Origin of the sequence: Streptomyces sp. SudanB182_2057, from assembly GCF_964272715.1 — a bacterium.
Lineage (GTDB): Bacteria > Actinomycetota > Actinomycetes > Streptomycetales > Streptomycetaceae > Streptomyces > Streptomyces rubradiris.
Genome location: NZ_OZ186798.1, coordinates 230,212 through 287,882, shown reverse-complemented (window position 1 = coordinate 287,882; position 57,671 = coordinate 230,212). Strand labels below are relative to the sequence as shown.

Genomic DNA, 57,671 nt, shown 5'->3' with positions numbered 1-57,671 from the left:
CGTCCACGGTGCGGGGTCGGGGACGTGGGGCGCTCAGGACGGCCTCGACTGTCATGGGGCGGTACTCCTTCGCGTACGGACTCGGACGGCTGCGGGCGGACGGTGTGTCAGGCTGGCGATCACGCCGAGGCGTTGCGCATGCCGCGGATGCCCGCGATTACTCCCAGTACCGCGATGGTCGTCGCCGCGAAGGTCCCGTACAGCACACCCGTCTCGCCGAACTTGTTGGCGAACAGGGCGCGTTCGGCGTCGACCACGTAGGCGGCGGGGTTGATCCGGCTCAGCGCGTAGAGCCAGGTGGGGGCTGACGTCTCGGTGATGGGCAGCAGGACGCCGGAGAGCAGCAGCAGCGGAAAGAAGATCGCCTGCTGCACACCGTAGAACAAGGTCTGTTGCTTGCGGCAGTGGAGCGCGAGGGCGAAGGAGAGGGCGCCGGTCCCGATCCCGAAGATGGTCAGCAGTGCCAGGCCTGCCAAGGCGCCGAGGGGATGGATCGGGAAGTCGGTCGGCAGGAGCAGGGCGAGTACCAGCATGGCCTGGGTCAGCAGGATCACTACCTCCTTGAGTACCCGCCCGACGAGCATCGCGGCCCGGTTCAGCGGGGTCACGAGCATGTGCTCGAAGGAGCCCGAGGTCATTTCGTTGAGCAGGTAGGCCCCCGCCCCCGAGGTGGCGGACAGGGCCAGCAGGACGAGCACACCCGGCACGAACCACTGCCATGGGGTGCCTGTCTCCCCGCCCGGGGAACGCGTGTCTGGGAGCAGGGGCGCGAAGAGGGCGAGGAAGAGGAGGGGCAGCAGCATCGTGAACAGGAGGCCGACTGGCCGGCGCAGTTCGGGCCCCAGCTCGCGGGCGAAGGCGGTGCGGGTGTCGTTGAGCACCTTCATGGTCAAGCTCCGTCGTGCGTGATGGTCGGGGCGGTGGCGTCGGCGCTCTCCCGCAGGGTGCGGCCGGTCAGGCCGAGGAAGACGTCGTCGAGGGTGGGCCGGGTGAGCCGGGCGGTGAGCACCCGCACTCCGACGCTCTCCAGGTTCCGCAGCAGGACCGGGAGCCGGGCGTCTCCACGTGGGGTACGTACCCGCAGCTTCGAGCCGTCGACGGTGACCTCGTGGACGGCGGGTAAGGCGCGGGCGAGGCTGGCGGCCCGCTGCGCGTCGGCATGGTCGGAGACCCCCAGGGTGATGCGGTCGCCGGCCAGATCGGCCTTCAGTTTCTCGGGTGAGTCGTCGGCGATCACCCGGCCGTGGTCGATCACCATCACTCGCCGGGCCCAGAGGTCCGCCTCCTCCAGGTAGTGGGTGGTGAAGACGAGCGTGGTGTCGAACTCCTTGTTCAGCCGCAGCACGTGCTCCCAGATCCTGGCACGGCTGTGCGGGTCGAGCCCGGTGGTGGGCTCGTCGAGGAAGAGCAGTTCGGGCTCGTGGACCAGAGCCATGGCGATGTCCAGGCGGCGGCGTTGGCCACCGGAGAGGGTGCCCACCGACCGCTTGGCCAGGCCCTCCAATTCGAGCGCGGCCATCAGGCGCTCCGCCCGGGCTCGGGACTTCGTACGGGTGAGACCGTAAGCGCGGCCCTGGGTGGTCAGTTCGTCGACGACCCGGAAGTTGCTGCCGGCACTGTTGCCCTGGCCGAGGTAGCCGATGCGGTGGCGGACGCCGCAAGGGTCGGTCAGCACGTCGTGGCCGGCGACGACGGCGGTGCCCGAGGTCGGCGGCAGCAGAGTGGTCAGCATCCTCAGACTGGTGGTCTTCCCGGCGCCGTTGGGGCCGAGGAAGGCGACCACGGAACCGGCTTCGATATCGAGGTCGAGCCCGCGCACGGCTTCGACGGTCTCTCCTTTCACGCGAAAGCTGCGGGTGAGCTCACGGGTATGGATCATGGATTCTCCCGTACGGAGTTCATGGGGCGGCCGAGGAGGCCCGGCTCGTGCCGGACCGGCCGGCTCGGTTGCGGGGCAGGGGCAAAGGAAGCCGGCGGCTCTGAGCGCTTGACTTCTTCGAGCTTAGAAGCGTTAATGACGTCTTTGTCAGTTCGCCTGACCGTTGCGGTTCGCCGCGCGAACCGGTCCGCTCAAGCCCAGCTGAACCAGCGCGATTTCACTGTCCTGCCGGAGCACAGGCACAGGCTGGCGGTCGACGAGGTGACCGGCTACGGGCTACGGGCCACGGGCCGGATGGAAAGGGCGGCCCGAGCACGTCCGGGCCGTCGTCTTCCACCCTGAGTACGGACAACTGGGCCTGCGGAGTCGCTCCGTGAGGGCGAGGCCGACCTGATCGTGGCGTAACACCGCGACGGCCTCACCCACACCATCACCGTCGCCTTCCAGGGCACCAAGCCCGTTTCGTTGACCTGGCGCAGGGGTGACTGGCCTCGCGTGTTGGGTCTCACTGTCCCCCGCGCCCAGTGCTCTGACCGGGAAGGATCGTCAGGTTGGCGGTTGGAAACGGTTCGATGGGCGTGACGTCCGTTCCGATCGCTGGAGGCGTGGTGGCTGAGCCTGTGACGGTGCGCCGACTGACCGATCAGGAGGGGCAGAAGCTGCAGCAGATCGTGTGTCGGGATGTACTACCTTCGACGTGGGGCCGACCACAGGTTCCTGCCGAGCGAGGCAGGGCAAGCCCGACCGTCTGCCGGCGACCACCGCCGCACGCACGCCGTGACCTACTTCCACGGCTGCTACTCCGTCGGCAACGACCGGCTGCGGGGCGTCAACCATTGCCGCAAGGGCACCGCCAACACGCTGGCCGCGCTGAAGCCGATCCGAGCCGCTCGGCCCGACCTACGCTTCCTGGGTCAACCCGATCGAGGCCCACTTCGGCCCGCGGTGACAATTCACCCTGGCCAACTCCACCATCCGAATCACACGGTGCAGACCCGGGCGCTGTACGCCTACCCAATGCCCGCCACCCCGACATACTCGCCGCACAACGCCGGGAACGCGCTCGCGTCCGCAGCGAGAAGGGCATTCACTCGGGCGGACGCCCCTCGCCGCCGCAGCTTGAGCACGTGGGGGATTCCGCCGTGCCCGGAAGTGGAGATCAGACAGCGGCCAGGTTCTTGGCCATGACGCGTTCCCTGCCCACACCATCAGGCAGAAGATCGCCGGGCTCACCCGTGTCCGTGAAACCGTGCCGCTCATAGAGCGCGGTCGCCTTGCGGTTGTCCGGCATGACGGACAACCGCAGCGTCGTGGCGCCGCGCTCCGCCGCCCACCGCTCGACCGCCTGGATCAGGTAGTCACCCACGCCCTTGCCTCGAGCCGTGGGATTGACCCACATCGAGATCAACTCCACGTTCTCCGCTCCCTCGCCCGGCACTCCGCTGGCCATGCCCACTGGGAGGCCGTCGAGGAGCGCGATGAGATCGTGCGCGCCGGGAATCGACAGACGGGCACGCCAGCGCTCCTCTCGGTCGCCGGAGCCCTGCCACTGGGCCAGCGTCGATCCGAACGCGTAGGGCGCCTCAGCAAGCGCGGCCAGTCGCAACTCCCGCCAAAGGGGCCAGTCGTCTGCTTCCACAGTGCGTAGTTCAAGCATGATTCAGACCCTGCCCGCCCGACGGAGCGGGCAGCAAGTTTGAATACAACCACGCAAACGAGGTCGTTCGGCCCTGCGACCAGTCGGAGCCGGGGAGCAGTGGCTCCTCACACACCCGCAGATCAAGAGACCTCGGTGAACCTATCCGGTCACGGCATTAGGGGGTTCCGGAAGAGAGGCTGCGCGAGCACGCCGTCATCGAGGCGCAGAACTGCATCCGGTGGCGAGAGCAGGCGTGCGCGGGGCCGGCCCGCCGGGATGCCGCCCGTGCTGCTGCCCAGACACAGGCCGACGCGAGCGTGCCGCTGCGACCGCCACCGAGACGGTGCGCCAAGACCTGCCGTGTGAGAGGGCTGTGGGCTTCGGCGGTCGGCCGGGCTGATTGCGACCACCGGGTCGACCGACCTGACCGACCCGGAGGGCGTCGCCGCCGAGCCGAAGGCGGCCGACACGGCCGGGGAGGCATGGCCGAGTACCTGCTCGCGGCGCGGCCGGAGCAACTACGCGAGCGGATGTCGGCACGCGCCGAGACGGCCACGCCCCGCGTGGGGACGGACCGGTCGCCCGGGCTCGTGCGTGTTCGCTGGACGGCGACGCCAGCGGGGCAGTGTCGGTGTGAGTACCAAGCAGAACGGAGCGACCACGCACGCCAAGCCTTGGTCGCGGCCCGGAAGGTGGCAAGGTGCCTACAGGCATCGCAGAGTGGGGCGGCCCCCAGGAACGGTGCTGGACAACCCGTCGCCAACTCGTCAACTGGTATTGACGAGTTACCCCGGACACGGGGACGACGGTCGAGGAACCCCGGGTACTTGCTGCCTGTACGAGCAACTCTGGCGCCCGCATGGTTGTTCACGCCAGGGCGTCGGGGTTGCCGCCAGCAGGGACGACGAGCCGCGGAAGGAGATGCGGCGCGGAGCTCCATTCACCATGGCAACGGCCCGGTGTCTTCTGGGCATCTCGCCGACAACCACCGAACTGGCCGGTCGCTTCGCGCGCACATGCTGAACTGGTGTTGCTGGCGCCGCAGATGCCAAGTGTCGCACAGTGCTCCACGACCAGCGCCGTCACTGCCAGCGTGGCGGCGACCACTGCCCCGGAATCCGCGGTGGCGTGCTCCGGCAGAAGGTCACCGACGGCAACCGGATCTCGCGACGTTCCTGCACCGCCGTCGCGTCTGGGGCCTGAGTATCCTCGTTGACCTTCCGGCATCTGCCGCAGCACTCTGTGGAACCCGATCCGCGAGGTGACGGACCGGGTGACCGCCATGGTCTTTCTGGACGGCCGCCTACCTTCATACACGCCCGTGGGGGAGGCCCTGCCCCGGCCCACGCCTCCGTCACGTCCTGCCACCTCGACCCCGGTCCCGTCAGGGGCAGGACCGGTGGACGAGAGCGCGGCAGCCGTCCCGAGTGAGCGGTGGCAGCCGCGCGTTCCACTGGCTCGGCGTCGACACCGGTGTACTGCCGTCGACGCCGAGCCGAGGGTTTCGCGGGAGAGGGAGCCGATGGCCCTACCCGTTCGCGAAGCAGTGACCGTCGCAGGTGTAGTCCCACCAGGCTCCGCAGCCGCTCGGGATCCGTTCGCAGGAAACGCGGTACTGGCAGTGCGTTCCGACACGGCAGAAGTCCGATGCGTCGGCACAGCTGCAGTACTCGGCCCTCGCGGAGACCGGTTGGTCGGCCGGGCCGAGAGACGCCATGATGCGGTAGGCCTCGTCGGCGCCGAACGCCGCGATCATCTGCCGGCTCATCTCCTGGTCCGCCCGGATCCGTGCGTCCGACTTGTCGCTGCCGAACACCGCGTCATCGGAGATGTACCGCTCCAGGTCGGCAAGAGCCCGCTTCTGCTCCGGGGTGGTGGGCGGGTGGGCGGCCCGGTAGGTCGCGACGTGCTCGCGCCACAGGCGCGCGCGGGTGGAGGTCGGCAGCGCGGCGTGGATGGCCCTGCGGTAGTCGGGCGAGTAGGCGATGATTTCCTGGTACGTCTGCGGCAGCCGGTCCCGGTTGGCCGTCACCCACGCCGCGGCGGCGGAACGGCGTTCCTCGGCGAAGGCCGGCGCCGTTCCGGTGAACAGCAGACCCCCGGCGATGGTGGCTCCGGTGCCGAGGCGGAGGAACTGCTTACGGCTGAACCGCTTCGTGTCGTCGGCAGAGCTGACCAGCGGCTGATGGATCTGCTCGCGCAGCCGGCCGAGGGCGCTCAGGATCCGGAAGGTGGCGCGCACCCCGAGACGACGGGTGAGAGGAAGGGCCATGCGGTGCGACGTCCATGCGCGCACCCGCCCGTCCTCGTCGGCACGGATGAGGGTCGGTGCGAAAGGGACGTCGGAGCCGAAGGCCGCCGCCCGCCACTCCTTCATCCGCGGGTTCTCGAGCGGGAGCACCTCCAGCCTGCCGGCGCAGGCGGCGGCGACCGCCTGTGAAATCTCTCCACAGGTGCGGCACGATCCGTCGAATCCGAGTACCCAGTGCGTTTCACTTTCTGATCGTGCTGGACGTGCCTCTCTTTCCTTCATGTGTCTTGTTCCTCCTTTGATCGGGACACGCCGACATGCGCCCCTTCTCGGAGATGAGGCCCTGTCAGATTAGCGTCCCCTTTGGCGGAATACTCCAGAAGGCTTCAAAAAGAGGCACTTAGTACAGATAGTAATATTTATAGGTTATTCTTCCTCGATCTTCGTGCACCTTGTCCTCGCGGAGCTCTGCCGTGACAGGGCGTTGCGGGCGCTTCGGCGACGTGCCGCGCGCGACAGCCGCCGTGCGATGCCCACTTGATCTCCTTAGCGGCCTGACGCACCACGCCGTGAACCGGTCGGGCTTGATCGCCGGTCTCGGTCACCTGAAGGGGTGGTGACGGGCGTTTACGTGACCGCCTGGATGGCCTTCGTGGACTTCCTGTTCGAGTGCGGATGGTGCGGCGCGGAATGCGTCCTGTACGGCTGACCGGCCGCCTCCTGGTGGGCGGACAAGTAAGAGCTGCCGGACGAGTTCGAGTGCTGGGACTGCGGGTCAACGCGGCTCTCGAAGTCTTCTTTCTGTAGTTTCTCAGGCGCCCGGCTCCGGCGAATCCGTCTGAAGGCCGTTGAGCCATGAAGGCCCTTCAGCGTGTTGTCTCGGGAGCGTGCTCCTACTGTGCTGAGGGAACCTCTCGCTGTCGGGGTCGAGGATCCCGATCAGTCCGACCAGCGAGTGCTGAATGTTGATCAGCCGTGACTCCCTGTAATAGTTGTCGCCCAGCTGGCGAATGGATTCTTCCAGCGAGGTGAACCAATCGGCGAAATCACGGTCATTGTCGAGACGGCTGCAAAAATCGACATATCCGATACAGCTGGGCTCTTCTCCACCGGAGGAGATCATCAACTCGCCGAGCGCCCTTTGTTCGCCTCGAAAGAGGCGGAAACCGGTGCCGCGATTCGTGTCTGAGCTGAATTGTTCCGACACCTCGTGAAGAAGCGCCATGATCTTGCGGTTGTACTCTTGTTCACCCAGGTCCAAGAAGTGGATCTGCCGTCTGAGGATCTCCACCCATGCAAAATACTGCGCGAACACGTAAAGGGTATTGCGTACCGCGTACTCGCGCTCCCTCGGATTGCCCTCTTTGTAGTAGAGGGTAAGGAAACCGAACTGACTGCGGGCGATATTGTAGATTCTGGACTGGAGTTCGAAGGCGGCCCACAGTAGCGGGTCACGGACGCGGCTCATGACATCTTGACGATCTGCGGCCCTGGAAAGATTCGCGGTCTGGCGTTCTAGTTCTGCGGCTAAATGTGTCTGCTTCTGGCTCGCTCGCGCGCTCATGAAGACGCTCGCCAGGGCCACGGCGCCCGATATCGCGGCGACCAGGAACTCGATACTCATATTGAAGACAATACGCGGTAACCGGCGAGGACCCGGAGAAGACGGCATCGCTGAAGACGTGCACCAGGCGGGTTCCCCGTCGCGCCGTTATCTGGGCGAGGCGGGCGGGGCCGTGGGCGGTGCTGTCGGTGGGACTCCCCGGTTCCGCCGCCCCGCTGGCGCGTTGATCGCCGTATCGGGGGTCACCGTGTCGAGGACCTCGTCGAGACGATGGGGATGCCGTAGGTCCAGGCGGTGCCGCAAGGCGTCGGGGGCGTTGCCGGGGCGGGAGACGCAGGTCGCTGCGGTGACGCGGTCGGCGACGTCGCCGGCCGCACCAGCTCTGCCTGGGTCACGCGCACCGACCTTGTTGCAACTCCGCTGACACTCTCGCCTCACGCCCGTTATCCGGACACTCGGTGTGCCTCATGCTGTCGGGTGTGGAGGGGTTGGGTTTGTGCGTCGCCAGGGGAGGCGACGGAGGGCTGTCGCCGACGCGGGCCCGTTGGTCGGGGTGAAGGTCATGGTCACCGGTGCGATGACCGGTCCTGTCACGGACCTCTCCCGCTCTCGAAGAACACCAGCCTGTCTTCGTGGGCAAAGGAGCGGACTCCAAGCGTGCGAGGCCAAGTCCCTCGGTGTCCTTCTCGCCGCCCCCGACGAGTTCGCCGCATGGTCGCGGAATTGCTCGGCTGACGGCCCGTCAGGCTGCCGCCACCTCGTCGGCGATCGTGCGTTCCTCGCCCGCCGGGTGCGTCACGTGATGGACGAGTGCGGCGAGCAGACCGCCGACCAGCGGAGCGACGATGAACAACCACAGCTGCGACAGCGCGGAACCGCCGGCGAACAGGGCCGGGCCGAGGCTGCGCGCCGGGTTGACCGACGTACCGGTCAGCGGGATGCCGATGAGGTGGATGACAGCGAGGGCGATGCCGATCGGCAGGCCGTCGAAGCCGACGACCGCGACCCGGTGCGTCACCCCGAGCACCACGAACACGAGGAGGAAGGTGAGCACGACCTCGGCGAGGAACGCGCCGCCGGTGTTGATGTGCACCGCGGACCGGTCCCCGTAGCCGTTGCTGCCGAAGGCGCCTTCGGCCTGGAAGCCGGGCACCTGCTTGGCGAGCAGGAAGAGCAGGGCCGCCCCGGCGATGCCGCCGACGAACTGCGCGATCCAGTAGCCGATCGCGGTGGCCACGTCGATGCGGCGGGCGCACAGCATGCCCAGGGTCACCGCCGGATTGACATGGCACCCGGAGATCGGTCCGAGCGCGTAGGCGAGGGCGAGCAGCACGAAGCCGAAGGCCAGCGCGACCCCCAGGGTGCCGATGAACTTGACCCCCAGAGCCGCGCAGCCCACGGCGAAGAAGACCAGAAGCAGAGTCCCGAGGAACTCCGACGCCAACGCCCGCGTGCGCATCGCCATCGCCACCACCCTCACCTACGTCGATTTCAGTCGTGTCGTAAGGAAGCCTCGGCCGGATGGGGTACGCGCGCCCGTCGGAGGGCCGCGATACGGGGCCGAAGGAGTGACGGACGGACTTCCGGCAGGGCGCGGGGGCCGCCTGCGCGAGTCCGAGGCGCGCCCAGTCGGTGCGGGCTTCGGTGATCTTCCCGGGTACGCCGCCGAGGCGGCGCAGTCACCGGCCCATCGCCATGTCGGTCCGGTGGGCAGGTCCGGCTCCATGGCGCTGGGCGGGCCGACCGCGCTGATCACGGCCGGGCAGACGGTCGGCGCCTAAGGCCCCGGGCACCAGGTGACCGCCAGGGGACAACTCTCGTCGGTGCTCCGCTTGTATCGGCTCTAGCGGCGCTCGTGCGGCGCCTCACCGGTCACTCGGGACCTCGACTTCGGTGCCCGGCGTCGTTTCGCGCACCGCGTTTCCCCGACCGGAAGCCGCCGTGCGCGGACGGCGTGAACGTCCAGCGGCGCGGACACCGGGCCACCACGCACTTGATGCGGGATCGGGATCAGGTCGGAGGAAAACGTCCAGTGACCGCGACAGCGCCCGTCGGCGGGCGCCTCGCCGAGGCGACCACCCCTGAGCGTCCAGGAGAGGCCGGTGTCCGCGAGGAGGTCGACACGCATAGCGTCCCCGGCCGTTCCCACAAAATCCGCAGGCAGCAGGGCCGCACCCAGGCCGTGCGCCACATAGTCCGCGATCGTCGTGGTGACGTCCGACGCGATCGTGCCGGACGTGGTTGCAGGCGTACGCGGCCGCGCGCGGATCACCGCACGGGCACCGCCGGGCTCGCACGGACAGGGTGCTTGCTCATGACCGAGACCCGGTTGAACGCGTTGATGGTGATCGCGACCCAGATCACCGCGGAGATCTCGTCGTCGGACAGCGTGGTGCGGGCTTCCTCGTATGCCGTGGTCTGGGCGTCGGCGTCGGCGGGGCGGGTGGTGGCCTCGGCCAGGGCGAGGGCGGCGCGTTCCCGGGGGGTGAACAGCTCGGTGTCGCGCCAGGCCGCCAGGACGCCCAGCCGCTGGGTGGTCTCGCCCGCTCGCAGGGCGGCGCGGGTGTGCAGGTTGAGGCAGTAGGCGCAGGCGTTGAGCTGGGACACGCGCAGGTTGACCAGTTCCACGAGCGTCCGGTCGAGCCCGGCCGCGGCCGCCGCGTCCTTCGCGGCCTGCGCTGTCGCGGTGAGCGCGCGGTAGGCGTCGGGGTGCTGCTTGTCGATGAAGACCCGGTTGCCGGTTCTCGCCGCCGCTGTCTCGGTCATGTCGTCTCCTTCGTCGAGCGATCATTCGCCGCCCGCTCTATCATCGACGCATTATTGTTGAAACTCAAACATTCTTTGGTGAGAGGCTGGAACCGTGAGCAACACCGAAACTGACCCTGCCGAGTTGAAGTGCGGCGGACCGGCCGACGACGGGGCAACCCCGGCCGTCGAGGTGCTCACCGCCCGGCAGGTCCCGCTCGGCGGCCCGCGGGCGATGCCGGTGCGGCGCACCCTGCCCCAGCGCGGTCGCACGCTGATCGGAGCCTGGTGCTTCGCCGACCACTACGGCCCCGACGACGTGTCCGTGACGGGTGGCATGGACGTCGCACCGCACCCGCACACAGGTCTGCAGACGGTCAGCTGGCTCTTCAGCGGGGAGATCGAACACCGCGACAGCCTCGGCAGCCACGCCTTTGTCCGGCCCGGCGAGCTGAACCTCATGACCGGTGGGTTTGGGATCAGCCATACGGAGGTGTCCACCCCGCGTACGACGATCCTGCACGGCGTCCAGCTGTGGGTGGCGCTGCCCGACGAACACCGTGACGCCGCCCGGGACTTCCAGCACTACGTACCCGAGCCGGTGCGGCTCGACGGCGGCACGGCCCGTGTCTTCCTCGGCACGCTCGCCGGCGACACCTCCCCGGTGCGCACCTTCACGCCCCTGCTCGGTGCGGAACTGTCCGTGGATCCGGGCGCCACGGTGACCCTCGGCGTCGACCCGGTGTTCGAGCACGGCCTCCTGGTGGACAGCGGTGACGTCCTCCTGAACGGCACGGCCCTGAAGCCGGCCGAACTCGGCTACGCCGCCCCCGGACGTGCCGAGCTCACCGTCACCAACGAAGGACCCGACACCGCACGGCTGGTACTGCTGGGCGGACCCCCCTTCGGTGAGGAGATCGTCATGTGGTGGAACTTCATCGGCCGCACCCACGACGACATCGTCCGGGCCCGCGAGGACTGGGAGAACGCCTCCGACCGCTTCGGCCGGGTCGAGGGATATCCGGGAGACCGCCTTCCCGCCCCGGCCCTGCCCAACGCCACCCTCACCCCGCGCGGGAACCCCGCTCCGGCCACGAAGGACGCGCGATGACAGAGCAGGCATCCTCCACCGTTCCCACCGTCCGCCACGTGCCGGAACGGTTCCGCTACGAGATAGAGGTCGACGGCCGAACCGCCGGCTTCACGGCCTACCGGGACCGCGGTGAACGGCAGCGGGTCTTCTACCACACCAAGATCTACGAGGCGTTCTCCGGCCGGGGACTGGCGTCCCGACTCGTCCGCGAGGCCCTGGTCGACGTGCGGGAAACGGGCAGACTAGTCGTCCCCGTCTGCCCGTACGTCAAGGCGTTCCTCGACAAGCAAGAGGGGTTCGCGGACATCACCGAGCCCGCCACACCGGACGTGGTGCGGTGGATCGAGGCGGAGCTGAGGTGACGCACCGCCCGCGGAGGGCCGGGTGACCGATGGCGGTCGCAGCTCGGCGGTGTGCCAGGAGGCGCACCGCCGGACACCGTCGCGTCCACCGCTACCGGGAGAGGGGCCGGACCGGGCCCGTTCCCGACGATCCGGACCAGCGGCCCGCGCTCTGGCCACCGCCGACGTGCAGGATGTCGCCCGTCACGGAACCGGCCGACTCCAGGCGGAGCACGGCGTCCACGGTGCCGCTCGTCTCTCCATGCGACCGGCCGGGTGCAGCCTTGCGAGCGTGTCGTGGGCCTCGGCCGGGTGCACGCCGGTGCCCCGGCGCGTACGGCGGGCCGTAGTAGGCGCGCACCGTCCTCGGCCCGGCCGCGGATGACGTGGACGCCGGGGTGAGCCTGGCGCGACACACCCGCGCCTTCCGCCGGCCGGCCGCCGTCGGCGCCCCACCGCACGACCGCTTGATGGCCGACCGCACCCTCCCGTGGCCGACCCGTGCCCGGCACCCGCCGGCGCCGGGGACGTGAACGACTGGTGGGGGCGGGCCGCCGAACCCGTCCCGCGCCTGACGGCCGCCGGGTCCCGCCCCGGAGGCCGTCCGTCTCGCCGACCTCGTGTCGCCTGCGCCGCCGAACTCGTCCCGGCCGCCGCCGCGGAGGCGGACGGCGACTGCGACCACGCCACCGCTCCCGCCGCAGTCGGCCTGTCCGCAGGGGCCGTGAGGGCGGCGGCGCCTCGGTCAGGGCCCCTGGAGGGCCGGGACTGCCGGGGCAGGATCCGCAGGTGCGAGGGCTGGGGTGCCTGAGGGGCTTTCGCCGTCCACCCGGCCCGCGAGCAGGGGGAGATGCAGGCTGACCTGCTGTACGGGTCGTCGTACCCGGTGACTTGGCCGGGTTGTTCGCGCGCAGTCGTGCCTCCCGGGCGCCGTCGAGGTCGCGCCCCCAGCTGTTCGAAACTTTCGGGTGCCGCGTGCGTGCTTGCGTTGCGTCGCTTCCGAGTGTCGGTCCGTTCCGCATGACGGTTCGCGCGAGGGGTGGGTTGATCAGGGAACATACGCGCCGAGACCTCCTCCGGTTACAGAGGTGTTTCCGAAAGAACGTCGAAACTGTTGACAGGGTCATGGCGCTCTACGAAAACTGTGGCAACCGAACGACAGGAGACCGTCGTCCCCCTCGCGTCATGTGACCGGGTGCGGCGGTCGGTCGTCGCGGCACGACCACGGGCGACCCGCGCCGTGTCCAGGCAAGGCAGCGGACAGCGGGAGCCGCCCGCCCCCCACCAGCCTTCACCGGGAGGACGCATGCAGCAGGACGGTACGCGACAGGACCACGACCAGCAGAACCCCGCTCCCTTCAGCGGCTTGAGCCGACGAGGCTTCCTCGGCGGGGCCGGCGCCGCCGCGCTCGCCACGGCGACCGGACTGCTGCTGCCCGGCACCGCCCACGCCGCCACCACCATCACCACCAATCAGACCGGCTACGACGGCATGTACTACTCGTTCTGGACCGACGGCGGCGGCTCCGTCTCCATGACGCTCAACGGCGGCGGCAGTTACAGCACCCGGTGGACCAACTGCGGCAACTTCGTCGCCGGCAAGGGCTGGAACACCGGCGGACGCAGGACGGTCCGCTACACCGGCTACTTCAACCCGTCGGGCAACGGCTACGGCTGCCTCTACGGCTGGACGTCGAACCCGCTGGTGGAGTACTACATCGTCGACAACTGGGGCAGCTACCGGCCCACCGGCGAGCACAGGGGCACCGTCTACAGTGACGGCGGCACGTACGACATCTACAAGACGACGCGGTACAACGCCCCCTCCGTCGAGGGCACCCGCACCTTCGACCAGTACTGGAGCGTCCGGCAGTCGAAGGTGACCAGTGGCTCCGGCACCATCACCACCGGCAGCCACTTCGACGCCTGGGCGCGCGCGGGCATGAACCTGGGCCAGTTCAAGTACTACATGATCATGGCCACCGAGGGTTACCAGAGCAGCGGAAGCTCGACCATCACGGTCAGCGGCTGACCCCCGTCCGGCGAACAACCGGCTACGGGCCCCGTCCTCGTGGCGGGGCCCGTAGCCGTGACGGACTCACCACCGCAGCGGCGCCCGTCTTGTAACTGCCCGTACTGCTCGGGGGAGATGTACTTGGCCTTGAAGACGGCAGGCCATTCACGCGTGCCGCGAGGGCGGTACGGTCTTCGTCCTCGGCGTGTTCGCCGGAGTCGCCGACAACTTTCCTCCGGCAGCGGTGATCAACACGGGCCGACAGTACAAGGCGTGCCCAGCAGCACGGTCAGCGCTACATCCTCAAGCTGCTGTACCGGCTGGCGGCCGGAGAACTGAGCGCAGCGCACCTGGCGCCCCGCTCCATGCCGCTGGACGAAGCTCCCCGGGCCTACAGGATGTGCAAGGAGAAGGAGGACGGCTGCGCGCGCGGTAATACGGCCGGGCGGATGACCGCTGCTCCACCGTCACGCCCCCGGGGTGCCGGGCGCCTCCCCGGAGCGGGACGGTGATGGGGAGCGGGGCCGTGGTCGCGGGGTTGACCTTGACACCGTGAGAAGGTGTCCCCTGGGGGCAGGAGGTGGTTTCGATCAACCCGACAAATGGAACCCCGCGCAACGCCCGCGTGACCCACGCTCTGAGCGCCGAGGACTCCTCGGTCCGGCTCCAGGCGGCCCTGGCGGTCGGTACGACCCCCGACCCCGGCTTCCTGGAGACGCTCGTCGAGCGGTGCGCGGTCGAGCCGGACTTCTTCGTGCGGGACATGCTGTCCTGGGCCCTGACCCGCCTCTCGCCGGAGGTCACCTTGCCCCGGATCCGCCGGGAACTCGCCTCCGGGCGGGCCCAGGCCCGCAGCCAGGCGCTGCACACGCTCTCCAAGATCGGTGACAGGAGCGCGTGGGCCTGGATCACACGCGACCTGCTGCGCGACGGCGACGACGAGGTCGCGCGGACCGCGTGGCGGGCCGCGGTCGTCCTGGTGCCCGAGGACGAGACGGAGTACCTGGCCGGCGAACTGGTCGCACAACTCGGCCGAGGTGACCGGGATGTGCGCCTGAGCCTGAGCCGGGCCCTCGTCGACCTCGGTGACGCGGCCGTGCCCGCCCTGGACCGGGCCGCGCGGCACCCCGACCCGGCCGTGGCCGCGCACGCTCGTGCCACCGAGCTGCTCCGGCGCGACCCGGAGGCCGGTTTCGACGCGGCCGTCGAGGAGGCGAGGCGCCTCGTCGCACTCGGCTCGGAAGAAGCAGTTCCGACGGCCGTCCCGACGGCCCTGGCCGCGCCGGGAGTCCCCGAGACCGCGCAGACCGCCGGCACGGCGGAGACCGCCGAGTCCATGGGGACGACGACCGTGAACGCCGGGGACGCCGTGAACGCCGGGGACGCCGTGACCACCACGAACGCCGGGGACACCGCGGAGTGCTGATCGGTGAGGTGGCCCGCCACTCGGGGGTGAGCCCCCGGATGCTCCGGCACTACGATGCCCTCGGGCTGGTCCGGCCGACCGGCCGCACGGTCGGCGGCTACCGCGAGTACTCCGCCGAGGACGTCCGCAGAATCTTCCACGTGGAGGGCCTGCGGTCCCTGGGACTCTCGCTGAAGCAGATCGGGCGGGCGCTGGAAGACCCGGCCTTCACGCCGTCCGACCTGGTCAGCGACCTCATCCGGTGGACGGAAGAACGCCTGGAGCGGGAACGGCGGCTGCTCGATCGGCTCCGCGCGATCGACGCCTCGGCGCCCATGGACTGGCAGGACGTCCTGCATACCGTCGAGCTGATGCAGGGACTCGACTCGGCCAGTGCCGCACGAAGGCAGCAGGCCGTCCTGGTCCGGCCGGACGGTGTGCCGGTTCCCGCCGAGGTGCTGGCCGGGGCGGTCCTCGCCGAATCCGACCCCAACGTCGCGGGTGCCCTGCGCTGGGCGCTGGCCAGGTCGGGCGGCGAGGGCGTGGCGGCGCTGGCCGCCGGCACGCATGCGGAGGACGTGGACGTCCGGCGGCGCGCGGTGCTGGCGATCACCGAGTTGGCCGACAGCCCGGGCGCGTCGGCGCTGCTCGCGGACGCGCTCGGCGACCCGGACCCGACGGTGCGCCGGTACGCGGCGCTCGCCTTGGGCAGGCGGGGCGTGAGCGGGGCCGTGCCGACGCTCGTCGGCATGGTGGTCGAGGGCCGCAACGACGTCGAAGCCGCCGAAGTCCTGCGAACGCTGTACCGGGACCACGGGTGCGCGGAGCGGATCACGGCCGCGCTGGCCCGCGAACTCGCCGCGCCCGCGGCGGACTCCGCGACGCGGATACGCCTGTCCCAGGCACTGGTCGAACTGCCGGGGGACGCCGCCCGGGGGATCCTGCGCCGACTGGCCCACGACGACGACCGCGCCGTCGCCCTCGTCGCCTCGGCCTTCGCCGGACTCCTCGACGAGCGGTTCCCCGAAGCCGGATGGGAGGAAGCCGGAAGGGGCGAAGCCGGAGGAGACGAGGACGGATGACGGTGCCTGCCCGGGGGCCCAGGAGCCCCGACCCGCACGAGGGCGGTAAGCCCGAGGTCAGCGGGAGGCGCGGGGGCCGCCGCCGGGGGAGGGCCGGCCCACCTGCCGCACTGCGTCCGGCGGCACAGAACGCCGGTGACGTGAGACCGGCTACGGTCCGGGCCGTCACACTCACCCGGTATCCAGCCGGTACACGCCGATCGCCGAGAGCAGTACTACCTCGTCCTCGAACCCTCCGGGGAAGCGGGGCGAGGAATACCCCTTGGGAGGCCCGCAGGGCTCTTCACCTGACGAGAAGTCCGGGACCGGACAGTCGAGACGTCAGTCGGCGAGTGCGTACGTTCTGACCCAGTCGACTTCGTAGACCGCCGCGCGGACCGGGGTGGTGCGGTCGGGCAGGGTGCTGTCCAGTTGGATCGTCTGGTGCATCGACGGGGCGCACTGGATGCAGCGGCGCACCTCGTCCGCGCCGCCGGAGAAGCTGTAGGTCTGCTGCCCGTCCACGTACCCGCGGACGTGGTCCGGCGTCCATTCGATGGCGATGGCGTGCCACTCCGTCATGTCGGTCCCGCACGTGGCGGCCCACTCCTGCTGCACCGGGACGTCCTCGTCGTGCGGGTAATGGAGGTAGGCCTGCGCACAGTCGCCGCCCGGGGTGTCGTTCTCCAGGTAGTCGTACTCGCCGTCCTGCGGCCAGCGCTCGGAGTCCGGCCACAGAATCAGCAACGGCTGGTACCGCTCGGTGACTTCCCGCCCCTCCAGTCCCGTCTCGGACGACCGTACCCGCGCCTCCCAGCGGCCGTAGCGCTGCCCGAAGCGGGAGGCGAGCCATCCGGTGTCGCCGTTCGTCTCGCCCACCTGCCGCAGCACGCCGCCCACCACCCCGCTGTTCTCGGCGCAACGGTGTCCGCCCAGACGGCCGTTGCCCGGCCAGCAGCCGTCCTCGTCCCCCGCCTGAACCCACTTGGCCGGGTCGGGCTTCGCGGGCGCGGCCGGCGAACCGTAGCCGAACTCGTCGGACGCCGCCGCCAGGGGTGTCCCCCAGCCGTAGCGTTCCGCGGCGGTGGTGACGGACGCCGTGCCCGCGCGAACGGCCGGCACGTGCTCCACCGAAGCCGAAGCCGACGCCGAAGCCGACGCCGCGGCCGTGCCGGGCAGCGCGTGGGCCGCCGGTCCACTGCCCGGGGCGAATCCGCCGGCGGCCGCGAGTACCAGCGTCACGGCGGCGGTCGCCGTCCGGCGGCCGCCGCGCAGTCTGCGTGTCATCGAAGTCCTTTCCCAGTGGGCTGGAGGAGCGGCCCGGTGGTGTCGCACGCGCGGCGATCGCCGCGCGTCGCGGCTCGCTCCCGGCGGGAGCCGCGGGGCAAGTCCAGCTCCGGACCGCTTTGTTCACCAGCCTGTGGGCCCGCTGAACAACGGCGTCGCTTTGTTCGGCGGGCTCGGTGGGCTGCCGTACAACCCCGTCGGCCGCTGGACTCGGTGCCATCCCTTTCCGCCGCGGCGCTCTCGGCTTCGCCGACACCGCCCGCCGCACCGGCTTCGCCGGGTTCTCCCGCTTCTCCGACGAAAGGTTGTCGCCCATGACCGCCCGACCGGCCTTCCGCCACCGATGGCTGCCGGCCCTCGCCACGGCGCTGCTCGTCTCCCTCGGGGCCGCCGCGCCCGCCCACGCCGGGCCGGGCCCGGCCCCGTATCCCGCGCCCCATGAGGCGAACGCCGAGTTCCTCGACGCGGCCTGCTCGGTACCGGCCGCCGAGGACCCGTCGGTCCTCGTCATGGTGCACCGGGTCGCGCACAGGTACGGCGCCAACGCCAAGGTGACGCTCGCCGCGTTCGAGGCCGGCTGGGTCGAGTCGCACATGAACAACCTCGACTGCGGCGACTCCGACTCCCTCGGCGTGTTCCAGCAACGCCCCAGCCAGGGCTGGGGCAGCCCGGCGCAGATCATGGACCCGGTGTACGCCGCCACCCAGTTCGTCACCCGCGCCATCACCAACGACCGGGCGCACCCGGAGTACACCGCCGGCCGGCTCGCGCAGAGCGTGCAGCGCTCGGCGTTCCCCGACCGGTACGACCAGGCCGAGTCCAAGGCGCGCGCGATGATGGGCGCCGCGGCCCGTACCGCCGACATGCTCCCCGGCTCCCCCGCGGACTTCACCGGCGACGGCAAGGACGACATCGTCACCTTCACCAAGAACGCCGCCGAGGACGCCTTCGTGGCCACCTCGACCGGCACCGCCTTCGCCGGTACGACCCAGAAGTGGCACGACACCTTCGGCCTCGGCGGCGAGACCACGCTGACCGGCGACTTCACCGGCGACGGCAAGGACGACATCGCCGCCTTCACACACGGTGCCGAGGGTGACGTGTGGGTCGCGCCGTCCCAGGGCGGTTCGTTCGGCACCGCGGCCAAGTGGCACGAGTGGTTCGCGCCCAGGCAGGAGCTCGCCGCGGTCGGCGACGTCAACGGTGACGGCAAGGACGACATCATCGCCTTCACGCACGACGCGGAGGGCGACGTGTGGGTGGCCCTGTCCAACGGCACCTCGTTCGGGCCGGGCCAGCAGTGGAACAACTGGTTCGCGCCGGCCGGGGAGTACCCGGCCGTGGGCGACGTGGACGGTGACGGCAAGGCCGACCTGATCAGCTTCACCCAGGGCACCACCGCCGACGTATGGGTGGCGCGGTCGACGGGCACCTCGTTCACCGGCGCGCGGATCTGGCACAGCTGGTTCGCACCCGGCGCCGAACTGCCCCGGGTCGGCGACTTCGACGGCGACGGCAAGACCGACATCGCCACCTTCACCCAGGGGACGACGGCGGACGTGTACGTGGCCCTGTCCACGGGTTCGGCGTTCGGCGACGGCAAGACGGCGCCGACCTGGCACGGCTGGTTCGCCCCGGGGAGCGAATTCCCCTACGTCGGCGACTACAACGGCGACGGCAAGGACGACATCGTCACCTTCACCAAGGGCAGCACCAATGACGTGTGGGTGGCCCTGTCCGGCAGCGCCCGGTTCGGCGACGGCGCCACGGCCGGCAAATGGCACGACTTCTTCGGCCTCGACGGCGAGACCACCCTCTGAGCCGGCACCCGGGAGAAAGCATGCGCACACGAATTCCGGTGGCGGCGGTCGTCGCCCTGCTGCTCTGCGTGCTCGGCCTCGCCGCGCCCGGACAACGGGCGGCCGCCGCCCCTGCGACCAGGGCCGCCGCGGCCGACAAGGGCCCGGTCGGCTGGGACGCCTTCCGCCGCCTCGACCGGCTCCCCTACCTCAGCCCCGGCACCCAGACGCGCCAGTACTCCGGCTTCGACCGGGCCGGCGGCAACGACGACGGCTTCTCGGGCCAGTACTCGTGCCTGTCACAGACCGCGGCGGGCTGCGTGATCGCGCAGGACACCGGCGCGGGCGAGATCTCGTCGATCTGGTTCACCAGGGACGGCGGTGATGTCACGGCCACCGGCACCATCACCGTCGAACTCGACGGTGCCACGGTGCTCGACGCGCCGCTGCGGGACGTGGTCGGCGGCGCCCTCGGCGCGCCGTTCGCCCATCCGCTGGTCGCCGACGCGGACAGCAGTTCCGGCGGGGTGTACATCAAGGTACCGATGCCCTACCGGCAGTCGATGCGGGTCACGGTGCGGAACAACCCGCTCTTCCACCACGTCACCTACCGGCACTTCCCCGACGCGGAGGGGGTGACACGGTTCGACCCGTCCGACCGCGCCGACGACGTGCTCGCGGTGCTCAGGGACTCGGGAACCCGTGACCCCAAACCCGCGCGGCCCGGCGCGACCACCGCGACGGGCACCGTGGATCTCGCCGCCGGCGCCACCGCCCACGTGGCACGGGCCACCGGACCGGGCAGCATCTCCGCCGTACGGGTACGTGTCCCGGACGCCGACGCCGGGGACGAGACGCTGTCCGGGCTGCGGCTGCGGATCGCCTTCGACGGGCGCACCACCGTCGACTCGCCCGTCGGGGAGTTCTTCGGCTCCGGCCTGGGCGAACACGCGGTGCGCTCGCTGATGTTCTCCGTGGACGCGAGTGCCGGCGGCTGGTACACCGCCTGGTGGCCGATGCCGTACCGCTCCTCGGCGACGGTGAGCCTCGTCAACACCACCGGACGGCCCCTCGCGGGCATCACCACCCAGGTGACGTCCGCGCCCGACGACCAGTGGGCCGCCGCGCTCGCCCCCGGCGGGACGGCCGCGTACTTCACCACGGAATCACGCGGCGGCGCCACGGTGCCCGGCCAGGACTGGCTCTTCGCCGACCGCACCGGCAGCGGCAAGTTCGTCGGCGTGTCGCACACCATGCGGGGGCGGGTCACCGCCGGCGTCACCCGCCAGTACCTGGAGGGCGACGAGCGCGTACGGGTCGACGGCGCGCTCACCCCTCAGCTGCACGGCACCGGCACGGAGGACTTCTACGAGTCGGGCTGGTACTTCAACCGCGGCACGTTCACCGCTCCGCTCACCGGGAACACCGCCCACCAGCAGGGCGGCACCGGCTGCCCGTACGAGTGCGACGCCGCCTACCGGCTGATGCTGTCCGACTCCGTGGGCTACGCCACCGCGCTGCGGTTCGGCATGGAGCACGGCCCGCAGAACGACGCCGCCGCGGTCTACGGCTCCACCGCCTTCCTGTACGCCCGGCCCGAGGCCACCGCCCACCGCACCGACACCCTGGAGGTGGGCGACGCCGCCGCCCGTACCGGCCACCGGTACACCGACAGTGGTCCGGCGACCCAGACGGCCCTCACCTCGGTGTACGAGGGCGACGACGACGAGGACCGCGTCCCGCTGACCCTGCGGGCGACCTCCTCGCCGGTGTCCTTCGACCTCGCTGTCGACGACGGCAACCAGGGCGTGCTGCTGCGCCGTACCTCCGACCAGGCCAAGGACCACCAGTCGGCCCGGGTCCTGGTGGACGGCGTGGACGTGGGGACCTGGACGCAGCCGCTGGGCAACGGGGTGCAGCGCTGGCTGGCCGACGCCTTCCCGCTCCCGGCGAGCGCCACGGCGGGCCGGACCCGGATCCGGGTGGAACTGCGGCCCACCGCCGGGGCGCCCGCCTGGACGGCCGCCCGGTACACCGCCGACAGCGTCGTCCCCGGCACGTACACCGACACGAAGGCACCCGCCGTCACGGACACGCCGACGCCGGTCGGCCGCGCGGAGCACGCGCTGCACCTGACCTGGCGGGAACCCGCCGACGACACCGGCGTGCGCGAGTACCGGGTGTACGGCGCCGCTTCGTCGCCCGTCCCGGTCGGCGCGGAGACCTTGCTCGGCACCGCGCGTGTCCCGGCTTTCACGCACCGGGGCCGCAAGGCGGGGCAGACCTGGCACTACCGTGTGGTGGCGGTCGACTTCGCCGGCCGTACCGGCGACGTGGGCGGCACCGCGTCCGGCCGCGCCGCCACGCCCACCCGCAGCGACATCGACGGGGACGGCCGCGACGACATCGTCACCTTCACCCGCGGCGACACCGCCGACGTGTACGCGGCCACCTCGACGGGTGCGCGGTTCTCGGGCGACGGCGTGCGGTGGCACGAGCACTTCGCCGCCGGTACGGAGATCCCGCTGACCGGCGATTTCGACGGGGACGGCCGCGCGGACGTGGTGACGTTCACCCGGGGGCCGGCCGCGGACGTCTACGTGGCCCTGTCCGACGGCTCCCGCTTCACCGGGGACGGTGTCAAGTGGCACGACCATTTCGCGGTGGGTGCGGAGCTCCCGGCGGTCGGTGACTTCGACGGGGACGGCCGCGACGACATCGCCACCTTCACCCGCGGCGACACCGCCGACGTCTACGTCGCCCTCTCGACGGGTTCGTCCTTCGCCCCGTCCCGCAGGTGGCACGACCACTTCGCGGTGGGTGCGGAGCTCCCGGCGGTGGGCGACTTCGACGGGGACGGCCGCGACGACATCGCCACCTTCACTCGCGGCGACACCGCCGACGTGTACGTCTCCCTGTCCAGCGGCAGCGTCTTCCGGCAGGACGGGTGGCAGTGGCACAGCCACTTCGCCACGGGCGCGGAGCTCCCGGTGGTCGGTGACTTCGACGGGGACGGCCGCGACGACATCGCCACCTTCACCCGCGGTGACACCGCCGACGTCTACGTCTCCCTGTCCGACGGCACCCGGTTCGTCCAGGACGGCTGGCGCTGGCTCGACGGTCTCGCGGCCGGTGACCAGGTGCCCGGTGCCGGTGACTTCGACGGGGACGGCCGGGCGGACGCCGTGGCGTTCACCCGGGGCACATCGGCGCAGGTGTACGTGGCACTGTCCGACGGCGGTACCCTCCGGCCCGCCGGAAGCCCCTGGCACGGCCACTTCGCGGTGGGCGGCGAATGGCCGCGCCCCAGCCAGGTGGAGTCCGCCGGCTGAGCACGGCGGCGAACCGGCGCGGCGGGACGTGTTCCCGCCGCGCTCACCGCTCGCGGCACGGCGGATCGAAGGGTAACTGCCCGACGTGCCGGCGCCACAGGGACTCGGTGAGGGTCTGTCCGGTGGCGGCGCAGATCCGCGCGGTGTCCCGGCCCGGCCGCAGCTCCCACAGCCGGGTGGTGGTGTCCCAGGCGGCGCTGGCCAGCGTGTGCCCGTCGGGGCTGAACGCCACGGAGACGACCGCGTCGGTGTGGCCGGTGAGCGGCCGGCCGAGCGCCTTGGGGCGGGACCGGTCGGCCACATCCCACAGCCGCACGGTGCGGTCGTAGCCGCCGCTGGCGAGGGTACGGCCGTCCGGGCCGAAGGCGACCGAGGTGACCCAGTCGCGGTGACCGGTCAGCGGACCGCCGTAGCGCACCGGGTGGTCCGCGGCCGTGACGTTCCACAGCACGATGGCGCGGTCCACTCCCGCGGTGGCGAGGGTGCGCCCGTCGGGACTGAAGGCGAGTGCCGTCACCCAGTTGGTGTGCCCGGTCAGCGGCTTGCCCAGGGGCTTGGGCGGGCCGTCGGCGAGTCGCCACAGCCGTACGGTGTCGTCCTCGGAGGCGCTGGCCAGGGTGCGCCCGTCCGGGCCGAAGGCGACCGCGGTGATCTTCCCGCGGTGGCCGGCCGGCGGGTCGCCGCGCAGCGCCGGGTGGTGCGGGTCGGTGACGTCCCAGAGGGCGATCGTGCCGTCCTCGCCCCCGGTGGCGAGGGTGCGGCCGTCCGGGCCGAACGCCACCGCGCCGACCGGTTTCCGGCCGGGGGCCGCGGGCCGGGCGAGCAGCCGGGGGCGCCGTGGGTCGGCCAGGTCCCACAGGTGCAGCGTGCCGTCGTCCCCGGCACCGGCCAGTACCCGGCCGACGGGGGAGAAGGCCAGTGCCCGCAGGGGGCCGCCGGAGCCGGTGAGCCGGTCACCCAGGACGCGGGGGCGGTCGGGACGTGTCGTGTCCCAGGTCTGGACGCCGTTGTTGTCCACGGTGACGAGGAGCCGCCCGTCGGGGCTGAAGGCCGTGGCGGACAGGGCGCCGCCGTGCCCCGGGAGCACCGTGGCGGGCAGGTTCCACAGCCGCGCGGTGTGGTCGTAGCCGGCGCTGGCCAGGGTCCGCCCGTCCGGCCCGAACCGCACCGACCACACACCGTCGCTGTGGTCGGTGAGCGGCTCGCCGAGAGGGACGGGGAAGTGGGGGTTGGCGACGTCCCACAGCCGCAGGGTGTCGTCGTAGCCCGCGCTCGCCAGGGTGGCACCGTCGGGGCTGAAGGCCACCGACCACACGGCCGCGGTGTGGCCGGTCAGCGCCGAACCGAGCGCCTTGGGCCGGCGCGGGTCGGTGACGTCCCACAGCCGTACCAGCGCGTCGTTGCCCGCGGTGGCCAGGGTGCGCCCGTCGGGGCTGAGCGCGGCCTGGTACACGCCCGCGGTGTTGACGGTGATCCGTCCCCGCCGGGCCGGGCGGCGCGGGTCGGTGACGTCCCACAGCCGAGCGGTGCCGTCGACACCGGCGCTGACCAGGGTGTGCCCGTCGAACGTCCAGGCCACGGAGTTGACCTCGTCGGTGTGGCCGGTGAGCGGCCGGCCGAGGGCCCTGGGCCGGTGCCGGTCGGTGACGTCCCACAGCCGGACCGTGTGGTCGTCGCTCGCACCGGCCAGGGTGTGCCCGTCCGGGCTGAAGGCCAGCGCGTTGACCGCCTCCGCGTGGCCGGTCAGCGGTGGTGCCGCGCTGATGGGGCGGAAGCGGTCGGTCAGGTCCCACAGCCGGATCGTCCGGTCGGCGCCCCCGGTCGCCAGGAGGCGGCCGTCCGGGCTGAAGGCGGCGGCGGTGACGGCGGCGGTGTGACCGGTCAGCGGCCGTCCCAGCGGCGCCGGGCGGGTGGTGTCGCGGATGTCCCACAGCCGGACGGTGCGGTCGTAACTCGCCGTGGCGAGGGTGCGGCCGTCGGGGGCGTACACCGCGGACGCGACGATGTCGGTGTGGCCGGTGAGCGGACGGGACAGGGCGCTGGAGCCGTCGGCGACCAGCCGCGTGTACAGATCGGGTGTCGGGCGCAACCGGTAGGCGGTCAGGTCCAGTTGGGCCGCCAGCGAGGTCTGGGTGGCGCGGGCGCCGTCGGCCTCGGCGGTGATCCGGTTGAAGACGGCGGTGTTGCGCTCGGCCTGGGCGGCGGCACGCTGCCGGAAGGCGGCGACCGCGGCGGTCGACGCCAGGATCGCCAGCACCGCCAGCAGGGCGGTGACGGTGCGCCGTAATCGTACGGCCTGACGGCGCTGGCGGGCCGAGGCGGCGAGGAAGGCGAGTTCGCCGGGGGTCAGCGAGCCGCCCGGGGCGGGGAACGCCTCCTCGGCGCGGGCGAGCCGGCTGCCCCGGTACAGCAGGGCCGTGTCGTGGCCGGCGGCCCGCCAGGCCCGGGCGGCCTCGGTCAGGTGGCGGTGGACGCGCAGCCGGTCACGCTCGCTGTCGACCCAGTCGCGCAACCGTGGCCAGGCGGTGATCAGGGCCTCGTGGGCCAGTTCGACCGTGCCGCCGCCCTCCTCGGCCTGACCGGTGGCGCCCTGGGCGGTGAGCAGGCGGGCGCGCACCAGACGCTCCACGACGAAACGGGTCTCACCGGGAGGGCCGGCGCCGTCCAGTTCCGTCCGGTCCACGGGGCGGCGGGTGTCGGGTGCGCCGTCGCCGCCCGGCGCGACCAGGCGCAGCAGCACCCGCCGGGCGAGATCGGCCTGGGACGGTGTCAGGTCCGCGTACGCCTCTTCGGCGGTGCGCGCGATGGCGCCGTGCAGCCCGCCCGCCTCCTCGTAGGCGGCCTGGGTCAGACTGCGGTTCCTGCGGTGCCGCCAGGTCTCCAGCAGGGCGTGGGACATGAGCGGCAGCCCGCCCGGCTCGCCCTCCACGTCATCCAGGACCCGGGCGGTCAGCGGGCGTTCGACGATCAGACCTGCGGCGGTCGCGGGCCCGGTGATCGCTTGGCGCAGTTCGTCGCGCGTCATCGGCCCGACCAGTACGGTGGCGCCCTGCAACGCGGCGGTGAGCCGCGGATGTTCGGTGCAGCGGCCCAGGAAGTCGGCGCGCACCGCGATGACCACGCGCAGCCGGCTGTCCGGTGCCAGGGCGGTGAGCAGCAGATCCGTGAACGCCTCACGCTCCGCCGGATCAGCGCACAGCGTGTACAGCTCCTCGAACTGGTCCACGATCAGCCAGGTGTCGCCGTCGGCCCCGGCCGCGGGGACGAGGCGGTCGCCGTGCGTGGCCAGCGGCCGGCGGCCGGGCGTGAGCACGCGGACGGCGGCGGGGCGCGGCAGCGGCCCCGCGGGATCGCGCAGCCGGGGAATGAGACCGGCGCGCAGCAGCGAGGACTTACCGCTGCCCGACGGCCCGAGCACCGCCGTCAGACGGCGGGCGAGGCACAGCTCGGACAGCCGGCCGATGAGCGCGTCACGGCCGAAGAACACATCCGCGTCCTGCGGCTCGAAACGGGCCAGCCCCCGGTAGGGCGGTACGGCGTCGTCGGCGGCCGCACGCTGCTCGGCCTCCTGCCCGGCGGCCTCCCGCCACTGCGCCTCCCAGTCCCGCGGGTCGCCGCCGCAGGCCCGCACGTACGCCAGGGTGACCGCCAGCGACGGCAACTGCCGCCCGGCGGCGGCCTGCGACAAGGTCGCGACCGAGTACCCGGCGCTTTGGGCCATCTGCCGGTAGGTCGGCCCGCCCGCCTCCTGCCGCAGCTTGCGCAATGCGAACGCGAACCGTTCCACCGGACCCGCGTTCGGATCCAGTGGAGTCTCACGACGACCCATGCTGATCCCGCCCCCGACCTTTCCCGGTTCCCACCGCTCACAGTAGACGCGTCGCGTGGCGTCTCGCAGCACGGTCCGGTTTGTCGGGGGCGGGGCGTACGAGACGTGGTGACGCCCCGCGCGGATGCCGGCGGCAAGCCGTGCGCGGGGCGTTTCCTACGTGGTGGCATCTATGCGGGGTGGTGTCCGTCAGGCGCCCGGCGGGCTGACGTAGCCCGAGATCAGGACGTTGCGGGAACCGGCCCGGTGGGTGGCCGGATTGATGTGTGTCTCGACGACCTTGTCGTTGTAGTTGCCGTTGACCGTGGTGATGGTGCCGTCGCCGTGCACCGCGACCACCACCGAGACGTGGCCGCCGGTCCCGGAACCCGGGGCCCCGTAGACGGCCCAGTCGCCGACGGCCGGGCTGCCGCTCTGCCCGGCCGGCCGGGCCTTGAACAGCCCGCGCTGCTGTCCCCAGGTGCCGAGTGCCGTGGCCACGTACAAGCCGCGCGGAACGCCGGTGACACCGGTGCGTTCCCAGGTCCAGGTGGCGAACATGGCGCACCAGTCGAGGCCGCAGGGGCCGTAGGAGCACCCGTTGTTGGTCGTGCCGAGCCGGCCGCGCGCGATGTCGGCGATGTGCTGGCGCAGGGCGTTGGTGCCGCCGAGGAGGAAAGTGGCGACGTCGGCGCGGTGATCGCCGTTGAAGTCGCCCACCCTGGGCACTTCGGTGCCGACCGCGAAGCTGTCGTGCCACTTCTGTCCGGTGCCGAGGAACTTTCCGCCGTCGGAGGTGGCGACGAAGACGTCCGCCGCGCCACCGCGGGTGAAGGTGACGACATCGTCCTTGCCGTCGCCGTCGAAGTCGCCGACGGTGGGGATCTCAGTGCCGACGGCGAAACCGTCATGCCATTTCCAGGCGTCCTGGACGAACTTGGCGCCGTCGGACAGCGAGACGAAGACGTCGGCGGCGTCACCGCGGGTGAAGGTGACGATGTCGTCCTTGCCGTCACCGTCGAAGTCACCGGTGTCGACGACCTCCCCGCCGATGCCGAAGTGGTTGTGCCAGACGGACGCCGTGCCGAAGCCGTGTCCGTTGGACAGTGCCACCCACACGTCGGCGGTGTCACCGCGCGTGAAGGTCGCGATGTCGTCCTTGCCGTCACCGTTGAAGTCGCCGACGGCCGGGACCTCGTCGCCGATGCTGAAGTGCTCGTGCCATCTCCAGGCGTCCTGGACGAACTTGGCGCCGTCGGACAACGAGACGTAGACGTCGCCCGTGTTCCCGCGGGTGAAGGTGACGATGTCGTCCTTGCCGTCGCCGTCGAAGTCGCCGGTGAGCGGCGTCTCGGTGTCGATGGCGAAGTGGTCGTGCCATTTCCAGCCGTCCTGGACGAACTTGGCGCCGCTGGACAGCGAGACGTAGACGTCTGCCGTGTTCCCGCGGGTGAAGGTCACGGCGTCGTCCTTGCCGTCGCCGTCGAAGTCGCCGGTGAGCGGCGTCTCGTTGCCGACGCCGAAGTGGTCGTGCCACTTCCAGCCGTTCTGGACGAACTTGGCGCCGTCGGACAACGAGACGAACACATCGCCGGCCGGCCCGTCGTCGGCGTGTGCCGCCGGTGCCGTCGCCGTCAGAACGGACAGGAACGCCAGGCAGCTCACGACGGCCGCCGACAGACGGCGCGACAGCCCTGTGCCGCCGCTGGTGCGGATGCGCATGCGGATCTCCCCTCCCGGGTGCGGTTCGCGCTTTCCTGTGCCGACTTCAGCGGCCCGGCCGTTGTTCGGCAGCCCCCGCACCGGGGTGAACAAAGATTCCGGGCGCCCGGCCGGGTAGGCGTGTTCGGAAGGTGGCGGGAGTGCGCTGGGTCTGCGCGACTGCCACGGGCGGACACCAGGGTCGCGCAGTCGCCGTACGGCGGGAGGTTCCGTGTCGGTGGCCGCCGGACTGCCCGGCGCCGCCGGCCTGGAGACCCGTGCCCGCTTCCGCCCGGCCGGCCCCGGCATCCGGCCGTCGCCCGGGGCGGTGCCGAAGACCGACGGGCTGGTGGTCGTCGACGGTCCCGGCACGTCCGGGCTCACGGTCGGCCCGTACGCCGGCTTGAACGCGGCCCGTCTCGCCCGGCGGGGATCGAGCTGTCGTCGTACGACCCGCTGCGCTCGACTCGGCCTTCGCTGCGGCCTTCCTCAGGAGGCGAGCACGCCGGCCGCACCCGTTCCGGTGGTGGTGCCGGGGGAGGGGAAGTGGGGCAGTACGGTCTCGGCGAGTTCGTGGAGGACCTCCTCCACGGGCCGGTCGCCCGGGCGGAGATTGAACGAGACGTGGGCGACACCGAGTTCGCCCATCGCGCGCAGGTGCTCGACGAGGGCGCGACTTCCGGTGCGCAGGCCGAGCCGGATCGGGGTCGCGGCCGTCGCCGGGTCACGGGTGAGGTCCAGTTGCATGGGCGTCAGGTACGGCTTGGGGGCGTCGCCGGTCAGTTCCCGCCACTGGCGTGTCTTCAGGCGCAGAGCTTCCAGTGGGCGTGGGTAGTCGAGCGAGGCGTCCGCGTTATGGGCGATCCACTCGGAAGTCTGCCGGGCATGTCCCGCGACGGCGATCGGCACGGTCGGGCCGGTCGGCTTGGGCAGGACGTCGAGACGGCGTCCGGCCTCGAGGCCGAGTTCGGGCAGTTCCATGCCCGCGCCGTCGGCGTGCCGGGCCCAGGCGGCGTGCAGCGTCTTCACTCCCTGGCGGAAGAGGTCACCACGGGCGTGGAAGTCCTCTCCGAACAGGGGGTATTCGACGGGCCGGTCCCCGCTGGCCAGGCCGAGGACGAACCGGCCGCCGGACAGGACGTCGACGGTGGCCGCGGCCTTGGCGACCAGCAGCGGGCGGCGCAGGGGCAGTACGACGGCCGCGGTGCCGAGCACGGCCCGCCGGGTCACGGCGGCCAGGTGCCCGAGGTGGGTGAAGGTCTCGAAGACCGAGCCGGCGTCGCCGAACTGCTCGGGGTCGTAGAGCGGTACGTCCCGCACCCACAGGCCCGCGAAACCCGACGTGTCGGCGAGGCGGGCCAGTTCGGTGTGGCGGGTCAGGTCGGGGACGCCGAAGGGCGTGCCGGCGGCCTGGCCGGCACGCAGCCGGGTGGCGCCCCAGTCGTTGTCGAGGGGCAGTTCGAGCCCCAGGGTCGGCAGGCCCGCGGGGTTCACGAGCCGGTCCAGGGCGGTAGGAGTGGGGGACATGGCCAGGGGAGCCTTTCAGCGTCGCGAGGAGGCAGGAGCGGTGGGGGCGCGCACGAGGCGGAGAGTGACGGCTCGCGCGGGCGGGGCCTGCCCTCCGCGCCCGCGCGAGCCGGGGCGGTCCGGCGGGGCGGCGCGAAGGGGCGCCGCCCCGCCGGGCCGGCCGGTGGGAACCGGGTCAGTTGAGCTGGTCGGGGTGCGGGCCCGTGCGCAGGTCGCGGTCGAGTCCGGCGATCGCGGTCATCTCGTCGTCGGTGAGGGTGAAGTCGAAGACGTCGAGGTTCTCGCGGATGCGGGCGGGCGTCACCGACTTGGGGATGACGACGTTGCCGAGCTGGAGGTGCCAGCGCAGGACGACCTGGGCGGGCGACTTGCCGTGGCGGGCCGCGATCGTGGTGATCGCCTCGTCCTTGAGGACGGCACCCTGCGCCAGCGGGCTCCACGCCTCGGTGGCGATGCCCAGTTCGGCGTGGACGGCGCGCAGTTCGCTCTGCTGCAGGCCGGGGTGCAGCTCGATCTGGTTGACCGCCGGGACCAGCTCGGAGTCGGCCAGGAGGCGCTTGAGGTGGTCGGGCTGGAAGTTCGACACGCCCGCGGCACGGATCCGGCCCTCGGCGACGAGCTTCTCGATGGCCTTCCAGGACTCGCGGTACAGGTCGCGGGCAGGGGTGGGCCAGTGGATCAGGTACAGGTCGACGTGGTCCAGGCCCAGCTTGGCCAGGCTGGTGTCGAAGGCCCTGAGCGTGGCGTCGTAGCCCTGGTCGGCGTTCCACAGCTTCGTGGTGATGAACAGGTCCTCGCGGGCGATCCCGGAGTCGGCGAGGGCGCGGCCGACGCCGGACTCGTTCCCGTAGATCGTGGCGGTGTCGATGCTGCGGTAGCCGGCCTCCAGGGCGGAGCTCACCGCGGCGGTGGTCTCCGCGTCGGGGACCTGGAAGACGCCGAAGCCGAGCTGCGGGATCTCGACGCCGTTGTTGAGGGTGACGGTGGGGATGCTGCTGAGCGGTGCCATTGCTGCGAATGACCTTTCAGACGGTACGGGTTGTACGGGGGTATGACAGACGGTCTGGGCGCTGATGCGTCCGTCGCGGAGGACGAACGTGTCGATGCCGTCGGTGACCGTGGGTGCCGGTGGTGGCGCTCCACTGAAGGAACAGCACGTCACCGGCGAACTTGTGGGGCCGGCTGCCGATCGGCGTCCGGCGGACTGGCGAGCAGGGCGCTGATGCCCCGTCGTGCTCCCTCGCCTCCCGTGGGGGCTCCTGGGGGGCGGGGAAGACGGCGTCCTCGGTGTAGTGCTGGCTGATCAGGTCCGGGTCGCCGGTGCCGAGCCGGTTGCCGTGGTCGGCGAAGACCTCCTGCCGGTACGGCTCACCGGGCGAGCGCGGCGGTGGCGAAGCCGTGGTCCTGCTCGGGGGCTCCGCCGCCGACACCGATCGCGCCGATCAGCCGGCCGTCGCGGTGGACGGGGATGCCGCCGGCGATGAAGAGCAACGGCTTGTCGAGGGCGGTGGGCAGCGAGTGGAACGGCCCGTCGGGCCTGACCAGGTCGGCCAGGTCGGCGGTGGGGGCGTTGAGTTGCAGCGCGGTGTACGCCTTGCGGGTGCTGGTCTCGCCGGAGATCAGGACGCTCCGGTCGTCGCGACGGAAGGCGAGCAGGTGGCCGCCCGCGTCGAGGACGGTGACGCTGACCGTGACGTCGGCGGCCTCGGCGGCGCGCCGGGCGGTGTCGATCAGCAGCTCGGCGTCCCGTGTGGTCAGCGGGGCGACAGGGGCCGCTGCGGGAGTGGTGCTCATGAGGGGTTCTTTCACGGAGGGATGTGTCGGGGATCTCGGGGACAGGAGTGGGGGCGGGTCAGACTGTTTCCGGGGTGGGCTCGGCCGCTGCGGACCCGGTGACGGTGCCCGTTCGGCTCGATGCCCCGGCGCCCGGCGAGGGCGATCGGCGCGCGACGCGGCTCGCCGTACGGCTGCGCCGGTCCAGGCGGGCCGCGAGGAGGGCGAGCAGCAGCGCCGTTCCGGAGAGGATGGCGCCGACCCAGTTCGGGGCGGTGAAGCCGAGGCCCGCGGCGATCACGACACCGCCGAGCCAGGCGGCGAGGGCGTTGCCGAGGTTGAAGGCGCCGATGTTGGCGGCGGAGGCGAGGGTCGGTGCGGCGGCGGCCTGGTCGAGCACCCACTTCTGCAGCGGCGGTACGGTCGCGAAGCCGAGGGCGCCGATCAGGGAGAGGGTGATCGCGGCGAGGATCTTGTCGTGCGCGGTGGCCGTGAACAGCAGGAGGGCTGCGGTGAGGGCGGCGAGCGCGGTGAAGAGCATCGGCATCAGGGCGCGGTCGGCGAACTTCCCGCCCAGCAGGTTGCCGAGGAACATGCCGATGCCGAACAGGACGAGCAGCCAGGTCACGGCGCCTTCGGTGTAGCCGGCGACCTCGGTCATCATCGGCGTGATGTAGGTGATCGCGGCGAACACACCGCCGTACCCGAGGACGGTCATCGCCATCGCGAGCCAGACCTGGACGTTCCTGAAGGCCGCGAACTCGCCGCGGACGCTCACCGACTCCGGGCGGCCGGTCCCGGGTACGAGCTTGGCCACGCCCAGCAGGCCGATCACGCCCAGCGCGGCGACGAGGGCGAACGTGACGCGCCAGCCGGCGGCCTGCCCGATGTAGGTGCCGCCGGGGACGCCGACGATGTTGGCCACGGTCAGTCCCATGAACATCAGGGAGATCGCGGAGGCCTTCTTCTGCGGGGCGACCAGGTCGGCGGCGACCACGGAGCCGATGCCGAAGAACGCGCCGTGCGCGAGGGAGGCGACGATCCGGCCGGTCAGCATGAGGCCGAAGCCGGGGGCGGCGGCGGACAAGGCGTTGCCGGCGATGAACAGGCCCATGAGGAACATGAGCATCTTCTTGCGGGAGACCCGGGTTCCGAGGACCGTCAGCAGCGGGGCGCCGATCACGACGCCGAGCGCGTAGCCGGAGACCAGATAGCCGGCCGTCGGGATACTGACGCCGAAGTCTCCCGCGACCTGGGGCAGCACACCCATGATCACGAATTCGGTGGTGCCGATCCCGAAGGCCCCGATGGCAAGGGCCAGGAGCGCGAGAGGCATGGGAGTACCTTCCAGATGATTGCGTGAAGCGACTACGTCTCAGGACAATAATTGCAGGCGCGGGGTAAATGCAAACGAAGGCAATCGCTGTGCGCATTAGTCGTCGTGTGCAACTATTATGGGGATGGTCCGACGAAGGAGACCCGATGACCGCCACCGCCCCCGCACTCACCGGCCTGGCCCACGGCTGGTGTGCCCTCTCCTTGCTGCACGGTCGGATCGAGTCCCACCTGGAGCACGCCCTCCAGACCGGACACGGCCTGAGTGTGCGCGAGTACTCCCTGCTCGACGTGCTCAGCCGCCAGCGCGACGGAGAGGGCGGTCACCTGCAGATGAAGCAGGTCGCCGACGCCCTCGTCCTCAGCCAGAGCGCCACCACCCGCCTGGTCACCCGCCTCGAGGCCCGCGGACTGCTGGCCCGTTATCTGTGCCCCACCGACCGCCGGGGTATCTACACCGACGTCTCCGGGGAGGGCCTGACGCTCCTCGAGCAGGCGCGCCCCACCAACGAGGCCGCACTGCGCCAAGCCCTCGCCGAAGCCGCCGAGGACCCGCGGCTCGAGCCCCTTGTCCACACGGTCGAGGCCATCCGCACGCCGGCGGCGATGGCTACGGCGTGATGCTCCGCGGCGTCAGGTCCTGCAAGCCCACCACCCGCAGCAACCGCAAGCGCTCGTACGACTCCGTGCCCGGGCGGGCCGTGTGGATGACGAGTTGCTGGTTGTGGTCGGAGTTGACGAGGACCTCGCAGTCGAGTTCGAGGACACCGATCGCAGGATGCCGGAATCGTTTCGTGGTGGCGCGGCGTACGGCGACCTCGTGTTCGTTCCAGAGGCTGGCGAACTCCTGGCTCGCGGAGCGCAGTTCGGCGACGAGGCCGGCGGGTTCGGGGTCCGTGGGTCGGGCCGAGGCCACCGCCCGCAGGCCGGCGACGTGCTCGCGGGCGCGCACCGGGCGGTCCTCGGGCGGGAACAGCTCCTGGACCGACGGGTCCAGGAAGAAGCGGCGGATCATGTTGCGTTCTCGGGGCGGGCGGGCGAGGGCGTCTCCGCTCAGCGCCCGCGACAGCGCGTTCTGGGCCAGGACCTCGCCGCAGTCGGTCACCACGATCGCCGGGGTGTCGTGCAGCCGGTCCAGCACCAGGAGCAGGCCCGGGCGCACGTGCGTGCTGGTCACCTCACGGCGCGGCGGTTCCTGACCGGTGAGGTGGAAGAGGTGGTCGTGCTCGTCCTTGGTGAGGCGTAGGGCGCGGGCCAGCGCGGTGAGCATCTGGCGGGACGGGCGCGGGCCCCGGGACTGTTCCAGCCTCGTGTAGTAGTCCACGGACATGCCCGCCAACTGGGCCACCTCCTCGCGGCGCAGCCCCGGCGTACGGCGGCGGGCGCCGGCCGGGAGGCCCACGTCGGAAGGGGCCAGGCGGGCACGAGCACGGCGCAGGAAGTCGGTGAGTTCGACTCGGTTCACCTCTCCAGGGTGCGGGACCCCGGCCGGCTTATCCAGGGACTGCCGATCCCCTGATGCAGAGGTCTCTGCCGGTCGTCCCCGCATCCGCCGACGCTGGTCTTCGACGGCAGACGACACAGTGCGTGAGGAGCACATCATGCTGACTTTGGTGACCGGTACGACGGGACAGGTCGGACGCCGCTTCGTGCCGCGGCTGCTGGCCCAGCGGCAGCCGGGCGAGCAGGTGAGGGTCCTGGTGCGGGACGCGGCTCGTGGCGAGCGCTTCGCGGAGCTGGGCGCCCAGGTCGCCGTAGGAGACATGCGCGACGCGGAGACTCTCGGGAAGGCGCTCGCCGGCGTGGACGCCGTGGTGAACGTCGCCGCCTCCTTCCGCGGGGTGCCCGACGAGGAGGCGTGGGCCGTCAACCGGGACGCCGCGGTGGCCCTGGGCCACGCCGCGCAGGCCTTGGGCGTGGAGCGGTTCGTGCAGGTCAGCACGAGCAATGTGTACGGCGTCGGACGGGGCCGCCCGCTGACCGAGGAGGACGAGAGCCGGCCGGGCGGCGCGTTGTGGGGCGCCTACCCCGAGTCCAAGGCCGAGGCCGAGCGCGAACTGCTCGCGCTCAAGGGTCTGGACGTACGCATCGGACGGCTCCCCTTCGTCTACGGCGAGGGCGATCCGCACCTTGCCAACGCGTTGCACTGGGCCGTCCGCTGGGCACCGCACCAGCGCCTGCAGATGGCCCACCACGCGGACGTCGCCCAGGGCCTGCTGCGTCTGCTGTACGCGCCGGGTATCGCCGGCCGGATCTACAACATCGCCGATGACGCCCCCGTCACGACGGTCGAGCTGTACCAGCTCAACGGCGTCGAGGTGCCCGCCGGGCTGCAAGAGAACACGGACCCCGACCCGTGGTTCGGGATCACGTCCAACCAGCGCATCCGCCGGGAACTCGGCTTCCGGCCGATCTACCCGAGCGTCTGGACGGCCCGGGACGCCGGAGCCCTGTGACGGGTCACTGAGCGGGGCAGTCCATCCCGGTGATCCCCGGTAGCCGCGACACAGCGCTCTGGGGCGGCCCGCACCTTTGCCGCCCTGGGCTACGGGGCCTTATAAGCACCCCTTGGCAGACCCGGCGGACGAGCCTGCGGCCCCTTGTCACCCGAACGGCCGCGCCCCGCGAGCCGGTCGACCCGGCCCGCATCGGCTGGCGCGTCGCGCGGCGGCAGGCGAAGGGGACCCGACTGGCGCTGACCTCTCCCGAGCCCGGATCACTCGCGAAGTCGAGCACGGTACTCGCCCGGGGCGGTGCCCCGGGCACGTCTGAAGGCGCGGCTGAATGCGTGCGGAGAGGCGTATCCGACCGCGCTGGAGATCGACTCGACCGGCTCATCGGTATCGCGGAGCCGGACGGACGCCAGATCGATGCGCCACTGCGTCACGTACGCGCCCGGCGTCTGTCCGAGGGCGGACCGGAAACGTCTGGACAGCGTCGCCCGGGAGACGCTTGTCGCGGCGGCCAGGGTCTCCGTGGTCCAGGGGTGTTCCGGCTGGGCGTGGACATGTGCCAGAGCGTCGCGCACGACCGGATCACGCATCGCTCCCAGCCATGAGCCGGACCGCTCCTGCGGGTGGCGGGCCAGCCAGGCGCGTACGAACTGGACGAGCAGAAGGTTGACGATGCTGTTGATGGCGGCGGTGGTGCCGATCTGCGGCTGTGCGAGCTCGGCGGCGAGAAGTTCGACGGTCCTTCCGAGCTGCGCGTTCTCCCGGGCTGTGACGTGCATCGGCCGAGCGAGGCCGGTGAGCACCGGTGTGCGCACCTCCGGGTCCTGCTCGTAGTGCAGGACGATCACTTCCGTCTGCACGGGCGCCGAACCCAGACGCAGGGCCCTGCCATCGCCAATGGCTTGGGCCGCCTCTTCCCGGTCGCAGGAACCCATTGTCACGCCGGCGCTGCCGGCGATCCCGTGTGCGGTGCCCGGCGACACCAGGACGGCGTCTCCGGCCTGCACCCGAAGAGGTTTCTCGCCTGTGACGTGGAGCCACATAGTGCCACGGGACACCACGTGCAGCGTCGCTCCTGGGAAGGAGTCCAGGCACAGGCCCCAGATTCCTCCGGCCCGCAGCACGACCCCGAGCGCCCCACGCGCACCCGAAACTCGTAAGACCTCCGCCAGCACGTCCATGGGCCCATTCTCGTCCACCGTCACGAACCGCCGCCGACGGCCGACGACGCGTGTGTCCTCGTCCACAGCTTCAGGCCACGTCGAGAACGATTTTTCCGTGCACCTTCCGGGCGAGCAGCGCCTGGACGGCGTCGCCGACGTCCTGCCAGTCGCCCCGCAGTCCGACCGGTGCCGAGAGCCTCCCGGCGGCCATGAGGCCCAGCAGGTCCGTCAGCTCCCCGCCGGTCGGCGTCATGTCGCCGTAGGTGGCGATGGTGCGGGGCTCGCCGAAGCCGAACAAGGCCCCTGACGGGAACGTGGTCTCCTGCCCCGAGGAGTAACCGACCAGGTGGATGGTGCCGCCCTCGGCGAGGGAACTCCACGCCTGGGCCACCAGCGGCCCGCCGACCGTGTCCAGGACGAGGTCGAACCGGTCCCCGGTCTCAGCCAAATCGGTCAGGATCCTGTCGGCGCCGAGTTCACGGAGTCCGGCGGCCCGCTCCGGCGAACCGACGAGTGCCGTCACCCGGGCGCCCGCCAGCGCCGCCAACTGGACGGCGAAGTGCCCCACGCCCCCGCTGGCGCCGGTGATCAGCACGTCGCGCGCCAGCAGGGACCGCTTGCGCAGCACCCGGAATGCGCTGACCCCGGCGATCCCCAGCGTGGCGGCGTCGGCCAGATCCACGCCTTCGGGGACGGTGCCGAGCGAGGCGGGGCTGACTGCCACCCGCTCCGCCCACGCGTGGGAAGCCATTCCCACTGCGACGCGCGTACCTTCGGGCGGCCCCGAGCCGTCCGATGCGGCGCGCACCACGACGCCGGCCGCGTCGTGACCGTGCACAGCGCCGGCCGGCCACTGGTGCACGTAATTCACCTCTCCGAAGTTGAGACTGATGTGCCGTATCTCCACCAACGCCTCACCGGTGGACGGTACGGGTTCATCGACATCGGCGAACCGGACGGGTCCGGCCTCACTGTGATCGACCACAAGGGCGCGCATAGGAGCGCGTCTCCTTCTCTCGTGGATGTGCCTGAACATTCGGCGCGGCAACAGATCGAGTGCGCACATGCCGCACTGTCGTCTTCTTGGAACCCTACGCAGGACCGGGACAGCGACCAGACCCGTGAGGATCAATCAGTTGACGATCTGTGTCAGTGCGGCTCACGACGCGTCGCGCCCTGGGCCCATCCGGTGGACGGCGCCGTGCCGGGTAGCCATGCCCGTCAATGTGATGACCTTGAGACGTCAGCGCTTTCCGCTTCCTTCGGGCAGCGGGATCGCCCTGGGCGATGTGGACGTCACTGCTCGGTTGCCGCTGGAAGGTTGTGCCATGCATGCCCGCAGGCGCCTCTGCAGTACGTCTCGCGGCGGCGAGTGTCGGCAACGGCGAACACGGAAACGAGGACACGGAAGGCATTGACGTGTTCGGTGGCGGGGAGACCCGCGAACCCGTACCGGGGCGGGTCCATGCAGATCATCACCGAGGGGTTGGCCGTGGGCTTCACACCGGACCGTGCCACCCCGGCACGGCCGTCCGCGGCTGTGATGTGTGCCTGCATCGCGTAGCCGGCGTCTTCCCGGAGTACCTCTTGCCGGCATGTCGGAGCGAGGCCGGAGAACCAGCCCACGCCAGCGTCCAGCGTGCGCAGTCCCTGGGCGATTTCGTTGACAACCCGCTCGGTCTCGCGACGGAAGGCGTGGCCGTCGTCGCTGCTCTTCCCGGTCACCGCTTGATGGTTTCACGACGTCGGTCCCGGGCCAAGACCTTCGAGTTCGGCCGACCACGACCTGACATCAGCAAGGTCCTCACCCGGGTGCCGGACGGGACCGGTCGCCCGTGGGTTCCAGGCGGACGACGATGCCCTTCGACGTGGGCTGGTTGCTCATGTCGGCGACGCTGTCGAGCGGGACCAGGACGTTCGTCTCCGGGTAGTAGGCGGCGGCCGAACCCTTGGCCGCCGGGTAGGACACGACCGCGAAGTTCTCCGCCCGGCGCTCGGTGCCGTCCTCCCAGACGCTCACCAGGTCCACCCGGTCGCCTGGGGCGAGGCCGAGTTCGGACAGGTCGGCGGGGTTGACCAGGACGACGTGGCGGCTGCCGTGGATGCCGCGGTAGCGGTCGTTGTCGGTGTATGGGACGGTGTTCCACTGGTCGTGCGAGCGCAGGGTCTGCAGCAGCAGGTGCCCCTGGGGGGCCCGGGGGACCACCGGCTCGTTGCAGGTGAACCGGGCCTTGCCGGTCTTGGTCCGGAACACGCCCTCGTTGACCGGGTTGGGCAGCTGGAAGCCTCCCGGACGGGTCACCCGGGCGTTGAAGTCGTGGAAGCCCGGCACGATCCGGGAGATGCTGTCGCGGATGGTGTTGTAGTCGCCCTCGAACCTGGCCCAGGGGATGTCCCCCACGCCGTCGACGGTCAGCCGGGCGAGCCGGCACAGGATGGCGACCTCGCTCAGCAGCATGCGCGAGGCAGGTTCGAGCCGCCCTTGGGAGGTGTGTACCTCGCTCATGGAGTCCTCGACGGTGACGAACTGCTCGCCGTCGGCCTGGACGTCACGCTCGGTGCGCCCCAGCGTCGGCAGGATCAGGGCGGTGTCGCCGCAGACGGTGTGCGAGCGGTTGAGCTTGGTGGAGATGTGGGCGGTCAGCCGGCACGAACGCATCGCCTTCTCGGTGACCGCGCTGTCGGGCGCCGCGCGCACGAAGTTCCCGGCCAGGGCGAGGAACGCCTTGACGCGGCCCTCCAGCATCGCCTTGATCGAGTTCACCGAGTCCAGGCCGTGCGGACGCGGCGGGTCGAAGCCGAACTCCTTCTGCAGGGCGTCCAGGAAGGTGTCCGGCATCTGCTCCCAGATGCCCATCGTGCGGTCGCCCTGGACGTTGCTGTGGCCGCGCACCGGACAGGCGCCCGTGCCCGCGCGCCCCAGATTGCCGCGCAGCATAAGGAAGTTGACGATCTCCCTGATGGTGGGCACGCCGTGCTTGTGCTGGGTGATGCCCATCGCCCAGCACACAATGACGCGTTCGCTGCGCAGCACCTCGTCGCGGACCTTCTCGATCTCCTGACGGGTCAGTCCCGTCGCCGCGTGCACGTCGTCCCAGTCGACGGTGCGGGCGTGCCGGGCGAAGTCCTCGAAACCGGAGGTGCGGGCGTTGATGAAGTCATGGTCCAGGACGGTGCCGGGACGCGCGTCCTCCGCCTCCAGCAGCAGCCGGTTCAGTGCCTGGAACAGGGCGAGGTCCCCGCCCGGTTTGATGTGCAGGAAGCGGTCGGCGATCTGGGTGCCCCGCCCCACGATCCCGCGCGGCTTCTGCGGGTTCTTGAAGCGCCGCAGCCCCGCCTCCGGCAACGGGTTGACCGCCACGATGCGGCCGCCGTTGCGCTTGGCCTCCTCCAGGGCCGAGAGCTGCCGCGGGTGATTGCTGCCCGGGTTCTGCCCCACCAGGAAGATCAGGTCCGCGTGGTGGAGGTCGTCGAGACTCACGGTGCCCTTGCCGACGCCGAGCGTCTCGTTCAGGGCGAAGCCGCTGGACTCGTGGCACATGTTGCTGCAGTCGGGCAGGTTGTTGGTGCCCAGGGCCCGGGCGAAGAGCTGGAAGACGAAAGCGGCCTCGTTGCCGGCCCGGCCGGAGGTGTAGAAGACCGCCTCGTCGGGCGAGTCCAGCCCTCCGAGTTCCCGCGCGAGGACGCCCAGAGCGTCGTTCCAGCCGATGGGCTCGTAGTGGTCCGATCCGGGCCGTTTGATCATCGGCTCGGTGAGCCGGCCCTGCTGGTTGAGCCACATGTCGGAACGGGCGGCCAGATCGGACACGCTGTGCTCGCGGAAGAAGTCGGCGGTGACCCGGCGCGTCGTGGCCTCGTCGTTGATGTGCTTGGCGCCGTTCTCGCAGTACTCGTTGCGATGGCGCCGGCCCGGGGCGGGGTCGGCCCACGCGCAGCCGGGGCAGTCGATCCCGCCCACCTGGTTCATGGTGAGCAGGTCGATCCCGGTCTTGCGCGGGGAGGTCTGCTCCAGGGAGTACTCCAACGCGTGCACGACGGCGGGAACCCCGGCCGCCCACTTCTTCGGCGGCGTCACGGAGAGGGCGGTCTCCGGCTCCTGACCGGGCGGGTTCTGCATCGCTTGGCCTTTCTCCTGCCGTGTGCGGGTGGGCGCGTCAGCCGACGGGCCACTGGGCGACACGGCTCCTGGGCGGTTCCGGGGTGTCGTGCTGGACGCGGCCGTTGCGGATGGTGCCGCGCCAGGCGCCACCCTCCTGGCCGAGACCCTCGATGAAGTGCTTGAAGTTGACCAGTTCGGCGCGTACCAACCGGGCGGTCAGCCCCGTGACCCCGGGGGAGCGGATGAGGACCTTCGCGGCCCTGTGCGGCCGCAGGAGCATCCGGACCGTGATCGCGGTGCCGCCGGACTCCGTGGGCCTGAACTCGACCTCACCCTCGTGGGTGGGGTGTTGCACCAGGCCACGCCAGGCCAGGTAGGCGTCGGGGTCCTGCTCCACGATCTCGACCGGGAAGCGGTGGCGCAGCAGGCCGTAGCCGATGGTCCACGCGGTGACGGTGGGCCTGACCTGCTCGACGTCGCGCACCACGGCCGAGAAGCGCGGGAACGTCTTGAACTGCGTCCACTGGTTGTAGGCCGTGCGGACCGGCACCGCGACCTCGACCGTCTCCTCGACGTGCCACTCACGCAGCGGACGGCGGCGTGTGACGCCGTCGCCGTCGGTGCGCCCGTCGTCCTCTTCGTGCGCCATTATGGTCCTTCTTCCGGTGAGAAAGCCGGGCACCCGTCCTCCCACCTCATGGGTCTGGCCACCACTTCCGGTTCCCCGATCCCGGGTTCCGAGTCACCCGACCGCGCCGACGACCCTGGGCGCGGACCCGACCGCGAGAAGGGCGCCGGGCCCCAGGCACGGGAAGGAACGCCGCTCAGGGGTTACTCCCGTCGCCCGGCGGACACCTCCAGCTTCACCCCTGGACACGGCCACCCGCCACTCACGGCGCCCCTCAGCGCCGCTCCGCCGTCGCCGCGCGCCCCGCTGACCGAGAGGGAAGTGCCCCGGCGGCGTCGGCGGTCCTGGGAGAGCTCCACGCCGGATGCACGTGCCCCGAGTTCCTCGTTCCTGCCACCGCACCCGGACCCCGGCCGACCTGGTACGCGGCATCACGCCGACGACCCATCGCCGCCGCACAGGACGCCGACCTGCCGCCGCACCTGACCGAGTGGCCCGCGTACCGGCACATCGGCCCGTCCGCCTCGCCTCCCGCGTCGCGAACCCGAAGGTGATCGACGCCCGCGGCACCCTCACTGCCGACGATTGGCGCGGCGGGGACTCGGGCAGACCGGAACCGCCGCGTGCCTTCTCAGCTCCGCGCTGCGGGGCCGTCCGCCGGCCGGACAGCCCTCCACCACACCGCACGCCTCCCGCGTATCCACGTCGAGGGCCGCCTGATGCGGGTTCTGGCCGCCCGGCCCGTACCAGCGGTCGACAAGCCGCCGGACAGCCCGGTCGCCGTGACAGATCGCGTTGAGATCGTCCTCGGTCTTCTTGTCGTGGCCCTGCCTGAAGTAGTTGCCAGGCCGCCGTCGGGCGCCCGGGACCGTTTCAGGCCCCGACCCACGTGACAGCCCGCGGCCCCGCCGGGTCGGCGCGGGCCGCGGGCCGGGCTCGTGGTCGATCGGGGTGGGCGGGGCGGTCAGGACGCGGTGGGAGCCGGGACGTCGAGGCCGCGGGCGGCGACGAGCTGGGCGCTGCCGTCGGCCAGGCGGTAGGACAGGCCCACCACGCCGAGGCGGCCGTCAGCCACTCGCTCGGCCAGGACACGGGAGCGTTCCAGCAGCAGGTCCACGGTGTGCTCGATGTGCTCGGCCAGGATCTCCTCCGCGCTCTCGCGGCCGACGGCGCGGGCTGCCAGCACGCTCGGGGTCACCCGTTCCACGACGTCCCGGACGAAGCCGCCCGGCGTCTGTCCGTTCTCCAGAGCCGAGCAGGCCGCGGCGACGGCACCGCACGAGTCGTGACCGAGCACAACGACCAGCGGCGCGTTGAGAACCGCCGCGCCGAACTCGATCGAGCCGAGCACCTCCGTACCGGCGACGTGGCCGGCGGTGCGCACCACGAACAGGTCGCCCAGGCCGCGGTCGAAGATGATCTCGGCGGCCAGCCGGGAGTCGGAGCAGCCGAACAGCACGGCGAACGGCTTCTGGGACGGTGCGGTCTCGGTACGGCGGGTGGCGTCCTGGTTCGGGTGCTCGGGCGTACCGGCGACGAAGCGCTGGTTGCCGGCCATGAGCAGTTCGAAGGCGTCGAGGGGCGTCGGCGTCTGGATCTTCTCGGTCATAGCGGCAGACTACGAGGCCCTACCAGCGGTCGCACCGCCGGGTCTCGTTGACCGGCTTCTGGTGGGGGTGTGAGCCGCTCCTGCTCCCGGCGCCCGCGGGCCGCCCCACCGGCCTCGATCAGCGGTCGTCGGTCATGGTGTCGGGCTCGGCCAGGCGCTCCGCCGTGTGCTCCAGCCCGACAATGTGGGAGCCCTTGACCAGGACGATGTCCCGGGGCTGGATCGTCTCGCGGGCCAGGGCGAGAGCGCGGGCGCGGTCGCGGGCGGCCACGATCTTCAGTCGCGGGTCGCCCTGCTGGGTGGCGTCGACCATCGTCTGGGCGTCGTCGCCGCCGACCGCGATCAGCACGTGGATCCCGGCGGTTGCCGAGAGACGGCCGACCTGGCGGTGTTCCTCGCCGCCGTCCGCGCCGACTTCCTTCATCTCGCCCAGGACGGCGATGGTCCGGCAGCGAGGCGTAGTCGTAGCCGTGGGAGTGCACGGCGCGCAGCTCGTCGGCGAGGCGGCGCAGCGGCTGAGGCAGCCGGGCGTACGCGGTCGCGGTGTCGGCCCACAGGGTGTTGCCGCTGTACGGAGGACGGGCCGTGTCCGACAGTGTGCACATCGGCATGGCACCCTTCCAGGGCATCAGCACCGGCGTCGACCGCGAGTCGCCCGTCTCCTGGCCCCTGTACGAACGCCAGCGCACCTTCCGCTTCAGCAGGGCGGCAACCAGGAAGAGCGTGCTCAACCCCTCCCCGCAACGCACCCGCCGTTATGTCGTGCGCATGGCAAGTGTGTTGACTTCTCGTCAACTGCCTTGTAAATAGCCTCCGTTGTTGGCGACTCTTGATCACAGCCCGAGCGGGATGCCACGCCCCGCCTGGGCAGGGGTGCGCGATCACGCGCACCCGCCCCCACAGACGCGCGCCCCACCCCTGCGCGCCGCCAAGAGGAGGAATCCCTCGTAATGGCACAACTGCGGAGCAAGAGAATACGGTTCGCCGCGATCGCCGCGATCACGTCGACCGCCCTGGCCGGCGGTCTCGCCGCCGTCCCCGCTCAGGCCGCCCCCGCCGTGGGCAAGGTGATCGGTGCCGGCTCGCCCACGGCGGTCCGGGACAGTTACATCGTGACGCTCCGGAAGGACGCCGGATTCAAGGCCTCCTCGATCACGGGCAAGAAACTGGTCAAGCAGTACGGCGGCAGCGTCACCAGGACGTTCGGCAGCGCGCTGAACGGCTACGCCGCCACCCTCTCCGCGGCGGAGGCCGAGCGCCTGGCCGCCGACCCGGCGGTGGCCACCGTCGAGCAGGACCAGCGGGTCGGCGTCACCGACACCACGCAGTCCAGCGCGCCATGGGGCCTCGACCGCATCGACCAGACCTCCCTGCCCCTGTCCGGAACCTACACCTACCCGGACAGCGCCGGCAGCGGTGTGACCGCCTACGTCATCGACACCGGCGTACGCATCACGCACCAGCAGATCAGCGGCCGCGCCTCCTACGGTTACGACGCCGTCGACGGGGACACCACCGCCGCGGACGGAAACGGCCACGGAACCCATGTGGCCACCACCATCGCCGGCTCCACCTACGGCGTGGCCAAGAAAGCGAAGATCGTCGCCGTGCGGGTACTGGACAACAACGGATCCGGGACCACCGCCGGAGTCATCGCCGGCATCGACTGGGTGACCCGGAACCACTCCGGTCCCTCCGTCGCCAACCTGTCCCTCGGCGGCGGTGCCTCCGCCACGCTGGACGCGGCGGTGCGCACCTCCATCGCGAGCGGCGTGACGTACGCCGTGGCCGCCGGCAACAGCAACACCAACGCCTCCTCGTCCTCCCCGGCCCGGGTCACCGAGGCCATCACCGTCGGTGCGACGACCAGCACGGACGCCCGGGCGAGCTACTCCAACTACGGCTCCGTGCTGGACATCTTCGCCCCGGGATCCTCCATCACGGCCGGCTGGAACACCGGCGACACCGCGACCAACACGATCTCCGGCACCTCCATGGCGACCCCGCACGTCGCCGGAGCCGCGGCGGTCTACCTGGCCGGCCACGCCTCCGCCACACCGGCCCAGGTCGCCACGGCCCTGGTGAACGGGGCGACGACAGGCAAGGTCACCGGCGCCGGCACGGGCTCGCCCAACCGCCTGCTGAAGCTCGTACCGTGACCCCTGCGCCCGCGGTCCGGCCATCATGAGCACCGTGCCTCGGAGGCATTCCCGCCTCCGAGGCACGTCCGTTTCAGGAGACGTGGATCCGGTTCGACACGCTCGCCTGCCTGTCGCCGGCCGGGCGGCTACGCGCGCGCCATCCCGTGGAGGCCGCGGAGTGGTTCCTCGCACCGCTCACCGGCCCCATGGAGCGACGCTCCCGCCGCCCCCACGCGGTGGACAAGGAGGAGCCGCGCGCCGTCACGGACCCGGACCGGCGGCACCCGGGCGCCCACCGTCGTCCGAGTAGGGATCGGTTCCGCAGGCGCGGGATGCCGCGCCGTGCGCGGCCTCATACCATCGCTCGAAGGAGAAACCCCCGCTCGTGGCGACTACTTCGATCAATTGGGCTTTCTTATATGGAATCTGATCCTCCGTCATCACACCGGTGGAGCGGAGTTCCAGCGGGCGGCTAATCGTATGACTTTTATTGACCGGCGCTCACGGCGCTGACATCATGAGGCGCACCAGGCGAACACCTGAGCGGTTGCCTGTGTCGCTGACGAAGAAGCCATCGACGGGTCCCACGTGACCCATCCGCCCTTGCCGCCGCGCGCCTCGCCTGATCGCCCAATGGCGGGAAATCCATGGTGTGTGCCGCGTGAACAGTCCGCACATCGATGTGCGTGACCTCGGTGAATCCGTTGACACCCGCCCCGGCGTCGCCGTCCCGGCGCGGACGGCCCGTACCCGTCGGAATGCGGCACCCCTCAAGAGGTGTGCGGCTCTCCCCGGTCCGAGCCTCCGCGTCAGAGGCTCCGCCGAACGGAGGTTTACGCTTTTGTCCGTCGACCAAATGATCAAGTTATCGGGCCTGGATCTGATCCGCACCCGGGATCCGAACAACCACCTGCACTGCCGCAAGACCCAACTGCTCGCCTACGTCGGCGGCCGCACCCGCTGGTCCGACCTGCTGATGTACGGAGCGCTGGGCTCCACCTCCGCCATCCACCGCCACTGCTACCTGCGGGGCGAGGACCGCTGGGCCTTCGACACCCCATACGTGACCGACGACGACCTGCGCCTGCTCGGCTTCGAGGTGCTCTCGGCCGGGGCCGTCGACCTCGCCCGCTTCGAGTCCGGTGTGACCGCTTTCCTCGCCGCCGGACAGCCGGTCTTCTTCTACGCGCCCCGGCACCACTTCCCGTACTGGGTGGAGTTCATGCGCAGGGTCGGCACCCTCCCCGAGGAGTACCACCTGCCGCACTCGTTCCTGCTGTGCGGAGTGAGCGGCACCGACGTCCTTCTGGTCGACAACGTCTCCGACGACCACGAGTACGCCCCGCTGACCGTGAGCTGGGACGTCCTGCGTGCCGGCCACGCCCGCGAGCCCGAACGCTGGTTCACCGGCTGCGCCACCGTACGGAAGACCTCCGGACCGGACCACGAGGGGTTCGAGGCCGCCTACCGCGCCTTCCTCGGCCGGTTCCGCGACGGCTTCGAACTCTACGACGTCGTCGGCGACAACCTCGTCGTGGAGCGCGCCTCGGTGACCGCCGCGTACCGCGCGCCCGGCGTCAACAGCATGGCCCTGCTGGCCGGTTCACGCACCCTGTTCCACCGCTTCCTGGCCCACACCACACACGGCGAGCAGGTCCGGTCCGCCTACGCGCGCATCGCGCGGCTGGCCACCGTGCTGTCGGACCGGGTCACCGCCTTCCAGTCCGGGCTGCCCGCGCTGCCGGCGGACCGGATCCGGCGCGGGCTCGAGGGCCTGCGGCAGCTCGAACAGCGGGCGGCCAGGCGCCTGGTCGCCGAGGCGGACGCCCTCCCGCAGCTCCTGCCGACGCCTCCCAGCGGCCGGTAGCACCTCCTCACGGGGAAAGGCACATGCGAGACCTCTACCTGTTCAGCGGCATGGCGGGGATGCAAGGACCACCGCTCGCCGCGTTACGGGCGCTGTACGCGCGCCCCGAGAACGCCCGGTACTTCACCACCGCTGTCGAGGCGGTGGCCGGCGTGCTCGACCACGTCGGCCAGGACGCCTACCGCGGGGAACTGCCCGGCGGCATCCCGCTGACCGCCTGGCTCCGCGGCGCGTCACCCGACGACGCCGCGCTGGGCCACTCCATCGTCGACGGGCTGTGCGCCCACCTCTACCAACTGTGCCTGCTCCAGCCCGCGATCGGCGGCCGCGACGGCAACCGGCCCGCGCCGGTCGCCGCCATCGGCCACAGCCTGGGCCTGATCGGCGCGGTGGTCGCCGGGCTGCGGATCACCAACCGCCGGCAGTACACGGAACTCTGCCACGACATGATCACCATGACAGCGCTCACCCTGATCCGCTGTCACCAGCAGGCGCCGCCGCGGAGCGGCGAGGCCACCCCGATGGCAGCGGTGACGGGCCTGGAAGCCGGGGAACTGCGTGACCTCGCGGCTCACTCCCCGGTGCACGTCGCGCTCGCCAACTCCGGCCGCTCGCACGTGCTGGCCGGAGAACCGGCCGACCTCGCCGGCTTCCGGTCACGGCACGCCCGGCGGTTCGCCGATACCGGGGTGCGCTGGGCCTATCTGCGCAGCACCGCGCCGTTTCACACCCCGCTGCTGAACGCGGCGGTGCGTGCGGCGCTGGAGGACCGGCACCTGATGACGTCCACGCTGACCGGAGACCGGCTGGCCCTGCCGGTCTACGTCGCCGACGCGCCGGTCAACCTCCAGCACCGCGGCGACCTGCTGCCGGACCTCCTCGCCCACGCGGTGTGCCGGCCACTGGACTGGCCCGGCACGGTCCACGCGGCGATCGACGACTGCCGGCCCGACCGGATCGTCGACTTCGGCCCGGGCCCCTCGGCCCGGGTGTTCACCCGGGAGAGCCTGCGCGGCAGCCACAACGGGCTGCGCTACCGCAGCATCCCCGCACCAGCGGCCTGATTGAGGAGCGTCCACGCATGCACTGTCTGGTCTTCCCCGGCCAAGGCGCACAGCGCAGAGGTATGGGGGAAGCACTGTTCGAGCGGTACCCGCGAGAGACCGCGGCCGCGTCCGAGCTGCTCGGATACCCCGTCGCGGAACTGTGCCGCGACGACCCCGAGGGCCGGCTCGCCGACACCCGCTACGCCCAGCCGGCCGTCTTCCTCGTCAACGCGCTGTCCTGGCTGGACCTGGAACGGGCCGGCCGGCGCTACGACTACTTCGCCGGGCACAGCCTGGGCGAGTTCAACGCGCTGGTGGCCGCCGGAGTCATCGGCCTCATGGACGGCCTCGCCCTGGTCCGGCGCCGCGCCGAGCTGATGGCCGGCGTCACCGGCGGCGCCATGGTCGCGGTGGTCGGGCAGGACTCGGCACGGGTCGAGGCGACACTGCGCACCGCCGGGTTCAACCTGGTGCACGTCGCCAACCGCAACAGCGACCGGCAGGTCACGGTGGCCGGCGACCGGCGGCAACTGGCGCTCGCGGCCAAGGCCCTGCGCGGCCCGGGCGTCCGGGTGCTGCCGGTGCACGTGAGCGGCCCCTTCCACACGCCGGCGATGGCCCCGGCCGGCCGGGCGTTCGCGGACGTCCTGCGCGCGTACGAGTTCCGCGCCGGGCACACGCCCGTGATGTCGAGCGTCACCGGCGCCGAGTTCGATCCCGGCCAGGCCGTCCAACTGCTCAGCAGGCAGATCTCCCGCCCGGTGGAGTGGGTACGCACCGTCCGCGCTCTGCGCGCCGCCGGAGTGGACCACTTCGACGAGGCCGACGGCACCACTCTCACCGCCTTCATCGCACGGATCGCGGCACAGCCCACGGAGGAACGCGTATGACCACGGACATCGCCATCGTCGGACTGTCCGTCGAGGTACCGGACGCGCCGGACCAGCACGCCTTCTGGGACGTCGTCCGCACCGGCCGCAGCCTCACCCGGTCCTTCCCGGCGCGGCGACGCCGGGACGTCGAGGAGTTCCTGCGCTACCACCGCGCGTCGGCCCTGGTGCCGGACGCCGAGGAACGCGTCGCGTTCCACGACGGCAGCTTCCTGGACCGGGTCGACCTGTTCGACCACGCGTTCTTCGGCATGACCCCGAAGCAGGCCGCGGTCACCGACCCGCACCAGCGGCTGGTCCTGCGCACCATGTACCGCGCGCTGGAGGACGCCGGATACACCGGCCGGCGACTGGCCGGCAGCCGCACCGGCGTGTACATCGGCTACGCCGGCAACCCCGGCGGGTCCTACCTGGACTACTTCTGCCGCATCGACCCCGCGCTGGGCCAGCTCGGCATCACCGGCAACATCGTCACCATGCTGGCCAACCGGCTGTCCTACCTGCTGGACCTGCGCGGGCCCAGCATGGTGATCGACAGCGCCTGCTCGGCCTCGCTGCTGGCGCTGCACCAGGCCAGGGCCGCGCTGCTGCTCGGCGACTGCGAGATGGCCGTGGTGGCCGGCACCCGCGTGGTGATGGCGCCTGTGCGGCACCCGCACACCCGCATCGGCATCGAGTCCTCGGACGGTGTGACCCGCACCTTCGACGAGAGCGCCGACGGCACCGGATTCGGCGAGGGCTCCGGGGCGGTCGTGCTCAAGCGGCTGGACCGGGCACTGGCCGACGGCGACCAGGTGTACGCGGTCGTCAAGGGCAGCGCGGTCAACCACGACGGCCACTCGGAGATGATGACCGCGCCGGACGCCGGGGCCCAGGCCGACCTGCTGGACGCCGCGTGGCGCGCCGCCGGCGTGGACCCCCGCACGATCGGCTACCTGGAGGTGCACGGCACCGCCACCAAGGTCGGCGACCCGATCGAATTCGAGGGACTGCGGCGGGCGTTCGCCGCCCGGACCGACGACCGGCGGTTCTGCGCGGTCGGCACCGTGAAGGCGAACATAGGCCACCTCTTCGAGGGCTCGGGCGTCATGGGCGTGATCAAGACCGCCCTCGCGTTGCGGCACCGCACGATCCCTCCACTGGCCAACTACGTGCGGCCCAACGAGGCCATCGACCTGGCGGGAGGTCCGGTGTACGTGCCCCTGGAGGCCCACGCGTGGCCGGACGGTGACGGCCCCCGGCGTGCCGGAGTCAGCGCCTTCGGCCTCGGCGGGACCAACGCCCACGTCGTGCTGGAGGAGTTCACCGCCGCGCCGCCGGAACCCGGCGAGGACCGGCCGCCCTACCTCTTCACGCTGAGCGCGCAGACCCCGGCGTCCCTCAGCCGGCTGGTCACCCGCTACCGCGAGGCGATCGACGCGGGCCGGATCGAGGGCACCGTCCGGGACGTGTGCTGGACGTCGAACGTCTCCCGCGCCCACCACCGCCACCGGCTCGCCTGCACGGTCGCCGACCTGCCCGCCCTGCGGGCCGCGCTGGCGGCCACCGAGGCCGGTGAGGTGCCGGACGCCGCCCGCACCGACGCCGCCCGGCACTGGGCCGGCGGAGGTGAGGCGGACCTGCGTGCGCAGTACCGGGGAACGGACCCGCGCACCGTGCACCTGCCGCCGTACGAGTTCGACGAGACCCGCGCCTGGGTCGACTTCCCCGACGACTGGCAGGACCGGTTCGCCCTGGCCGCGCCGCGCGTGGCACACCCGCTGACCCACGCGGTGGAGTTCACGCCGGCGCCGCCCGCGCGGTACGCGGACGCGTCGCCCCGCGTGCTGGCGCTGGCGGAACCGGAGGCGGCCGACGCCGTGGCCGCCGTCCTGCCGCCGGACGCGGTACTGCGCACGCCGGGTGCCCCCGGCACCGAACCGGACGGGCTCGCCGAGGAACTCGTCGGCGAGGCGTACACCCACCTGGTGTACGCCCCGGCCCCCGGCGGCGCACCGGCTGCCGGTCCGGCCGAGCTGGACCGCCGCGTCGACGAGCACCTGACCGGCCTGTTCCGGCTGGCGAAGGCGCTCATGCACGCCGGCGCGACGGTCGACCTGGTGGTGCTGACCCGCCGGGCGCTGGCGGTCGTACCGGGCGAGGCGGACGTCGTCACGGAACACGCGGCGCTCGCCGGGCTGGTCAAGGCGATCGCCCGCGAGTACCCGTATGTGACCGTCCGGCTGGTCGACACCGACGACGCGGTGCCCGCCGAGCTGCTGCGCGAGGAGATCCTCGCCCGGCAGGCCGGCGTGTACGCGCTGCGCGGCACGGACAAGTACCGCGAGTCGTTCGCGGAGCTGCCGGAGGTCGAGACGGTCCGCGACACGTATCTGCGGCCCGGCGGCGCCTACCTGATCACCGGCGGACTCGGCGGCATCGGTCTGGAGACGGCCCGTCACTTCGCGGCCGGCGCTCCCGGCGTACACCTGTACCTGCTCGGACGCACCGCGTTGCCGCCGGAGACCGAGTGGGACGCGGTCGCCGCCGACCCGCAGCATCCCGCCGCGGCGCGTGTCACCGCGGTCCGTGAGATCACCGCGCTCGGCGCCACCGTGCACCCGGTGGCCGCCGATGTCGCCGACGAGACCGCGCTGGCGGCCGTGCTGGACACCGTCCGCGCCGCGCACGGCCGTGTCGACGGGATCGTGCACGCCGCCGGAGTGCCCGGCGACAGCCTCATCGCCTACCGGGAGGCGGCCGGGTTCACGGCGGTCCTGCGGCCCAAGCTGCGCGGCGCGTTCCTGCTGCACCACCTGACCCGCGACGACCGTCCCGACTTCATCCTGCACATGTCCTCGGTGGCCGCGGTCTTCCCGGCCCTCGGGCAGGCCGACTACGCGGCCGCGAACTACTACCTGGACCACCTGGCCCGCGCCCTGGACACACCCGAGCACCGCGTGGTCAGCGTCGAGTGGGTGGCCTGGCGGGAGGTCGGCATGGCGGTCGCCGCCGGCGTCAACGAGGACCTGGCGTTCCGCTCGCTGCGCACACGCGACGGCCTGGGCCTGATCGACGCGGCGCTGTGCGGCGGCCGGCCGGTACTCTTCGCCGGCGAGATCAACTACGACAGCGACCTGATGAGCGTCCTGCCGACGTACGACGTGGCCCTGTCCGCGGACATCGAGGACAAGATCGCGACGGGGCTGGCGGCGCTCGCCGAGCGGACCAAGCGGAACCTGGGACGCGTGCGCGAGGCGGTGGAGTCCACCGAGGTACGGCTCACCGGGCAGCCGGACGGCGAGTACACCGACACCGAACGGATGGTGGGCCGCTGCCTGGCGCACACCCTCGGCCATCCGGAGATCGACGTGCACGCCGACTTCCGGGACCTGGGCGCCGACTCGATCATGGCGCTGACCATCGGCAACAGCATCTCCTCCTGCATCGGCCGCCAGTTCGACGCCGTCGACCTGATGAGCGAGCGCACCGTGGTCGCCGTCGCCCGGCTCATCGAGACCAAGTACGACACGGACGTACGGGGTGACGACGACGGGGACGACGACGCGTGGCTCGACGAGCTGCTGACCATGCCCGGTGAGTGACGTGCCGGACCTGACGCGGGGCCCGGTCCTGTCCGGCGTCGTCGGCATCGCGGCCCCGCTGGCCCTGGCCAACCTGCTCCAGCAGGGCTACCTGCTGGTCGACAGCGCGGTCGTCGGCCGTTACCTGGGCGTCGACGGGCTGGCCGCGATGGGTGCGGCACAACCGCTGTACGCGATCCTGACCTCGCTGTTCACAGGTGTCTCCAACGCCTTCTCGGTACGGCTCGGGCACCTCGCCGGCGCCGGCCGGCGCGACGACCCCAGCGCGCTGCGGGCCCTCGCGGTGTGCACCGTCGTGTGGGCGGTGGTCTGCGCCGTGGCCGCCGTACTGATCACGTCGCCGCTGCTGGCGCTGACGGGTGTGACCGGCGAGGTCGCCGCCGAGGCCCGGACCTTCCTGGTGACGCTGTGCTCGGGCATGATCGCCGTGTACGCGCTCGGCGCGGTCTGTGCGGTCCTGACCGGCCGCGGCGACGCCCGCCGGGCCACCGGACTGATGATCGCCGCGAGCGTGCTGAACGCGGTGTTCGCCTGGCTGTTCGTCGGCCCGGGCCGGCTCGGCATCGCGGGCGCCGCGCTGGCCGTACCGGCCGCCAGCGCGCTGGCCGCGGCGGCCGGCCTGACCCGTCTGGTGAGGGAACAGCGCCGGCGCCCGCCCGGGACGTCCGGGGTCACGGCCGCCACGGTCCGCGCCGAGATACGGCGCGGCCTGCGGATCGGCGCCCCGATGGCCGTGCAGTACCTGCTGATCGGCGTCGGTGTCCTGGCCCTGGTGTGGATCATCACGCCGTTCGGGGACGAGGCGCTCGCCGCGCTGACCGTCGTCTCCCGCCTGGAGCTGCTGACCAGCGCGCTGTTCCTCAACCTGTCCGGCGCGCTGATGGTGTTCACCGCGCAGAACACCGGTGCCGGACAGGCCGCGCGCGTCCGCGACGGCGTCCGCCACAGCGTATGGCTGGGCGTCGCGCTCACCGCGGTGGTGTCCCTGCTGCTGCTCACCGGACGCGGGCCGGTCGCCGCGCTGTTCTCCGGCAGCGACGAGACCCGGCTGATCACCGAGCGGTACATCCTCATCACGGCGCCGTTCTTCCTGTGCTACACGCTGACGGTCGTACTGCACGGCTGGTTCAACGGCATCGCCCGCACCGTGGTGCCACTGGTCTGCACGGTGCTGTCGCTGGGCGTTATCCGGCTGCCGCTGTCGTACGGGCTGGGCCACGCCCGGGGCGTCGACGGAGTCATGTGGGCGACGGTGATCGGCTGGGCCGCGGGACTGGTGTACACCCTCCTGGCCGCCGCCCGGAGCACGGGGAGCCCACCCGAAGACGGCCACGACCGCGACCACGACCGCGACCACGACACCAAGGAAGGCCCGATGGCGACCTCGGACAACTGGGGCGACCGGTGATCCGCACCCTCTTCGTCAGCGACATCCTGCCCCACCGCCCCGCCGGCGGCGCGGTGCGGCGGATGGACGTCGTCACCGCCGCCCTCGCCGAACTGGGCCCGGTGGACGCGCTGTTCCTCGCACCGCCCGGCACCGCCCCACCGCCGCGGGAGACCACCCGCTTCGCCCGCACCGGCGTGGCCGGTGTCCCGCCGTACACGGGCGTCCGCGCCCTGCTGGAGATCACGGCACGCGGGCCGTCGGCCGCCTACGCCGCTCACCAGCGGCGCACCCTCGCCCCCGGGCTGCCCGACTGGTCGACCCGGACCCGCTACGACCTCGTCTGGTTCAACCGGGAACGCACCTGGCTGCCGCTGCGCGGCTGGTTCACCGGCCGGACCGTCGTCGACGTGGACGACTTCGAGGACGTGCTGATCCGCCGCTGGACACGGCTCGGCCAGGGCGTGTGGGGGGTGCCGCTGACCCCGTGGCAGCGGGTGCAGGCACGCCGTTCCATCGCCTGGTGGCGCCGCGTCCACCGGCGGGTGGCACGGCAGGCCGACGTGGTCGTGGCCGCCTGCGCCGCCGACGCGGCCCGGCTCGGCAGCGGGGACCGGACAGCCGTGGTCCCGAACACCTACCCCGCTCCGCCCGCTCACCCGCCGGAGCCGCCGCGCCCCGACGGCGGGGCGACCATCCTGTTCCAGGGCTCCTTCGACTGGGCGCCCAACACGGACGCCGCCCGCTGGCTGACCGCGGACATCCTCCCGCTGGTCCGCGAGCGGATCCCGCACGCGAGGGTCGTCCTGGCGGGCGCCTCCACACCGGAGGTCGCCGCGCTGGCCGGCCCGCACGTCGAGGTCACCGGCGCGGTCCCCGACATGACACCTCACTTGCGGGGCGCCGACCTGGTGATGGTGCCGCTGCGTGTGGGCAGCGGCACCCGCATCAAGATCCTGGAGGCCTTCGCACACGGTGTGCCGGTGGTCAGCACCACGATCGGCGCCGAGGGACTCGACGTGGTCGCCGGTGAGTACCTGGCGATCGCCGACACGGCCGAGGGCCTGGCACGGCACTGCGCCGATCTGCTCACCGACCGGACCGCGCGGGCCGCCACGGTCACCGCGGCGGCCCGCCTGCACACCCACCGTTACCTGCCCGGACACGCGGCGGCCGGGGTACGGCAGGCGGCCCAGCGGGCGACCGGCGATCCGGCCGGCGCCGCCACCGCCACGGCCGGTTGCCACGCGCCCTGACGAACGGCTGCGTGCGGGTGTCCATCTCGCTCACTGTTCCTCTGCTCGGCCGGCGCGGGGCACGTGGACGGCCAGGACGGCGGCGTCGTCGTCCACCCCGGTGCCGAGCGTGCCGAGGAGGTCACGGACGGCTGTGATGGTGCCCTGGGCGGTGGTGGGGGCCAAGGCCCGGACGAAGTCGAGGAGGGCTTCATCGCCGTAGCGTTCACCGCGGATGGCGGTGTGGGCCTCGGTGAGACCGTCGGTGTGCAGCAGGAGGGTGTCCCCGGGATCGAGGCGGAAGGTGATGGTGGCGATGTCGGCGTCGGGCAGGACTCCGATGAGCTGGCCGCCGGGGGTGGGCAGGTAGTCGGCGGTGCCGTCCGCGCGGAGCAGCAGCGCCGGGGGGTGGCCGCCGCTGGCGAGGATGATACGGAAGCCGCCTTGGTCGCCGTCGGGGGTGAGCAGGCCGAAGATGACGGTGCAGAACCGGGGGTCGGTTCCGTTGTACTCGTGGTTGAGGACGGTGTTGAGGTTGCCGAGGACCGCGGCCGGGTCGGGGTCGTAGACGGCGGCGGCGCGCAGGGTGTAGCGGGCCAGGGAGGTGACGGCCGCCGCCTCGGCGCCCTTGCCGCACACGTCTCCGAGGAACAGTCCCCAGGTACCGGCTGCGAGGGGGAAGAGGTCGTAGAAGTCGCCGCCGACCTCGTCGGTCGAGGCGATGTGGTAGTACGCGGCCACGTCCAGGCCGGGCACGTTCGCCACCGCCGGCGGCAGCAGCGTCTTCTGCAGGGTGGTGGCCAGTTGCTGGAGGCGTTCGCGTTCGCGCTCGGCCTCCTGGCGGGCGCGCAGCAGCTCCTGCTCGTAGGCGCGGCGGTCACGGGCGTCGAAGACGGTGGTACGGATCAGCAGGGGCTGCCCGTCACTGCCGGTCTTGACGGTGGAGGTCACGAGGACCGGAATCCGGCTGCCATCGGCAGCCCTCAGCTCCAGTGCGATGCCGCTGATCTCGCCCTGCATGCGCAGGAGCGGCGCGAAGTGCGTCTCGTGATACAGCCGCCCGCCCGTGGTGAGGAGATCACTGAACTTCCTCCGGCCGACCAGCTCCGCGCGCTCGTAGCCCAGCCAGTTCAGCAGAGTGGTGTTGACCTTGGCGATCTGCCCGTCCAGCAGGGTGGAGAGATAGCCGCACGGGGCGTTCTCGTACAGGTCCTCGACGCTGTCTTCCAGCAGAGCGGCGAAAGTCCGGTCGTCGTCCGGGGGCTGTCCGGGATCCGGGCCGGAGCCCTGGTCGCCGCCGTTCCGGCACATCATCGCAGTGTCCTCGCGAACGCGGCGATGGCCTGGGCCGTCTCCTCGGGGGCGCTGAGCTGGGGGCAGTGCCCAGTGGCGTTCAGGGTGATGAGCCGGCTTCCCTCGATCTGGGCCTGGACGAAGGCGCCGACCTCTGGTGGGGCGATGGCGTCGCTGGAGCACTGGGCGACGAGGGTGGGCACCGCCACCTGCGCCAGGTCGGCGCGGTTGTCGGACAGGAACGTCACCCGGGCGAAGACCCGGGCGATCTCCGGGTCGGTGGCGCAGAAGCTGTTGGTCAGCTCCTGCCCCAGTTCCGGGCGCTCGGGGTTGCCCATGATGACCGGTGCCATCGACCCTGACCAGCCCAGATAGTTCGCGTCCAAGGACTGCAGCAGTTCCTCGATGTCCTCGGCGCTGAACCCGCCGCGGTACCCGGCCGCGGGATCGTCGATGAAGCAGGGGGAGGGGGCGAGCAGCACCAGCCCGGCGAAGTACTCCGGGTGCCGCGCTGCGGCCAGCACGCCCATCGTCGCGCTGACCGAGTGGCCCACGAACGTCACCGGACCGAGGTCCAGCTCCCGGCAGATCTCCAGCACGTCGTCCACGTAGCCGTCCATGCCGGAGTAGCGGTCCTCGCTCCACGCCGACAGGTCCGAGCGGCCTGCTCCCACATGGTCGAAGAGCACCACCGTGAACTCACGCTCCAGCGTCGGCACCACCAGACGCCACAAGTTCTGATCGCATCCGAACCCGTGCGCCAGCATCACGACAGGCCCGCCCGGCCGCCCGGACACCCGCACGTGGTTCCTGCTGCGCACGTCCATATGCCTCATACTCGCAGATTCGGGATGCCGGGGACGGGCCCGCAAGACGTTCGGTGCAACTCCCGATCATGGAAGATGCGTCGATGACCAGTGAGAACGTGTCCATGCCCGAGGCCGCCGAGTCGGCGGAGGCCGTGCCGGCGAAGGCCGTGGACGACCAGTTGACCGACGGGCTGGTGGGCCGGGCCCAGGCAGAGGGCCCGTAGCCGACCGGCGAGACGGCTTTTCCGAGCCGAAGATCGTCAAGAAGCGGCAGAGCACCTGACCGGCGTCGGCGCGATGGTGATCCCGCCGGCCGCGAAGGGCCTGGCCACAGGCGAAGTGCGGGCCCGTCTGGCGGAGGTCTATGGCGCCGAGGTCTCCCGCCAGACCTGCGTGGTTTACCTGCTGCGGAACTCCTTCCGCTGAAGACCGCGCTGAACGTCTTCGACGGCCGCCCTTCTGTATCCCGTCAGCAACCCCCGACTACCCCGGCCCGCCGACACCCCGCTCGTCGGTGAGACCCGCATGTCGGGCGATACGTCCGAACCCGGCGGCATGGTGTGCCGTACGGCCGTTGTCGATCTCGACAACGCCGGTGGCGTCGTCGTCGGGTCGTTCGTCGTGGTCCGGGCCGCGGCCCTGACGTACTGGCGGCTCGCGGAGGTGGGTGGCGCGAGCCGCCGGCACGCCGTGAGGGTCAGCAGTTGCGGATGGACCAGACCGGGCTCCAGTCCTGGGTGTGGTTGGTGAAGTCCGGGGTGAAGGACTTCAGCACGTTGCCGCTCTGGCCGTAGAAGTACGAGGTGACTCCGCCGGTCTGGGCGTCGTAGTAGTTGCCGTTGCCGCTCCAGTACGACAGGGAGTACTTGGCGCAGTTGAAGAGGTAGAAGATCTTGAAGTCCGAGGTCGTCGG

General features: G+C 71.5%; 43 protein-coding genes and 3 pseudogenes (2 of these 46 only partly in view). 20 read left to right on the top strand and 26 right to left on the bottom strand.

Going from position 1 to position 57,671, the window contains the following annotated elements; genetic code table 11:
• The 3 genes from ACSURM_RS00980 to ACSURM_RS00970 form a co-directional block, all read right to left on the bottom strand.
• A protein-coding gene (locus tag ACSURM_RS00980; protein WP_436952479.1) for a DsbA family protein crosses the window boundary here: on the bottom strand, nt 1-55 show its 5' end (the start). It extends 404 nt beyond the left edge of the window; 55 of the gene's 459 nt are visible here — the first part of the coding sequence; the start codon lies at nt 53-55; its stop codon lies off the left edge, out of view.
• A 64-nt stretch (nt 56-119) separates the two neighbouring features.
• Entirely contained in the window at nt 120-887 is a 768-nt protein-coding gene (locus ACSURM_RS00975) for an ABC transporter permease (RefSeq protein WP_436952477.1), read from the bottom strand.
• Between the two features lie 2 nt (nt 888-889).
• The gene (locus tag ACSURM_RS00970; protein ID WP_436952475.1) at nt 890-1,879 is read right to left on the bottom strand and encodes an ATP-binding cassette domain-containing protein; all 990 of its coding nucleotides are present in this window, start codon (nt 1,877-1,879) and stop codon (nt 890-892) included.
• Nucleotides 1,880-2,576: 697 nt separating this feature from the next.
• Here ACSURM_RS00970 and ACSURM_RS00965 point away from each other — a divergent pair.
• Nucleotides 2,577-2,985, top strand: a pseudogene (locus ACSURM_RS00965) (IS630 family transposase); the annotation flags it as partial.
• 53 nt (nt 2,986-3,038) lie between these two features.
• Here the strand turns inward: ACSURM_RS00965 and ACSURM_RS00960 are convergent.
• From ACSURM_RS00960 to ACSURM_RS00940, 5 genes are all read right to left on the bottom strand, one after another.
• Nucleotides 3,039-3,536 (bottom strand): N-acetyltransferase family protein, encoded by a 498-nt coding sequence (locus ACSURM_RS00960; protein ID WP_436952473.1) that lies wholly within the window; start codon nt 3,534-3,536, stop codon nt 3,039-3,041.
• Between the two features lie 1,510 nt (nt 3,537-5,046).
• Entirely contained in the window at nt 5,047-5,790 is a 744-nt protein-coding gene (locus ACSURM_RS00955) for a bacteriocin fulvocin C-related protein (protein WP_436952471.1), read from the bottom strand.
• Between the two features lie 790 nt (nt 5,791-6,580).
• A complete protein-coding gene (locus ACSURM_RS00950; RefSeq protein WP_436952469.1) occupies nt 6,581-7,393 on the bottom strand; it encodes a hypothetical protein in 813 nt (270 codons plus the stop codon).
• Between the two features lie 682 nt (nt 7,394-8,075).
• Entirely contained in the window at nt 8,076-8,792 is a 717-nt protein-coding gene (locus ACSURM_RS00945; RefSeq protein WP_436960865.1) for an MIP family channel protein, read from the bottom strand.
• A gap of 809 nt (nt 8,793-9,601) precedes the next feature.
• Nucleotides 9,602-10,099 carry a carboxymuconolactone decarboxylase family protein gene (locus tag ACSURM_RS00940; protein ID WP_436952467.1) on the bottom strand — a complete coding sequence of 166 codons (498 nt, stop codon included), beginning with the start codon at nt 10,097-10,099 and terminating at the stop codon, nt 9,602-9,604.
• A 94-nt stretch (nt 10,100-10,193) separates the two neighbouring features.
• On the opposite strand from ACSURM_RS00940, the gene ACSURM_RS00935 reads away from it, so the two are divergent.
• The 5 genes from ACSURM_RS00935 (at nt 10,194) to ACSURM_RS00915 (ending at nt 16,013) form a co-directional block, all read left to right on the top strand.
• A complete protein-coding gene (locus ACSURM_RS00935) occupies nt 10,194-11,189 on the top strand; it encodes a pirin family protein (RefSeq protein ID WP_436952465.1) in 996 nt (331 codons plus the stop codon).
• Entirely contained in the window at nt 11,186-11,533 is a 348-nt protein-coding gene (locus ACSURM_RS00930; protein WP_436952463.1) for a GNAT family N-acetyltransferase, read from the top strand. The genes ACSURM_RS00935 and ACSURM_RS00930 overlap by 4 nt, the downstream gene beginning before the upstream one ends.
• A gap of 1,285 nt (nt 11,534-12,818) precedes the next feature.
• Nucleotides 12,819-13,544, top strand: coding sequence for a glycoside hydrolase family 11 protein (locus ACSURM_RS00925; RefSeq protein WP_436952461.1), 726 nt, complete (start codon nt 12,819-12,821; stop codon nt 13,542-13,544).
• 607 nt (nt 13,545-14,151) lie between these two features.
• Nucleotides 14,152-14,952, top strand: coding sequence for a HEAT repeat domain-containing protein (locus ACSURM_RS00920; RefSeq protein WP_436952459.1), 801 nt, complete (start codon nt 14,152-14,154; stop codon nt 14,950-14,952).
• Nucleotides 14,946-16,013, top strand: a complete 1,068-nt coding sequence (locus ACSURM_RS00915) for a MerR family transcriptional regulator (RefSeq protein WP_436952458.1) — start codon at nt 14,946-14,948, stop codon at nt 16,011-16,013. The genes ACSURM_RS00920 and ACSURM_RS00915 overlap by 7 nt, the downstream gene beginning before the upstream one ends.
• A gap of 321 nt (nt 16,014-16,334) precedes the next feature.
• On the opposite strand, the gene ACSURM_RS00910 is transcribed toward ACSURM_RS00915, so the two are convergent.
• On the bottom strand, nt 16,335-17,279 hold the full coding sequence (locus ACSURM_RS00910) for a glycoside hydrolase family 16 protein (RefSeq protein ID WP_436952456.1): 945 nt from the start codon (nt 17,277-17,279) through the stop codon (nt 16,335-16,337).
• Nucleotides 17,280-17,593: 314 nt separating this feature from the next.
• Here ACSURM_RS00910 and ACSURM_RS00905 point away from each other — a divergent pair, with 314 nt between their 5' ends.
• Together ACSURM_RS00905 and ACSURM_RS00900 are read left to right on the top strand one after the other, a co-directional pair.
• Nucleotides 17,594-19,099, top strand: coding sequence for an FG-GAP repeat domain-containing protein (locus ACSURM_RS00905; protein ID WP_436952454.1), 1,506 nt, complete (start codon nt 17,594-17,596; stop codon nt 19,097-19,099).
• Nucleotides 19,100-19,119: 20 nt separating this feature from the next.
• Complete coding sequence (locus ACSURM_RS00900; RefSeq protein ID WP_436952452.1) at nt 19,120-22,410, top strand: DUF2961 domain-containing protein; 3,291 nt, start codon at nt 19,120-19,122, stop codon at nt 22,408-22,410.
• A gap of 43 nt (nt 22,411-22,453) precedes the next feature.
• Here ACSURM_RS00900 and ACSURM_RS00895 read toward each other — a convergent pair whose 3' ends face one another.
• From ACSURM_RS00895 to ACSURM_RS00870, 6 genes are all read right to left on the bottom strand, one after another.
• The gene (locus tag ACSURM_RS00895) at nt 22,454-26,197 is read right to left on the bottom strand and encodes an nSTAND1 domain-containing NTPase (protein WP_436952450.1); all 3,744 of its coding nucleotides are present in this window, start codon (nt 26,195-26,197) and stop codon (nt 22,454-22,456) included.
• A 231-nt stretch (nt 26,198-26,428) separates the two neighbouring features.
• A complete protein-coding gene (locus ACSURM_RS00890) occupies nt 26,429-27,940 on the bottom strand; it encodes a CHAP domain-containing protein (RefSeq protein WP_436952448.1) in 1,512 nt (503 codons plus the stop codon).
• 468 nt (nt 27,941-28,408) lie between these two features.
• Nucleotides 28,409-29,446, bottom strand: a complete 1,038-nt coding sequence (locus tag ACSURM_RS00885) for a TIGR03571 family LLM class oxidoreductase (protein ID WP_436952446.1) — start codon at nt 29,444-29,446, stop codon at nt 28,409-28,411.
• 175 nt (nt 29,447-29,621) lie between these two features.
• Complete coding sequence (locus ACSURM_RS00880) at nt 29,622-30,455, bottom strand: aldo/keto reductase (RefSeq protein WP_436952444.1); 834 nt, start codon at nt 30,453-30,455, stop codon at nt 29,622-29,624.
• Between the two features lie 359 nt (nt 30,456-30,814).
• Complete coding sequence (locus tag ACSURM_RS00875; RefSeq protein ID WP_436952442.1) at nt 30,815-31,240, bottom strand: GlcG/HbpS family heme-binding protein; 426 nt, start codon at nt 31,238-31,240, stop codon at nt 30,815-30,817.
• 58 nt (nt 31,241-31,298) lie between these two features.
• A complete protein-coding gene (locus ACSURM_RS00870) occupies nt 31,299-32,555 on the bottom strand; it encodes an MFS transporter (RefSeq protein ID WP_436952440.1) in 1,257 nt (418 codons plus the stop codon).
• Nucleotides 32,556-32,701: 146 nt separating this feature from the next.
• Here ACSURM_RS00870 and ACSURM_RS00865 point away from each other — a divergent pair, with 146 nt between their 5' ends.
• Entirely contained in the window at nt 32,702-33,175 is a 474-nt protein-coding gene (locus ACSURM_RS00865; protein WP_436952438.1) for a MarR family winged helix-turn-helix transcriptional regulator, read from the top strand.
• Here the strand turns inward: ACSURM_RS00865 and ACSURM_RS00860 are convergent.
• Nucleotides 33,165-34,019 carry a helix-turn-helix transcriptional regulator gene (locus ACSURM_RS00860; protein WP_436952436.1) on the bottom strand — a complete coding sequence of 285 codons (855 nt, stop codon included), beginning with the start codon at nt 34,017-34,019 and terminating at the stop codon, nt 33,165-33,167. The genes ACSURM_RS00865 and ACSURM_RS00860 overlap by 11 nt on opposite strands.
• Nucleotides 34,020-34,155: 136 nt before the next feature.
• Between ACSURM_RS00860 and ACSURM_RS00855 the strand changes: the two genes are divergently transcribed.
• Nucleotides 34,156-35,010 carry an NAD-dependent epimerase/dehydratase family protein gene (locus ACSURM_RS00855; protein WP_436952434.1) on the top strand — a complete coding sequence of 285 codons (855 nt, stop codon included), beginning with the start codon at nt 34,156-34,158 and terminating at the stop codon, nt 35,008-35,010.
• Nucleotides 35,011-35,270: 260 nt separating this feature from the next.
• Here ACSURM_RS00855 and ACSURM_RS00850 read toward each other — a convergent pair whose 3' ends face one another.
• From ACSURM_RS00850 to ACSURM_RS00820, 7 genes are all read right to left on the bottom strand, one after another.
• On the bottom strand, nt 35,271-36,188 hold the full coding sequence (locus ACSURM_RS00850) for a cupin domain-containing protein (protein ID WP_436952432.1): 918 nt from the start codon (nt 36,186-36,188) through the stop codon (nt 35,271-35,273).
• Between the two features lie 70 nt (nt 36,189-36,258).
• The gene (locus ACSURM_RS00845; RefSeq protein ID WP_436952430.1) at nt 36,259-37,167 is read right to left on the bottom strand and encodes a zinc-binding dehydrogenase; all 909 of its coding nucleotides are present in this window, start codon (nt 37,165-37,167) and stop codon (nt 36,259-36,261) included.
• A gap of 299 nt (nt 37,168-37,466) precedes the next feature.
• Nucleotides 37,467-37,895, bottom strand: coding sequence for a DUF5958 family protein (locus tag ACSURM_RS00840; protein ID WP_436952428.1), 429 nt, complete (start codon nt 37,893-37,895; stop codon nt 37,467-37,469).
• 79 nt (nt 37,896-37,974) lie between these two features.
• Nucleotides 37,975-40,287, bottom strand: coding sequence for an FdhF/YdeP family oxidoreductase (locus tag ACSURM_RS00835; RefSeq protein WP_436952426.1), 2,313 nt, complete (start codon nt 40,285-40,287; stop codon nt 37,975-37,977).
• A 37-nt stretch (nt 40,288-40,324) separates the two neighbouring features.
• Nucleotides 40,325-40,918, bottom strand: coding sequence for an SRPBCC family protein (locus ACSURM_RS00830; protein WP_436952424.1), 594 nt, complete (start codon nt 40,916-40,918; stop codon nt 40,325-40,327).
• A gap of 943 nt (nt 40,919-41,861) precedes the next feature.
• Nucleotides 41,862-42,506 (bottom strand): carbonic anhydrase, encoded by a 645-nt coding sequence (locus tag ACSURM_RS00825; RefSeq protein WP_436952422.1) that lies wholly within the window; start codon nt 42,504-42,506, stop codon nt 41,862-41,864.
• A gap of 118 nt (nt 42,507-42,624) precedes the next feature.
• Nucleotides 42,625-43,122, bottom strand: a complete 498-nt coding sequence (locus ACSURM_RS00820; RefSeq protein ID WP_436952421.1) for a glutamate ligase domain-containing protein — start codon at nt 43,120-43,122, stop codon at nt 42,625-42,627.
• Between ACSURM_RS00820 and ACSURM_RS00815 the strand changes: the two are divergent.
• From ACSURM_RS00815 to ACSURM_RS00780, 8 genes and pseudogenes are all read left to right on the top strand, one after another.
• A pseudogene (locus ACSURM_RS00815) lies at nt 43,086-43,316 on the top strand (hypothetical protein); the annotation flags it as partial. The gene ACSURM_RS00820 and the pseudogene ACSURM_RS00815 overlap by 37 nt on opposite strands.
• A gap of 140 nt (nt 43,317-43,456) precedes the next feature.
• On the top strand, nt 43,457-44,665 hold the full coding sequence (locus ACSURM_RS00810) for a S8 family peptidase (protein WP_436952419.1): 1,209 nt from the start codon (nt 43,457-43,459) through the stop codon (nt 44,663-44,665).
• Between the two features lie 838 nt (nt 44,666-45,503).
• Nucleotides 45,504-46,514: a hypothetical protein gene (locus ACSURM_RS00805; RefSeq protein ID WP_436952418.1), complete on the top strand. Its 1,011-nt coding sequence runs from the start codon at nt 45,504-45,506 to the stop codon at nt 46,512-46,514.
• Between the two features lie 23 nt (nt 46,515-46,537).
• Nucleotides 46,538-47,578: a hypothetical protein gene (locus tag ACSURM_RS00800; protein ID WP_436952416.1), complete on the top strand. Its 1,041-nt coding sequence runs from the start codon at nt 46,538-46,540 to the stop codon at nt 47,576-47,578.
• Nucleotides 47,579-47,595: 17 nt separating this feature from the next.
• Nucleotides 47,596-48,450: an ACP S-malonyltransferase gene (locus tag ACSURM_RS00795; protein ID WP_436952414.1), complete on the top strand. Its 855-nt coding sequence runs from the start codon at nt 47,596-47,598 to the stop codon at nt 48,448-48,450.
• Nucleotides 48,447-52,034, top strand: a complete 3,588-nt coding sequence (locus ACSURM_RS00790; protein WP_436952412.1) for an SDR family NAD(P)-dependent oxidoreductase — start codon at nt 48,447-48,449, stop codon at nt 52,032-52,034. Before ACSURM_RS00795 ends, ACSURM_RS00790 begins: the two co-directional genes overlap by 4 nt.
• Complete coding sequence (locus ACSURM_RS00785; protein WP_436952410.1) at nt 52,027-53,442, top strand: MATE family efflux transporter; 1,416 nt, start codon at nt 52,027-52,029, stop codon at nt 53,440-53,442. The genes ACSURM_RS00790 and ACSURM_RS00785 overlap by 8 nt, the downstream gene beginning before the upstream one ends.
• The gene (locus tag ACSURM_RS00780) at nt 53,439-54,677 is read left to right on the top strand and encodes a glycosyltransferase (protein WP_436952408.1); all 1,239 of its coding nucleotides are present in this window, start codon (nt 53,439-53,441) and stop codon (nt 54,675-54,677) included. Before ACSURM_RS00785 ends, ACSURM_RS00780 begins: the two co-directional genes overlap by 4 nt.
• A gap of 30 nt (nt 54,678-54,707) precedes the next feature.
• Here ACSURM_RS00780 and ACSURM_RS00775 read toward each other — a convergent pair whose 3' ends face one another.
• Together ACSURM_RS00775 and ACSURM_RS00770 are read right to left on the bottom strand one after the other, a co-directional pair.
• Nucleotides 54,708-55,967 (bottom strand): PP2C family protein-serine/threonine phosphatase, encoded by a 1,260-nt coding sequence (locus ACSURM_RS00775; protein ID WP_436960863.1) that lies wholly within the window; start codon nt 55,965-55,967, stop codon nt 54,708-54,710.
• A complete protein-coding gene (locus ACSURM_RS00770; RefSeq protein ID WP_436952407.1) occupies nt 55,967-56,776 on the bottom strand; it encodes an alpha/beta fold hydrolase in 810 nt (269 codons plus the stop codon). Before ACSURM_RS00770 ends, ACSURM_RS00775 begins: the two co-directional genes overlap by 1 nt.
• Nucleotides 56,777-56,859: 83 nt before the next feature.
• Between ACSURM_RS00770 and ACSURM_RS00765 the strand changes: the two genes are divergently transcribed.
• Both ACSURM_RS00765 and ACSURM_RS00760 read left to right on the top strand, forming a co-directional pair.
• On the top strand, nt 56,860-56,982 hold the full coding sequence (locus ACSURM_RS00765; RefSeq protein ID WP_436952405.1) for a hypothetical protein: 123 nt from the start codon (nt 56,860-56,862) through the stop codon (nt 56,980-56,982).
• Nucleotides 56,983-56,996: 14 nt separating this feature from the next.
• Nucleotides 56,997-57,148 (top strand): annotated as a pseudogene (locus tag ACSURM_RS00760) (IS256 family transposase); the annotation flags it as partial.
• 307 nt (nt 57,149-57,455) lie between these two features.
• On the opposite strand, the gene ACSURM_RS00755 reads toward ACSURM_RS00760, so the two are convergent.
• Nucleotides 57,456-57,671, bottom strand: the final stretch of a protein-coding gene (locus ACSURM_RS00755; protein WP_436952403.1) for a hypothetical protein. The gene runs 273 nt beyond the window's last position; 216 of the gene's 489 nt are visible here — the last part of the coding sequence; its start codon lies beyond the right edge, outside the window; its stop codon occupies nt 57,456-57,458.

What these genes read in the sequence shown, in the direction of transcription:
- ACSURM_RS00955 (WP_436952471.1), bottom strand. Translation starts at nt 5,790, where the DNA reads ATGGCCCTTCCTCTCACCCGTCGTCTCGGGGTGCGCGCCACCTTCCGG.
- ACSURM_RS00775 (WP_436960863.1), bottom strand. Translation starts at nt 55,967, where the DNA reads ATGTGCCGGAACGGCGGCGACCAGGGCTCCGGCCCGGATCCCGGACAG.
- ACSURM_RS00950 (WP_436952469.1), bottom strand. Translation starts at nt 7,393, where the DNA reads ATGAGTATCGAGTTCCTGGTCGCCGCGATATCGGGCGCCGTGGCCCTG.
- ACSURM_RS00795 (WP_436952414.1), top strand. Translation starts at nt 47,596, where the DNA reads ATGCACTGTCTGGTCTTCCCCGGCCAAGGCGCACAGCGCAGAGGTATG.
- ACSURM_RS00850 (WP_436952432.1), bottom strand. Translation starts at nt 36,188, where the DNA reads ATGGACGTGCTGGCGGAGGTCTTACGAGTTTCGGGTGCGCGTGGGGCG.
- ACSURM_RS00835 (WP_436952426.1), bottom strand. Translation starts at nt 40,287, where the DNA reads ATGCAGAACCCGCCCGGTCAGGAGCCGGAGACCGCCCTCTCCGTGACG.
- ACSURM_RS00770 (WP_436952407.1), bottom strand. Translation starts at nt 56,776, where the DNA reads ATGGACGTGCGCAGCAGGAACCACGTGCGGGTGTCCGGGCGGCCGGGC.
- ACSURM_RS00905 (WP_436952454.1), top strand. Translation starts at nt 17,594, where the DNA reads ATGACCGCCCGACCGGCCTTCCGCCACCGATGGCTGCCGGCCCTCGCC.
- ACSURM_RS00845 (WP_436952430.1), bottom strand. Translation starts at nt 37,167, where the DNA reads ATGCGCGCCCTTGTGGTCGATCACAGTGAGGCCGGACCCGTCCGGTTC.
- ACSURM_RS00855 (WP_436952434.1), top strand. Translation starts at nt 34,156, where the DNA reads ATGCTGACTTTGGTGACCGGTACGACGGGACAGGTCGGACGCCGCTTC.
- ACSURM_RS00880 (WP_436952444.1), bottom strand. Translation starts at nt 30,455, where the DNA reads ATGGCACCGCTCAGCAGCATCCCCACCGTCACCCTCAACAACGGCGTC.
- ACSURM_RS00870 (WP_436952440.1), bottom strand. Translation starts at nt 32,555, where the DNA reads ATGCCTCTCGCGCTCCTGGCCCTTGCCATCGGGGCCTTCGGGATCGGC.
- ACSURM_RS00900 (WP_436952452.1), top strand. Translation starts at nt 19,120, where the DNA reads ATGCGCACACGAATTCCGGTGGCGGCGGTCGTCGCCCTGCTGCTCTGC.
- ACSURM_RS00975 (WP_436952477.1), bottom strand. Translation starts at nt 887, where the DNA reads ATGAAGGTGCTCAACGACACCCGCACCGCCTTCGCCCGCGAGCTGGGG.
- ACSURM_RS00930 (WP_436952463.1), top strand. Translation starts at nt 11,186, where the DNA reads ATGACAGAGCAGGCATCCTCCACCGTTCCCACCGTCCGCCACGTGCCG.
- ACSURM_RS00830 (WP_436952424.1), bottom strand. Translation starts at nt 40,918, where the DNA reads ATGGCGCACGAAGAGGACGACGGGCGCACCGACGGCGACGGCGTCACA.
- ACSURM_RS00970 (WP_436952475.1), bottom strand. Translation starts at nt 1,879, where the DNA reads ATGATCCATACCCGTGAGCTCACCCGCAGCTTTCGCGTGAAAGGAGAG.
- ACSURM_RS00800 (WP_436952416.1), top strand. Translation starts at nt 46,538, where the DNA reads ATGCGAGACCTCTACCTGTTCAGCGGCATGGCGGGGATGCAAGGACCA.
- ACSURM_RS00805 (WP_436952418.1), top strand. Translation starts at nt 45,504, where the DNA reads ATGATCAAGTTATCGGGCCTGGATCTGATCCGCACCCGGGATCCGAAC.
- ACSURM_RS00890 (WP_436952448.1), bottom strand. Translation starts at nt 27,940, where the DNA reads ATGCGCATCCGCACCAGCGGCGGCACAGGGCTGTCGCGCCGTCTGTCG.
- ACSURM_RS00960 (WP_436952473.1), bottom strand. Translation starts at nt 3,536, where the DNA reads ATGCTTGAACTACGCACTGTGGAAGCAGACGACTGGCCCCTTTGGCGG.
- ACSURM_RS00765 (WP_436952405.1), top strand. Translation starts at nt 56,860, where the DNA reads ATGACCAGTGAGAACGTGTCCATGCCCGAGGCCGCCGAGTCGGCGGAG.
- ACSURM_RS00790 (WP_436952412.1), top strand. Translation starts at nt 48,447, where the DNA reads ATGACCACGGACATCGCCATCGTCGGACTGTCCGTCGAGGTACCGGAC.
- ACSURM_RS00925 (WP_436952461.1), top strand. Translation starts at nt 12,819, where the DNA reads ATGCAGCAGGACGGTACGCGACAGGACCACGACCAGCAGAACCCCGCT.
- ACSURM_RS00945 (WP_436960865.1), bottom strand. Translation starts at nt 8,792, where the DNA reads ATGCGCACGCGGGCGTTGGCGTCGGAGTTCCTCGGGACTCTGCTTCTG.
- ACSURM_RS00940 (WP_436952467.1), bottom strand. Translation starts at nt 10,099, where the DNA reads ATGACCGAGACAGCGGCGGCGAGAACCGGCAACCGGGTCTTCATCGAC.
- ACSURM_RS00865 (WP_436952438.1), top strand. Translation starts at nt 32,702, where the DNA reads ATGACCGCCACCGCCCCCGCACTCACCGGCCTGGCCCACGGCTGGTGT.
- ACSURM_RS00875 (WP_436952442.1), bottom strand. Translation starts at nt 31,240, where the DNA reads ATGAGCACCACTCCCGCAGCGGCCCCTGTCGCCCCGCTGACCACACGG.
- ACSURM_RS00825 (WP_436952422.1), bottom strand. Translation starts at nt 42,506, where the DNA reads ATGACCGAGAAGATCCAGACGCCGACGCCCCTCGACGCCTTCGAACTG.
- ACSURM_RS00885 (WP_436952446.1), bottom strand. Translation starts at nt 29,446, where the DNA reads ATGTCCCCCACTCCTACCGCCCTGGACCGGCTCGTGAACCCCGCGGGC.
- ACSURM_RS00810 (WP_436952419.1), top strand. Translation starts at nt 43,457, where the DNA reads ATGGCACAACTGCGGAGCAAGAGAATACGGTTCGCCGCGATCGCCGCG.
- ACSURM_RS00910 (WP_436952456.1), bottom strand. Translation starts at nt 17,279, where the DNA reads ATGACACGCAGACTGCGCGGCGGCCGCCGGACGGCGACCGCCGCCGTG.